The 55,466-nt window shown below is 72.6% G+C and carries 54 protein-coding genes and 2 riboswitches; of the genes, 31 read left to right on the plus strand and 23 right to left on the minus strand.

What is annotated here, in order from left to right; genetic code table 11:
* Nucleotides 1-42: 42 nt before the first annotated feature.
* From ACGFMM_RS29685 to ACGFMM_RS29705, 5 genes are all read left to right on the plus strand, one after another.
* Nucleotides 43-852, plus strand: a complete 810-nt coding sequence (locus ACGFMM_RS29685; protein WP_393649542.1) for a c-type cytochrome — start codon at nucleotides 43-45, stop codon at nucleotides 850-852.
* Nucleotides 849-1,901, plus strand: coding sequence for a Rieske 2Fe-2S domain-containing protein (locus tag ACGFMM_RS29690; RefSeq protein WP_393649543.1), 1,053 nt, complete (start codon nucleotides 849-851; stop codon nucleotides 1,899-1,901). Before ACGFMM_RS29685 ends, ACGFMM_RS29690 begins: the two co-directional genes overlap by 4 nt.
* Nucleotides 1,898-3,523 (plus strand): cytochrome bc complex cytochrome b subunit, encoded by a 1,626-nt coding sequence (locus ACGFMM_RS29695; RefSeq protein WP_393649544.1) that lies wholly within the window; start codon nucleotides 1,898-1,900, stop codon nucleotides 3,521-3,523. The genes ACGFMM_RS29690 and ACGFMM_RS29695 overlap by 4 nt, the downstream gene beginning before the upstream one ends.
* A 140-nt stretch (nucleotides 3,524-3,663) precedes the next feature.
* Nucleotides 3,664-4,728 carry an anthranilate phosphoribosyltransferase gene (trpD, locus tag ACGFMM_RS29700; protein WP_393649545.1) on the plus strand — a complete coding sequence of 355 codons (1,065 nt, stop codon included), beginning with the start codon at nucleotides 3,664-3,666 and terminating at the stop codon, nucleotides 4,726-4,728.
* A 77-nt stretch (nucleotides 4,729-4,805) separates the two neighbouring features.
* Nucleotides 4,806-4,922, plus strand: a riboswitch (SAM riboswitch).
* 187 nt (nucleotides 4,923-5,109) lie between these two features.
* Nucleotides 5,110-6,507, plus strand: a complete 1,398-nt coding sequence (locus ACGFMM_RS29705) for an aminotransferase class V-fold PLP-dependent enzyme (RefSeq protein WP_393649546.1) — start codon at nucleotides 5,110-5,112, stop codon at nucleotides 6,505-6,507.
* Nucleotides 6,508-6,578: 71 nt separating this feature from the next.
* Here the strand turns inward: ACGFMM_RS29705 and ACGFMM_RS29710 are convergent, their stop codons facing one another.
* Nucleotides 6,579-6,860 carry an Lrp/AsnC family transcriptional regulator gene (locus ACGFMM_RS29710; protein ID WP_393649547.1) on the minus strand — a complete coding sequence of 94 codons (282 nt, stop codon included), beginning with the start codon at nucleotides 6,858-6,860 and terminating at the stop codon, nucleotides 6,579-6,581.
* Entirely contained in the window at nucleotides 6,857-7,579 is a 723-nt protein-coding gene (locus ACGFMM_RS29715) for a rhomboid family intramembrane serine protease (RefSeq protein WP_393649548.1), read from the minus strand. The genes ACGFMM_RS29710 and ACGFMM_RS29715 overlap by 4 nt, the downstream gene beginning before the upstream one ends.
* A gap of 177 nt (nucleotides 7,580-7,756) precedes the next feature.
* On the opposite strand from ACGFMM_RS29715, the gene ACGFMM_RS29720 reads away from it, so the two are divergent.
* The 5 genes from ACGFMM_RS29720 (at nucleotide 7,757) to ACGFMM_RS29740 (ending at nucleotide 13,114) form a co-directional block, all read left to right on the plus strand.
* Nucleotides 7,757-7,999: a hypothetical protein gene (locus tag ACGFMM_RS29720; RefSeq protein WP_393649549.1), complete on the plus strand. Its 243-nt coding sequence runs from the start codon at nucleotides 7,757-7,759 to the stop codon at nucleotides 7,997-7,999.
* 33 nt (nucleotides 8,000-8,032) lie between these two features.
* Nucleotides 8,033-9,397 (plus strand): NYN domain-containing protein, encoded by a 1,365-nt coding sequence (locus tag ACGFMM_RS29725; RefSeq protein WP_393649550.1) that lies wholly within the window; start codon nucleotides 8,033-8,035, stop codon nucleotides 9,395-9,397.
* A 259-nt stretch (nucleotides 9,398-9,656) separates the two neighbouring features.
* Nucleotides 9,657-10,685, plus strand: coding sequence for an NlpC/P60 family protein (locus ACGFMM_RS29730; protein ID WP_393649551.1), 1,029 nt, complete (start codon nucleotides 9,657-9,659; stop codon nucleotides 10,683-10,685).
* Between the two features lie 166 nt (nucleotides 10,686-10,851).
* Nucleotides 10,852-11,862: an NlpC/P60 family protein gene (locus ACGFMM_RS29735; protein ID WP_393649552.1), complete on the plus strand. Its 1,011-nt coding sequence runs from the start codon at nucleotides 10,852-10,854 to the stop codon at nucleotides 11,860-11,862.
* Between the two features lie 16 nt (nucleotides 11,863-11,878).
* Nucleotides 11,879-13,114 (plus strand): hypothetical protein, encoded by a 1,236-nt coding sequence (locus ACGFMM_RS29740; protein ID WP_393649553.1) that lies wholly within the window; start codon nucleotides 11,879-11,881, stop codon nucleotides 13,112-13,114.
* A gap of 4 nt (nucleotides 13,115-13,118) precedes the next feature.
* Here the strand turns inward: ACGFMM_RS29740 and ACGFMM_RS29745 are convergent, their stop codons facing one another.
* A complete protein-coding gene (locus ACGFMM_RS29745) occupies nucleotides 13,119-13,643 on the minus strand; it encodes a PadR family transcriptional regulator (protein WP_393649554.1) in 525 nt (174 codons plus the stop codon).
* 97 nt (nucleotides 13,644-13,740) lie between these two features.
* Here ACGFMM_RS29745 and ACGFMM_RS29750 point away from each other — a divergent pair, with 97 nt between their 5' ends.
* Complete coding sequence (locus ACGFMM_RS29750; RefSeq protein ID WP_393649555.1) at nucleotides 13,741-15,081, plus strand: MATE family efflux transporter; 1,341 nt, start codon at nucleotides 13,741-13,743, stop codon at nucleotides 15,079-15,081.
* Here ACGFMM_RS29750 and ACGFMM_RS29755 read toward each other — a convergent pair.
* Nucleotides 15,045-16,322: a glycosyltransferase 87 family protein gene (locus ACGFMM_RS29755; RefSeq protein ID WP_393649556.1), complete on the minus strand. Its 1,278-nt coding sequence runs from the start codon at nucleotides 16,320-16,322 to the stop codon at nucleotides 15,045-15,047. The genes ACGFMM_RS29750 and ACGFMM_RS29755 overlap by 37 nt on opposite strands.
* Nucleotides 16,323-16,427: 105 nt before the next feature.
* On the opposite strand from ACGFMM_RS29755, the gene ACGFMM_RS29760 reads away from it, so the two are divergent.
* Complete coding sequence (locus ACGFMM_RS29760) at nucleotides 16,428-17,570, plus strand: glycosyltransferase family 4 protein (protein WP_393649557.1); 1,143 nt, start codon at nucleotides 16,428-16,430, stop codon at nucleotides 17,568-17,570.
* Between the two features lie 110 nt (nucleotides 17,571-17,680).
* Here ACGFMM_RS29760 and ACGFMM_RS29765 read toward each other — a convergent pair whose 3' ends face one another.
* Nucleotides 17,681-19,477, minus strand: a complete 1,797-nt coding sequence (locus tag ACGFMM_RS29765) for an AMP-dependent synthetase/ligase (RefSeq protein ID WP_393649558.1) — start codon at nucleotides 19,475-19,477, stop codon at nucleotides 17,681-17,683.
* A 258-nt stretch (nucleotides 19,478-19,735) separates the two neighbouring features.
* On the opposite strand from ACGFMM_RS29765, the gene ACGFMM_RS29770 reads away from it, so the two are divergent.
* The 6 genes from ACGFMM_RS29770 (at nucleotide 19,736) to ACGFMM_RS29795 (ending at nucleotide 24,853) form a co-directional block, all read left to right on the plus strand.
* A complete protein-coding gene (locus ACGFMM_RS29770) occupies nucleotides 19,736-20,503 on the plus strand; it encodes a metallophosphoesterase (RefSeq protein ID WP_393649559.1) in 768 nt (255 codons plus the stop codon).
* A gap of 153 nt (nucleotides 20,504-20,656) precedes the next feature.
* Complete coding sequence (locus ACGFMM_RS29775) at nucleotides 20,657-21,112, plus strand: SRPBCC family protein (RefSeq protein ID WP_393649560.1); 456 nt, start codon at nucleotides 20,657-20,659, stop codon at nucleotides 21,110-21,112.
* 188 nt (nucleotides 21,113-21,300) lie between these two features.
* On the plus strand, nucleotides 21,301-22,470 hold the full coding sequence (locus ACGFMM_RS29780) for an ArsA-related P-loop ATPase (protein ID WP_393649561.1): 1,170 nt from the start codon (nucleotides 21,301-21,303) through the stop codon (nucleotides 22,468-22,470).
* 74 nt (nucleotides 22,471-22,544) lie between these two features.
* Nucleotides 22,545-23,006: a DUF5304 domain-containing protein gene (locus tag ACGFMM_RS29785; protein ID WP_393649562.1), complete on the plus strand. Its 462-nt coding sequence runs from the start codon at nucleotides 22,545-22,547 to the stop codon at nucleotides 23,004-23,006.
* 65 nt (nucleotides 23,007-23,071) lie between these two features.
* Nucleotides 23,072-24,013: an ROK family glucokinase gene (locus ACGFMM_RS29790; protein WP_393649563.1), complete on the plus strand. Its 942-nt coding sequence runs from the start codon at nucleotides 23,072-23,074 to the stop codon at nucleotides 24,011-24,013.
* Nucleotides 24,014-24,100: 87 nt separating this feature from the next.
* Nucleotides 24,101-24,853, plus strand: a complete 753-nt coding sequence (locus ACGFMM_RS29795; protein ID WP_393649564.1) for an endonuclease/exonuclease/phosphatase family protein — start codon at nucleotides 24,101-24,103, stop codon at nucleotides 24,851-24,853.
* Between the two features lie 6 nt (nucleotides 24,854-24,859).
* Here the strand turns inward: ACGFMM_RS29795 and ACGFMM_RS29800 are convergent, their stop codons facing one another.
* Entirely contained in the window at nucleotides 24,860-25,633 is a 774-nt protein-coding gene (locus ACGFMM_RS29800) for a hypothetical protein (RefSeq protein ID WP_393649565.1), read from the minus strand.
* Nucleotides 25,626-26,408: an alpha/beta hydrolase gene (locus tag ACGFMM_RS29805; protein ID WP_393649566.1), complete on the minus strand. Its 783-nt coding sequence runs from the start codon at nucleotides 26,406-26,408 to the stop codon at nucleotides 25,626-25,628. The genes ACGFMM_RS29800 and ACGFMM_RS29805 overlap by 8 nt, the downstream gene beginning before the upstream one ends.
* Nucleotides 26,409-26,610: 202 nt before the next feature.
* Between ACGFMM_RS29805 and ACGFMM_RS29810 the strand changes: the two genes are divergently transcribed.
* The 5 genes from ACGFMM_RS29810 to ACGFMM_RS29830 all read left to right on the plus strand — a co-directional run bounded on the left by ACGFMM_RS29810 (nucleotide 26,611) and on the right by ACGFMM_RS29830 (nucleotide 31,588).
* Nucleotides 26,611-27,342 carry a lysophospholipid acyltransferase family protein gene (locus ACGFMM_RS29810; RefSeq protein ID WP_393649606.1) on the plus strand — a complete coding sequence of 244 codons (732 nt, stop codon included), beginning with the start codon at nucleotides 26,611-26,613 and terminating at the stop codon, nucleotides 27,340-27,342.
* 40 nt (nucleotides 27,343-27,382) lie between these two features.
* Nucleotides 27,383-28,615: a MacS family sensor histidine kinase gene (gene macS, locus ACGFMM_RS29815; protein ID WP_393649567.1), complete on the plus strand. Its 1,233-nt coding sequence runs from the start codon at nucleotides 27,383-27,385 to the stop codon at nucleotides 28,613-28,615.
* A complete protein-coding gene (locus ACGFMM_RS29820) occupies nucleotides 28,612-29,301 on the plus strand; it encodes a response regulator (RefSeq protein ID WP_393649568.1) in 690 nt (229 codons plus the stop codon). Before macS ends, ACGFMM_RS29820 begins: the two co-directional genes overlap by 4 nt.
* A gap of 144 nt (nucleotides 29,302-29,445) precedes the next feature.
* The gene (locus ACGFMM_RS29825) at nucleotides 29,446-30,474 is read left to right on the plus strand and encodes a 6-phosphofructokinase (protein WP_393649569.1); all 1,029 of its coding nucleotides are present in this window, start codon (nucleotides 29,446-29,448) and stop codon (nucleotides 30,472-30,474) included.
* Nucleotides 30,475-30,571: 97 nt separating this feature from the next.
* The gene (locus ACGFMM_RS29830; protein ID WP_393649570.1) at nucleotides 30,572-31,588 is read left to right on the plus strand and encodes a 2-hydroxyacid dehydrogenase; all 1,017 of its coding nucleotides are present in this window, start codon (nucleotides 30,572-30,574) and stop codon (nucleotides 31,586-31,588) included.
* Between the two features lie 9 nt (nucleotides 31,589-31,597).
* Here the strand turns inward: ACGFMM_RS29830 and ACGFMM_RS29835 are convergent, their stop codons facing one another.
* Together ACGFMM_RS29835 and ACGFMM_RS29840 are read right to left on the minus strand one after the other, a co-directional pair.
* Nucleotides 31,598-33,469 (minus strand): anthranilate synthase family protein, encoded by a 1,872-nt coding sequence (locus ACGFMM_RS29835; protein WP_393649571.1) that lies wholly within the window; start codon nucleotides 33,467-33,469, stop codon nucleotides 31,598-31,600.
* A gap of 94 nt (nucleotides 33,470-33,563) precedes the next feature.
* Nucleotides 33,564-33,620: a trp operon leader peptide gene (locus ACGFMM_RS29840; protein ID WP_078513512.1), complete on the minus strand. Its 57-nt coding sequence runs from the start codon at nucleotides 33,618-33,620 to the stop codon at nucleotides 33,564-33,566.
* A gap of 92 nt (nucleotides 33,621-33,712) precedes the next feature.
* Here ACGFMM_RS29840 and ACGFMM_RS29845 point away from each other — a divergent pair, with 92 nt between their 5' ends.
* The gene (locus ACGFMM_RS29845; protein WP_393649572.1) at nucleotides 33,713-35,065 is read left to right on the plus strand and encodes a class II 3-deoxy-7-phosphoheptulonate synthase; all 1,353 of its coding nucleotides are present in this window, start codon (nucleotides 33,713-33,715) and stop codon (nucleotides 35,063-35,065) included.
* 120 nt (nucleotides 35,066-35,185) lie between these two features.
* Nucleotides 35,186-35,431 (plus strand): bacterioferritin-associated ferredoxin, encoded by a 246-nt coding sequence (locus ACGFMM_RS29850; RefSeq protein WP_393649573.1) that lies wholly within the window; start codon nucleotides 35,186-35,188, stop codon nucleotides 35,429-35,431.
* 10 nt (nucleotides 35,432-35,441) lie between these two features.
* Here ACGFMM_RS29850 and bfr read toward each other — a convergent pair whose 3' ends face one another.
* Complete coding sequence (bfr, locus tag ACGFMM_RS29855; RefSeq protein ID WP_393649574.1) at nucleotides 35,442-35,918, minus strand: bacterioferritin; 477 nt, start codon at nucleotides 35,916-35,918, stop codon at nucleotides 35,442-35,444.
* Nucleotides 35,919-36,082: 164 nt separating this feature from the next.
* On the opposite strand from bfr, the gene ACGFMM_RS29860 reads away from it, so the two are divergent.
* On the plus strand, nucleotides 36,083-36,715 hold the full coding sequence (locus ACGFMM_RS29860) for a sulfite oxidase-like oxidoreductase (protein WP_393649575.1): 633 nt from the start codon (nucleotides 36,083-36,085) through the stop codon (nucleotides 36,713-36,715).
* A gap of 21 nt (nucleotides 36,716-36,736) precedes the next feature.
* On the opposite strand, the gene ACGFMM_RS29865 is transcribed toward ACGFMM_RS29860, so the two are convergent.
* The 6 genes from ACGFMM_RS29865 to thiO all read right to left on the minus strand — a co-directional run bounded on the left by ACGFMM_RS29865 (nucleotide 36,737) and on the right by thiO (nucleotide 42,435).
* Entirely contained in the window at nucleotides 36,737-37,282 is a 546-nt protein-coding gene (locus tag ACGFMM_RS29865) for a DUF4396 domain-containing protein (RefSeq protein ID WP_393649576.1), read from the minus strand.
* Between the two features lie 96 nt (nucleotides 37,283-37,378).
* A complete protein-coding gene (locus ACGFMM_RS29870; protein WP_393649577.1) occupies nucleotides 37,379-38,230 on the minus strand; it encodes a deoxyribonuclease IV in 852 nt (283 codons plus the stop codon).
* 6 nt (nucleotides 38,231-38,236) lie between these two features.
* Nucleotides 38,237-40,168: a Stk1 family PASTA domain-containing Ser/Thr kinase gene (gene pknB, locus ACGFMM_RS29875; RefSeq protein ID WP_393649578.1), complete on the minus strand. Its 1,932-nt coding sequence runs from the start codon at nucleotides 40,166-40,168 to the stop codon at nucleotides 38,237-38,239.
* 100 nt (nucleotides 40,169-40,268) lie between these two features.
* Nucleotides 40,269-41,063, minus strand: a complete 795-nt coding sequence (locus ACGFMM_RS29880) for a thiazole synthase (RefSeq protein WP_393649579.1) — start codon at nucleotides 41,061-41,063, stop codon at nucleotides 40,269-40,271.
* Between the two features lie 5 nt (nucleotides 41,064-41,068).
* Entirely contained in the window at nucleotides 41,069-41,269 is a 201-nt protein-coding gene (thiS, locus tag ACGFMM_RS29885; RefSeq protein ID WP_393649580.1) for a sulfur carrier protein ThiS, read from the minus strand.
* Nucleotides 41,266-42,435 carry a glycine oxidase ThiO gene (thiO, locus tag ACGFMM_RS29890; RefSeq protein WP_393649581.1) on the minus strand — a complete coding sequence of 390 codons (1,170 nt, stop codon included), beginning with the start codon at nucleotides 42,433-42,435 and terminating at the stop codon, nucleotides 41,266-41,268. Before thiO ends, thiS begins: the two co-directional genes overlap by 4 nt.
* Nucleotides 42,433-42,544, minus strand: a riboswitch (TPP riboswitch). It overlaps the preceding gene by 3 nt.
* 61 nt (nucleotides 42,545-42,605) lie before the next feature.
* Between thiO and ACGFMM_RS29895 the strand changes: the two genes are divergently transcribed.
* The 5 genes from ACGFMM_RS29895 to ACGFMM_RS29915 all read left to right on the plus strand — a co-directional run bounded on the left by ACGFMM_RS29895 (nucleotide 42,606) and on the right by ACGFMM_RS29915 (nucleotide 46,919).
* The gene (locus ACGFMM_RS29895) at nucleotides 42,606-43,844 is read left to right on the plus strand and encodes an NAD(P)/FAD-dependent oxidoreductase (RefSeq protein WP_393649582.1); all 1,239 of its coding nucleotides are present in this window, start codon (nucleotides 42,606-42,608) and stop codon (nucleotides 43,842-43,844) included.
* A gap of 42 nt (nucleotides 43,845-43,886) precedes the next feature.
* Nucleotides 43,887-44,252 carry an Rv2175c family DNA-binding protein gene (locus tag ACGFMM_RS29900; RefSeq protein WP_393649583.1) on the plus strand — a complete coding sequence of 122 codons (366 nt, stop codon included), beginning with the start codon at nucleotides 43,887-43,889 and terminating at the stop codon, nucleotides 44,250-44,252.
* A gap of 83 nt (nucleotides 44,253-44,335) precedes the next feature.
* On the plus strand, nucleotides 44,336-44,998 hold the full coding sequence (gene thiE, locus ACGFMM_RS29905) for a thiamine phosphate synthase (RefSeq protein WP_393649584.1): 663 nt from the start codon (nucleotides 44,336-44,338) through the stop codon (nucleotides 44,996-44,998).
* A gap of 127 nt (nucleotides 44,999-45,125) precedes the next feature.
* Complete coding sequence (gene metF, locus ACGFMM_RS29910) at nucleotides 45,126-46,043, plus strand: methylenetetrahydrofolate reductase [NAD(P)H] (RefSeq protein WP_393649585.1); 918 nt, start codon at nucleotides 45,126-45,128, stop codon at nucleotides 46,041-46,043.
* A gap of 54 nt (nucleotides 46,044-46,097) precedes the next feature.
* Nucleotides 46,098-46,919, plus strand: a complete 822-nt coding sequence (locus tag ACGFMM_RS29915) for a hypothetical protein (protein WP_393649586.1) — start codon at nucleotides 46,098-46,100, stop codon at nucleotides 46,917-46,919.
* Here the strand turns inward: ACGFMM_RS29915 and ACGFMM_RS29920 are convergent.
* The 7 genes from ACGFMM_RS29920 to ACGFMM_RS29950 all read right to left on the minus strand — a co-directional run bounded on the left by ACGFMM_RS29920 (nucleotide 46,913) and on the right by ACGFMM_RS29950 (nucleotide 55,433).
* A complete protein-coding gene (locus ACGFMM_RS29920; RefSeq protein ID WP_393649587.1) occupies nucleotides 46,913-48,331 on the minus strand; it encodes a phytoene desaturase family protein in 1,419 nt (472 codons plus the stop codon). The genes ACGFMM_RS29915 and ACGFMM_RS29920 overlap by 7 nt on opposite strands.
* Before the next feature lie 30 nt (nucleotides 48,332-48,361).
* A complete protein-coding gene (locus ACGFMM_RS29925) occupies nucleotides 48,362-48,976 on the minus strand; it encodes a DUF4126 domain-containing protein (RefSeq protein ID WP_393649588.1) in 615 nt (204 codons plus the stop codon).
* A 326-nt stretch (nucleotides 48,977-49,302) separates the two neighbouring features.
* Nucleotides 49,303-49,935, minus strand: a complete 633-nt coding sequence (locus ACGFMM_RS29930; RefSeq protein ID WP_393649589.1) for a TetR/AcrR family transcriptional regulator — start codon at nucleotides 49,933-49,935, stop codon at nucleotides 49,303-49,305.
* 28 nt (nucleotides 49,936-49,963) lie between these two features.
* Complete coding sequence (locus tag ACGFMM_RS29935) at nucleotides 49,964-52,051, minus strand: YhgE/Pip family protein (protein WP_393649590.1); 2,088 nt, start codon at nucleotides 52,049-52,051, stop codon at nucleotides 49,964-49,966.
* Nucleotides 52,023-52,943: an ATP-binding cassette domain-containing protein gene (locus tag ACGFMM_RS29940; protein ID WP_393649591.1), complete on the minus strand. Its 921-nt coding sequence runs from the start codon at nucleotides 52,941-52,943 to the stop codon at nucleotides 52,023-52,025. The genes ACGFMM_RS29935 and ACGFMM_RS29940 overlap by 29 nt, the downstream gene beginning before the upstream one ends.
* Before the next feature lie 121 nt (nucleotides 52,944-53,064).
* Nucleotides 53,065-54,690 carry an amidohydrolase gene (locus ACGFMM_RS29945; protein WP_393649592.1) on the minus strand — a complete coding sequence of 542 codons (1,626 nt, stop codon included), beginning with the start codon at nucleotides 54,688-54,690 and terminating at the stop codon, nucleotides 53,065-53,067.
* Between the two features lie 86 nt (nucleotides 54,691-54,776).
* Nucleotides 54,777-55,433, minus strand: a complete 657-nt coding sequence (locus tag ACGFMM_RS29950) for a TetR/AcrR family transcriptional regulator (protein WP_393649593.1) — start codon at nucleotides 55,431-55,433, stop codon at nucleotides 54,777-54,779.
* Between the last annotated feature and the right edge of the window lie 33 nt (nucleotides 55,434-55,466).

The following is a 55,466-nucleotide window of genomic DNA, read 5'->3' on the forward strand; positions in this document are numbered from 1 at the left end:
CCAGCAACATCGACGCAGAAGATCCTGACACCGGGGTAATCCGTGAAAAAGCTCTCCGCACGACGACGCCATCCGCTGGCGGCGCTCGTCGTCCTCATCCTCGCGCTGGCGGCCACTGGGGGGCTGTACGCCGCGTTCGCGCCCGCGGACAAGGCACAGGCCGAAGAGACCTCCCAGTCCCTCGCCATCGAGGAGGGCAAGAAGCTCTACGCCGTAGGCTGCGCCAGCTGCCACGGAACCGGCGGTCAGGGCACCTCTGACGGCCCGTCCCTGGTCGGCGTCGGCTCCGCGGCCGTGGACTTCCAGGTCGCAACCGGCCGTATGCCGGCGCAGCAGCCGGGCGCCCAGGTGCCCAAGAAGAAGAACATCTACTCGAACGCCGAGATCGACCTGCTGGCGGCGTACATCGCCTCCTTCGGCGCCGGTCCGATCACGCCGACCGAGAAGCAGTACAGCCCCGAGGGCGCCGACATCGCCAAGGGCGGCGAGCTGTTCCGCTCGAACTGCGCCCAGTGCCACAACTTCACCGGTGAGGGCGGCGCGCTGACGCACGGCAAGTACGCCCCGAACCTTGAGGGCGTGAGCCCGAAGCACCTCTACGAGGCCATGCAGACCGGCCCGCAGAACATGCCCTCCTTCCCCGACACGACCATGCCGGAGAAGGAGAAGAGGGACATCATCGCGTACGTCCAGGCGGTCAACAGCGACCAGACCGACAACCCGGGCGGCCTCAAGCTCGGCGGCCTCGGCCCGGTCTCGGAGGGCCTGTTCGCCTGGGTCTTCGGGCTGGGCGCCCTGATCGCCGTTGCCGTCTGGGTCGCGGCCCACACCGCTAAGGCCAAGAAGTCATGAGTAGCCAAGAGATTCCAGAAGAGAACCTGCCCGTAGCGCAGGACACCGCGCACGGCGCGGTGAAGGTCGCCGACGACCCGTTCGCCGACCCGGGCCTTCCGCCCCACAAGCCGCGCATCCAGGACATCGACGAGCGGGCCGCCCGGCGGTCCGAGCGTGCGGTCGCCTTCATGTTCGTGCTGTCGATGCTGGCCACCGTCGCCTTCATCGCCTCGTACGTGATCTTCCCGGTCGACCAGATCGTCTACATCTGGCCGTTCGGCCGGGTGAGCGCGCTCAACTTCGCGCTCGGCTGGAGCCTCGGCCTCGCCCTGTTCTTCATCGGCGCGGGCGCGGTCCACTGGGCCCGCACCCTGATGTCCGACGTCGAGGTGGCCGACGAGCGCCACCCGATCGAGGCCTCGCCGGAGGACAAGGCGAAGGTCATGGCGGACTTCGCGGCCGGCGCCGACGAGTCCGGCTTCGGCCGTCGCAAGCTGATCCGCAACACCATGTTCGGCGCGCTGACGCTGGTGCCGCTCTCCGGCATCGTGCTGCTGCGCGACATGGGCCCGCTGCCCGAGAAGAAGCTCCGGTCCACCCTGTGGGCCAACGGCAAGCAGCTCATCAACATGAACACGCACGAGCCGCTGCGTCCCGAGGACGTCGCGGTCGGTTCGCTGACCTTCGCGATGCCCGAGGGCCTGAGCGAGCACGACCACGACTTCCAGGTCGAGATCGCCAAGGCCGCCCTGATGATCGTCCGGATCCAGCCGGAGGACATCAAGGACAAGCAAGAGCTCGAGTGGTCGCACGAGGGCATCGTCGCCTTCTCGAAGATCTGCACCCACGTGGGCTGCCCGATCTCGCTGTACGAGCAGCAGACGCACCACGTCCTCTGCCCGTGCCACCAGTCCACCTTCGACCTGTCCGACGGTGCCCGCGTCATCTTCGGTCCGGCCGGACACGCCCTGCCGCAGCTGCGGATCGGCGTGAACGAGAAGGGCAACCTCGAGGCGCTCGGCGACTTCGACGAGCCCGTCGGTCCTTCCTTCTGGGAGCGCGGATGAGCACTGTGACGGATTCGAAGAAGAAGGCCCCCGCCGGTGAGCGGATGGCCGACTGGGCCGACGGACGCCTGGGGATCTACACGCTGGCCAAGGCCAACATGCGGAAGATCTTCCCGGACCACTGGTCCTTCATGCTGGGCGAGATCTGCCTCTACAGCTTCATCATCATCATCCTGACGGGTGTCTATCTGACGCTGTTCTTCCACCCGTCGATGAACGAGGTGGAGTACCACGGCAGCTACATCCCGCTTCAGGGACAGCTGATGTCCGAGGCGTTCAACTCGACCATGCACATCTCCTTCGAGGTGCGCGGTGGTCTGCTGATCCGGCAGATCCACCACTGGGCGGCGCTGATCTTCCTCGCCGGCATGTTCGTGCACATGATGCGCGTGTTCTTCACGGGTGCGTTCCGCAAGCCGCGTGAGATCAACTGGCTGTTCGGCTTCCTGCTGTTCTTCCTGGGCATGTTCACCGGCTTCACCGGTTACTCGCTCCCGGACGACCTGCTCTCCGGCACCGGTGTCCGCTTCATGCAGGGCGCGATCCTGTCGGTGCCGATCGTCGGCACCTACCTGTCGATGTTCCTGTTCGGCGGCGAGTTCCCCGGCGGCGACTTCGTGGCCCGGTTCTACTCGGCCCACGTCCTGCTGCTCCCGGGCATCATGCTCGGCCTCGTGGTCGCGCACCTGATCCTGGTGGTCGTGCACAAGCACACCCACTACGCGGGTCCGGGCCGCACCAACAAGAACGTGGTCGGCATGCCGCTGCTGCCGGTGTACATGGCCAAGGCCGGAGGCTTCTTCTTCCTGGTCTTCGGCGTCATCGCGGTCATCGCGGCGATCGCCACGATCAACCCGATCTGGGCGATCGGCCCCTACCGTCCGGACCAGGTGTCCACCGGCGCCCAGCCCGACTGGTACATGGGCTTCGCCGAGGGTCTGATCCGTGTCATGCCGGGCTGGGAGATCAACTTCTGGGGCCACACGCTGGTCCTGGGCGTGTTCATCCCGCTGGTGATCTTCCCGCTGGTCCTCGCGGCCATCGCGGTGTACCCGTTCATCGAGTCCTGGATCACCGGCGACAAGCGCGAGCACCACATCTCGCAGCGTCCGCGCAACGCGCCGACCCGCACCGGCTTCGGCGTCGCGTGGATCACCGCGTACATGATCATGCTCATCGGTGGCGGCAACGACATCTGGGCCACGCACTTCAACCTGTCGATCAACTCGATCACCTGGTTCGTCCGGATCGCGTTCTTCGTCGGCCCGGTCCTCGCCTTCATCGTGACCAAGCGGATCTGCATGGGTCTCCAGCGCCGCGACCACGACAAGGTGCTGCACGGCCGCGAGTCGGGTGTCATCAAGCGCCTGCCGCACGGTGAGTTCGTCGAGGTCCACACCCCGCTCAGCCAGGGCGAGCTGCACCTGCTCACCGCCCACGAGCAGTACGAGCCGGCCGAGCTGCCGCCCGCCGTCGACGAGAACGGCGTCGCGCGCAAGGTCGGCCGCATGGAGAAGCTCCGGGTCAAGCTGAACAAGGGCTACTACGGCGAGGACAGCCAGATCGCGAAGCCCACCGTCGAGGAGTACAAGGAGATCCAGAGCGGCCACGGCCACCACTGATCACCTGACCTGCTCGACCTGAGGTCGCCACGGCGAGAGCCCCGTCCATTCGCTGGACGGGGCTCTTTGCCGTCCCCGGGGATCGATAGGGTGGGAGACACCTTTCCGGTACACCGGCCGGTACGACACCAGGAGCGACCATGAGCGCTGTGACCCCCGCTGGAGGCATCACCACGGCGGACCGCTCCTGGCCCGTCCTGCTGAACGGTCTGCTCGACGGCCGTGACCTCTCCGCCGACGACACCGCCTGGGCGATGGACCTGATCATGCGCGGCGAGGCGACCGACGCCCAGATCGCCGGCTTCATGGTGGCCCTGCGGGCCAAGGGCGAGACCGTGCAGGAGATCACCGGCCTGGTGCGCACCATGTACGCGCACGCCAATGTGATCGAGGTGCCGGGCCCCGCCGTCGACATCGTCGGCACCGGCGGCGACGGCGCGAAGACGGTCAACATCTCCACCATGGCCGCGATCGTGGTGGCCGGCGCCGGCGCGAAGGTCGTCAAGCACGGCAATCGCGCCGCCTCCTCCGCCTCCGGCTCCTCCGACGTCCTGGAGAAGCTCGGCATCAATCTGAACCTCACCCCCCGGCGGGTCGCCGAGGTCGCCGAAGAGGCCGGCATCACCCTCTGCTTCGCGGTGAAGTTCCACCCCTCGCTGCGGCACGTCGCCGCCGCCCGCGGCCAGCTGGGCATCCGCACGACCTTCAATGTGCTCGGCCCGCTGACCAACCCGGCGCAGGTGAAGGCCCAGGCCGTGGGCGTCGCCGACCCGCGCATGGCGCCGATCGTGGCCGGCGTGCTCGCCGAGCGCGGCAACTCCGCCCTGGTGTTCCGCGGCGACGACGGCCTGGACGAGCTGACCACCACGGCCACCTCCCGGGTGTGGGTGGTCCGCGACGGAGCGGTCCGTGAGGAGCGGTTCGACCCGCGCGACGTGGGCATCGAGCTCGTCCCGGTGGACGCGCTGCGCGGCGGGGACGCCTCGTACAACGCCGACGTGGCCCGCCGGCTGCTCGCCGGGGAGACCGGCCCCGTACGCGACGCCGTCCTGCTCAACGCGGCGGCGGCGCTGACCGCCCTGCACCCGGGCGAGGGCACTCTGGCGGAGCAGCTGCGCGCCGGCGTCGCGAAGGCCGCCGAGTCCGTCGACTCCGGGGCGGCACGGCAGGCCCTGGACCGCTGGATCGCCGCCAGCAACGCCTGAACGCCGGTCCGCGCGGCCCCGTCCGGATGACGGACGGGGTTGCGCGGACAGCGAGCGGTGGCATACGTTCGGCCACAGGTCATGAGTGACAGCCTCGAAGCCCCGGCTGGCTGTCCGGCAACCCTCCGTCCGTGGCGGGGTGCCCCGGGTGAAGACCAGGCCGTGGACAGCAAGGTCCACGGCAAGCGCGGACCCCTGCGCGAACCCTGGGGTCCTGGTCCTCAAGGGAGCAGTCTCGTGAGCAAGCGAATGCGATAGGGCCCTCAGGCCCCTTTCCCGCACCCCTTTTCTGCTTTTCCCTCGCACGCCTCCGCGGTGACGCATTCCTGCGTCCGGCCGCGTCGAGGCGTCGAGTTCGCCTGCCTCGTACGGGAGTTCGCCATGTCTGTTGCCGCCGTCGCCACCGCCACCGCCACCGTCGTCTGCGAGCCGCTGCCCGTCCTCGGCCGGGACGTCACCGTTCCGCTCGTCACCGGCGGGGAGGTCGCGTACGCCGCGCTCGACTACGCCGCCAGCGCCCCGGCCCTGCAGCGGGTGTGGGACGACGTCGCCGCCTACGCCCCGTACTACGGCAGCGTGCACCGCGGCGCCGGGTACCTCTCGCAACTCTCCACCGACCTGTTCGAGAACAGCCGGGCCACGGTCGCCGAGTTCCTCGACTGCCGGGACGGCGACCAGGTCGTCTTCACCCGCTCCACCACCGACTCGCTCAACCTGCTCGCCGCCGTACTGCCCGCAGACTGCCAGGTGTTCGTCTTCGAGACCGAGCACCACGCCTCCCTGCTGCCCTGGCACGACAAGCGCGTCACGTACCTCGACGCCCCGCGCACCCCGCAGCAGGCCGTCGACACCCTGGAGCGCGCCCTCGCCGACCGGGACCCCCACGGTCCGGCCCTGGTGTGCGTGACCGGCGCGTCCAACGTCACCGGCGAGCTGTGGCCGGTGCGCGAACTGGCCGCCGCGGCCCATGCGCACGGCGCCCGGATCGTCCTCGACGCCGCGCAGCTCGCCCCCCACCACAAGGTGTCCGTGCGCGAACTGGACGTGGACTGGGTCGCGTTCTCCGGCCACAAGCTGTACGCGCCCTTCGGCTCCGGCGTCCTCGCCGGCCGTGCCGACTGGCTCCAGGCCGCGGAGCCGTACCTCGCCGGCGGCGGCGCGTCCCGCACGGTCGCCCGGCGCGCCGACGGCGGGGTGCACGTCGAGTGGCACACCACCGCCGCCCGGCACGAGGCGGGCTCGCCCAACGTCATCGGCGTCCACGCCATCGCCGCCGCCTGCAAGGCGCTCACCGAGGCCGGCTTCGACACCCTCGTCGCCCGCGAGCAGCACCTGATCGACACCGTCCGCGCCGGCCTCGCCGAGGTGCCCGAGGTGAAGGTGCTCTCCCTGTTCGGCGACGACGCGCCCCGGGTCGGGGTGATCTCGTTCGTCGTCGAGGGCTGGAACAGCTCGCACTTCGCCGCCGCGCTCTCCGCCGAGTACGGCATCGGCGTCCGCGACGGCCTGTTCTGCGCCCATCCGCTCGTGCGCACCCTGCTGGGCAGCGACCCGCAGGACGTCGGCGAGTGCGGCGCGCCGGAGGCCGAGCCGGGTGTGGGGGTCCCCCCGGCCGAAGGCTGGGGGAGGTCGCTCAACGCGATCCGGGTGAGCTTCGGGGCCGGGACGCCGGACGAGCACGTGGAGCGGTTCGTCGGCGCGGTGAAGGAGCTGGTCCGCGACGGCGCCCGGTGGAAGTACCGCACCGAGGACGGCCGCTGCGTCCCCGACCGCGGCTGATCGCCACTCGTACGGGTGAAGGGGGTCCCTGCGGGGACCCCCTTCGTTCTTTTGTGGCTGTGCGGCCTGTCCTACGACTCCAGGCCGATGGCGAAGGCCGCCTCCAGGTCGTGCTGGGAGTACGTGCGGAACGCGACGTGCGTGTCCGTGGCCTCGACGCCGGGGATCTTGCTGATGCTGCCGGGGATCACGTCCGCCAGATCGTCGTGCCGGGCCACCCTGACCATGGCGATCAGGTCGTATGTGCCGGTGACCGAGAAGACCTCGCTGACGCTGTCCAGCGCGGCGATCGACTCCGCGATCTCGGGGATGCGGTCCACGCTGGTCTTGATGAGCACGATCGCGGTGATCATGGCTGGCGTTCTCCCTCGGTCGCCGCGGCTGGAGGCTTCACCCTATCTCTCCTGGCGAAGCGGCCCCATGCGTAGAGGAAGCCGAGTGCGAAGCCCACCACGTGCGCCAGATACGCCACGCCCGGACCGGGCCCGGCGGCGCGGGCCGCGAGCCACTGCAGCACGAACCAGAAGACCAGCACGATCCAGGCCGGGAAGCGCAGCGGCAGGAACAGCAGGAAGGGGAACAGGCTGGTCACCCGGGCCCGCGGGAAGAGGAACAGGAACGCCCCGAGCACCGCCGAGATCGCCCCGGACGCCCCGACCAGGGTCTGCTCGCTGGTCGCGTGCGCGGCCGCGTAGGCCAGCAGCGCGAGATAGCCGCAGCCGAGATAGAAGAGCAGGAACTCCAGCCGGCCCATCCGCTCCTCCGCCATCGCGCCGAAGACGGACAGGAAGAGCATGTTGCCCAGCAGGTGGAGCCAGCTGCCGTGCACGAACAGCGCGGTCAGCGGGGTGAGCAGGGTGTGCGGCTCGCTGCTCATCAGCTCCGCGGGGACCACGCCCCAGCGGCGGAACCAGTCGCTCTGCGCGGCAAGCAACCGGTCGCCGGTCCCGTACGCCGGGTTGAACCCGGAGACCGGGCCGATCAGGAAGACCAGGCAGCAGGCGGCGATCAGGCCGTACGTCATCGCCGGTCCGTGCACCGCGCCGCGTGCCGTCGTCCGCCAGTCGATCATGCACAGATCATGGCGTAACCGGACCGAGCGGGACAGAGCGCCTCGCCGCGTCGCCCCGGACCCGTGCCGGAGACCCGCTCCGGGGGTGCCGGGGGAGACTAGGGTGACGGGCAGTACTTCCGCAGTTCGACGGCGCACCGCGGGATCCTCGACACGAACAGGAAGAAGGACGGCACGATGACGACGGTTCCCCAGCCGACCGCCGAGACCCGCTGGCGCTGCACCCTCTGCGGCAACCTGACCCGCTTCGACGTGACCCGCTCCTCGAAGGTCGTCGAGTACGTCCATCTAGACCTGGCCGGGGAGCCCACCGTGGAGGAGCGCGAGGTGCTCAGTGAGACCATCGAGTCGGTCCGCTGCCGCTGGTGCAACGCGGTGGACCAGATCGAACTGGTGGACAGGCCGGGTACGGCTTCCTGAGGCACGGCGCGGACGACGATGAGGTGACGGAACGTGGAGCAGCCCGCACGGGACGGTGAGCCGGCCGGTGCGGCGGGCGACGCCGCCGAGGCGCTCGACCGACCGCTGCCGGAGGGCGTGCGGCGGAGGGTCGTCGCGCTGGTCGCCGACGCCTTCGGCGAGCTGACGGTCGCCGAGCTCCCGTCCGCCCTGCGGCAGTACGCGCGTTTCACGCCCAGTCGCCGCGCCAAGTTCGCCGGTACGGCGATGGCCGCCGCCCTGGAGACCGACGCGCTGTTCCGGCAGCGGATCGGCGAGCGGCTCAAGGAGGCCGAGCCGGAGCTGGCCGCGGCCGTCGAGTCCGGCAGCCCTCCGGCCGCCGCCGACCCGGTGGACGTGGCCGCGGCCGCGTACGTACTGCGGCCGGCCGGCTGGGTGAAGCTGGTCGCCGCCGCCGGCGAGGAGGTCCAGCGGGCCGACGCCGAGCGGGCCGACGAGGCCGGCCGGCGCGAACTGGAGCGGCTGCGCGAGGAGGTGGCCGCCGCCAAGGAGCGCGGCCGCACCGAGACCGAGCAGCTGCGCCACGACCTGGAGGCGGCCCGGAAGGAAGCGGAATCGCTTCACCGCAAGCTGCGCAGCGCCCAGAGCGACGTGAAGCGCGGCGAGGCCGCGCTGCGCCGCGTCCACGGCGAGATCGACGGGATCAGGGCGGAGGCCGCCGCCCAGGTGTCGGCCGCCGAGAGCGAGACCCGCCGGCTCAAGTCCCGTCTCGGGGAGGTCGAGGCGGCCCTGGAGGGCAGCCGGCGCGCCGCCCGCGAGGGCCGCTCGGTGGAGGACATGCGGCTGCGGCTGCTGCTCGACACCGTGCTCGACGCCGCGCAGGGGCTGCGCCGCGAACTGGCGCTGCCGCCGGTGTCGGTGCATCCGGCGGACCTGGTGGACGCGGTGGAGCCGGGGCGGATGTCGCCGAAGGACATCGCGGCCCGCGCGCTGTCCGAGACCGATCCCGCGCTGCTCGACCAGCTGCTGGCGCTGCCCCAGGCGCATCTTGTGGTGGACGGCTACAACGTGACCAAGACCGGCTATCCGACGATGCCGCTGGAGAAGCAGCGGCTGCGGCTGCTCGGCGGGCTGTCCGCGCTCGCGGCGCGTTCCGGCGCGGAGATCACCTGTGTCTTCGACGGGGCCGAGCTGGCCGCGCCGGTGCTGCTCGCGCCGCCGCGCGGTGTGCGGGTGCTGTTCTCGAAGCCGGGCGTGACGGCGGACGAGCTGATCCGGCAGCTGGTCCGGGCCGAGCCGCCGGGCCGGCCGGTCGTGGTGGTCTCCACCGACCGCGAGGTCGCGGACGGCGTCGCCAAGTCGGGGGCGCGGCCGGTCGCGTCCGCCTTGTTGCTGAAGCGCCTTTCGCGCCTCTCGTGAAGGTCGGCAACTCCTGGGCGCAATGCCCGAATTCTGATCCGCTCAGGGTCAAGTACTCATCACTGCCCGTGTGCTGTATGTAAATAATGTGCCGCCTGGGCGAGATTTTTCGCATGAGGATTTGAACTGATCACAAGTTGGTCACTAGGGTCGGGCCTCGAACCTTCGCGCGGTTGATCATCCAACCCGGATGGCAGTGAAGGGACCCGCCTGCCTCCCCGTGCGGCCAGGCGGCCTGAGGCAGAAGGAGCTCGCCTTCGTGGCGTCCCACCGTCGTCCCAAGCAGCCGAGCCGCACCCGCGTGACCGTGCTCACCGCGACCGCCGCAGCGGCCGTCGCCCTCTCCGCGAACGCCGGCGCCCAGGCCGCGCCCAAGCCGAAGGTCGACGAGGTCAAGTCCAAGGTCGACAAGCTGCACCACGAGGCCGAAGAGGCCACGGAGCAGTACAACCTCGCCGAGGAGCGCCGCGGCAAGCTGCAGAAGGAGATCAGCGCCCTTCAGGACAAGGTGGCCCGCGGCCAGGGCGAGCTCAACGCCCTGCGCGACAGCATCGGTTCGGTCGCCAGCGCCCAGTACCGCTCGGGCGGCATCGACCCCTCGCTCCAGCTCTTCCTCTCCTCCGACCCGGACACCTACCTCGACAAGGCGTCCGCCATCGACCAGCTGACGGCCAAGCAGGCCGAGGTCCTCCAGTCGATCCAGGAGAAGCAGCGCACCCTCGCCCAGCAGCGCGCCGAGGCCACCACGAAGCTGGCCGACCTGGAGAGCGTCCGCAAGACGCTCGGCGCGAAGAAGAAGACCTTCCAGGGCAAGCTCGCCGACGCCCAGAAGCTGCTCAACACCCTGACCGCCGCCGAGCGCGCCAAGATGCAGGCCGAGGAGCAGCGCGCCAGCCGCGCCGCCGGCGACCGCGTCGACCTCGGCAACGAGGTCCCCGCCTCCCAGCGCGGCGCGGCCGCCCTCAACGCCGCCGCCACCCAGCTCGGCAAGCCGTACGTCTCCGGCGCCGAGGGCCCCAACTCGTACGACTGCTCCGGTCTGACGCAGTGGGCCTACCGGCAGGCCGGCGTCGGCCTCAGCCGCACCACCTACACCCAGCAGAACGACGGCGTGAAGATCGGCCGCAGCCAGCTCAAGCCGGGCGACCTGGTCTTCTTCAACAGCCTGTCCCACGTGGGCCTGTACGCGGGCAACAACACGATCCTGCACGCCCCGAAGCCGGGCGCGGTCGTCCGCTACGAGTCCATGGACTACATGGGCACCTTCCAGTTCGGCGTCCGCATCTGACGTCCGTTCGGGCGAAACGCCCCGACCTCCGCTGACTCCACGCCCCGCCGGTGACCTGTGATCTCCGGCGGGGCGTCACTGTGCGTGCCCGGCGCCTTCGTTGGCGTTGCGTGGTCGACGGGTTACTGTCTGCCGTCGCGACAGCTACCCGGAAGGAGCGCCGTACGTGGCGTCCCATCGCCGGCCCTCCAAGGCCACCGTTCTGTCCGCCGCCGCGGCCACGGCCGCAGCGGCCCTCGGCGGCGCCGCACCCGCCCTCGCCGACCCGCACGGCGGCCCCGAGGCCACCCGGGCCGCCGTCGACCGGCTCTTCGAGGAGGCCGAACGCGCCACCGAGAGCTACAACAAGGCCGACGAACGGACCGACCGGCTGCGCGCCCAGGTCGCCCGCGCCCGCGACAGCGTGGCCCGCGGCCAGGAGCGGATCAACCGGATGCGCGGCGCCCTCGGCGCCCTCGCCGGGGCGCAGTACCGCTCCGGCGGCATCGACCCCGTACTCGACCTGCTGCTTTCCTCCCGGCCCGAGACCTATCTCGACCGGGCCGCCACGCTCGACCGGATGACCGCGCGGCAGAGCGACGGGCTCAGCCGACTCCACCGCGAACTGCGCCACTTGAACCAGGAGCGCGCCGAGACCGGCCGGGCGCTCGCGGAACTCGAGCTCAGCCGCCGGCAGGTCGCCCGGCACAAGCGGACCGTCGAGCGGAAGCTGGCCGCGGCGCGGCGTGCCCTGGAGGCCCTGCCCGCCGGCGAGCGGGCGGAGTTCGACCGCGCCTCCCGGTCCGGCCGGGAGGGCGAACTCCCGCCGCTCGCGGACCTGGGCGGGTCCTCCTCCCGCGCGGCCGCCGCGCTGATGGCGGCGCGCGGCGCGGTGGGCCGGCCGTACGTGTGGGGCGCCACCGGGCCGTCCGGCTTCGACTGCTCGGGCCTGATGGTCTGGTCGTACCGGCAGGCCGGGGTGAGCCTGCCGCGCACCTCGCAGGCGCAGCGGTACGCCGGCCGGCAGGTGCCGCTCGCGCAGGCCCGGCCCGGCGACCTCGTCACGTACCGCGGGGACGCCAGCCATGTGGCCATCTATGCCGGCAACGGGCAGGTGATCCACGCCCCGTACCCGGGCGCGCGGGTCCGCTACGACCCGGTGAACATGATGTCCCACGTCACGGTCACCCGGGTGTGACCGTACGATCGGAAGGGTGGCAGGTCAGGGGAGCGGACGAGCGCGGCGCGCAGCCGTCTGCCTGCTCGCCCTCCTCGGCCTCGCAGGACCGCTCGGCGGCTGCGCGACCGACGCCGCCCCGGCGGACCCCGCGCCGGGCGAGATCCAGCGGCTCCTGGACCGCCGCGCACAGGCGGTCCTCGCCCACGACCCGGCCGCGTACGCCGCCGCCTTCGACCCCTCCGCCACGGCGGCCGCCGCGGCCGCGCGCCGCGAGTACGCGAACCTCGCCGACGTGCCCTTCGCCTCCTGGACCTACCGCGTGACGGACGTCGACCGCACCGGCGCCGGCCGGGCGGTCGCCGAGGCCGAACTCGACTACCGGATACGCGGCCACGACAGCGGCCCGGTGAACACCTCCCTCGTCCTCGAACTGACCGAGCGGGACGGCCGCTGGCGGCTGACCGCCGAGCGGAACGCCGCCGGGGCCGCCCAGCAGCTGTGGCAGCAGGGCGACGTCGAGGTCGTGCACGGCGCGCGGAGCCTGGTGCTCGGCGTCGGCCAGAGCGACGCCCGGCTGCGCGAACTCGCCGCGCAGGCCGACCGCGCCGTGCCCGCCGTCTCCGCGGCCTGGCCCAAGCCCTGGGCGGGCAAGGTGGTGATCCTCGCGCCCGGCTCGCTGGACGCCATGGGCCGGCTGCTCGGCGCGCCCGCCGCCGGGTACCGGGGGATCGCGGCGGTCACCACCGGCGAGAGCGGCGGCGGCCCGGACGCGCCCGCGGACCGGGTGATCGTCAACCCCGAGGCGTACGGAGTGCTCGGCGCGTACGGCCGGCAGATCGTGCTCACCCACGAGACCACGCACGTGGCGACCCGGGCGCACACCTCCGCGTCGACGCCGATGTGGCTCTCGGAGGGCTTCGCCGACTGGGCCGCCTACCGCGGCGGCGGCCGCACCGCCGCCCAGACGGCCCCGGAGCTGGGCCGCGCGGTCCGGGCGGGCCTGGTCCCGCCCGGCCTCCCGGACGACGACGCCTTCGCCTTCTCCGGCGACGGGGAGGCCCTGGCCCGGGCGTACGAGTCGGGCTGGCTGGCCTGCGAGCTGATCGCCGGCGCCTGGGGCGAGGAACGGCTGGCCGACTTCTACGCGGCCGTCGCCGCCCATCCGCGCCGCGAGGGGGCGGTGGAGAAGGCGCTGCACGACGTGCTGTCCACCACGCCGGAGGAGTTCACCGCCCGCTGGCGGGCGTACGTGACCGAGCGCCTGGGCTGAACCCTCACGCTTCGAGGAGCGCCAGGGTCTCCTTCAGCCAGGCCTTCTCCGCCGTGCCGGTGGCCCGGGCGACGCGGAGCATCCCGGCGCGGAAGAGGTCCGGCTCCTGCTCGGCGCGGACCGGGGCGCCGTCCCGGTAGAAGAAGCTGGCCGGGGTCTCGAGGAAGTCCAGCCGGCGGCGCAGCACCGCGGCCTGCGCGGCGGGGGAGTCCAGCAGGCCGAGGAAGGCGAGCACCGTGTTGAAGCGCTGGCCGTCGGTGATGTCGGCCTCCTTCGGCTCGCTCAGCCGGGACCGCAGCTCGGCCCGGCCCGCGTCCGTCAGCGACAGGGTCCGCCGTGCGGCCCCGCCCGCGCCCGGTTCCGTACGGCTCTCGAGCAGGCCGGCCTTCACCAGGCGGGTGAGCGCCGGGTAGAGCGCGCCGTCGCTGACCGGCCGGAGATGGCCGCTCAGCCCGTGGATGCGCTCCTTGAGCTCGTAGCCGTGCAGCGGGCCGTCGTGCAGGAAGCCCAGGATCGACAGCTCCAGCACCCCGTTCTCCTCTCGGCCGGCCTTGTCGTGTTCCCGGCGCTCATGATACCTCTCGTCGAGGTACCTCTATTCAAGGGACTTGAACGGAGGGGGAATCATGGAACACCGTGGGCGGCTCGTCGCGCTGGCGTACCCGGTCTATTTCGAACTGCTGGCCTCGGTCGCCGCCGGGATCATCAACATGGTCTGGGTGGCCCGGCTCGGCCCCGCCGCGGTGGGCGCGGTGGCCGTCGCCACCAACGTCGAGAACCTGCTGCTCGGCGTGGTCCTGATGGCCGGCTCCGGGACCACCGTGCTGGTCGCCCGGGCGCGCGGCGCCGGCGACCCCGCCGCCGTACGGGCCGCCGTCCGGGGCGGGGCCGCGCTGTGCGCGCTGCTCGTCCCGCCGGTCGCCGTCGGCGGCTACCTGCTCCGCGAGCCGCTCGCCGCGCTGCTGCTCGGTGACGCCGGGACGGCGGGGCTCGCCGCCGGGTACTTCGCGGTGTCCCTGCCCGGGATGGCGGTGTTCTTCGCCGGGCACGTCGTCGACGGCGTTCTCAAGGGCGCCGGGGACACCCGGACGCCGATGCGGCTCGCGTTCCTGTCCAACGGACTGATCCTCGTCCTCGACCCGCTGCTCATCGGCGCGCACGGCATCGCCGGGGCCGCCGTCGCCACCGTCGTCGGACGCACCGCCGCGCTCGCGGTCGGGCTGTACGTGCTGCGCCGCAACGCGCTCGTGCGCGCGGCCTTCGCCGTGCCGCCCGCCGAGAGCCTGCGCGCCGCGCTGCGGCGGACCACGGCCACCGGATTCCCGATGTCGGTGGACTTCGCCGTACGGATGGCCGGAACGCTCGCCCTGGTGGTGATCGTCGCGCGGCTCGGGGTCGTCGAGGTCGCCGCGTACGGCATCGCGACGAAGGCGATGTACGTCGCCACCATGGCGTTCTACGCGGTCTGCCAGGCCGCGGCGATCCACACCGCGCACCTGCTCGGCGCCGGCGGGGAAGCGGGCCGGGACCACCGCCGGGCGGTCGGCCGGGAGACGCTGCTGCTCGGTGGGGCGCTCGGCACGGCCGCCGCCGTGCTGCTGCTGCTCGTCGCCGACCCGGTGATGCGGGCCTTCGGCGCGGCCCCCGAGGTGGCCGCCGCCGGGGCGCTGTACCTGCGCTGCCTCGGGCCGTACCTGGTGCTGATGGCCGCGTTCATCGGGCTCGCCGGGGTCTTCGAGGGCAGCGGCGGCACTCCCGTGCTCGCCCGGGTGACCGTGGTCGGCGTCCTGGTGCAGCTGCCGCTCGCGTACGTGCTCTCCGGGCCCGCCGGGCTCGGCCTGCCCGGGATCTGCCTCGGCATGGCCCTGGCCATGGGCGGCCAGTGCGCCGCACTGACCGCCCTGCACCGCCGCGCGGTACGGGCCGCGGATCAGGAGCCGAGCAGCGTCCTGTCGCGGGCGGGCTGACCGGAACGGGACGGCGCCGGCACGGTCGCCGCGGCGGCCGTGGGCGACTCGGTGACCGTCTGCCGCCACAGCACGCGGCAGGCGGCGACCGACGCCCACACCAGCAGGCCGTTGCGGACCACCAGGAGCAGCAGGCCCAGCGGGTCGCTGTCGACGACGTGCGAGAACCACACCGGGAACTCGAACTGCGTCACCGCCGTCGCCGCGAGCACCAGATACGCGGGCCGGCGCATCGCGCTGGACCGGTACACCAGACACACCGCGGCGAGGCCCACCAGCCAGATCATGTACTGCGGGCTGATCACCCGGCTCGTCACGGTGAACAGCAGCACCGCCGTGAACGCCGCGTCCGCGACCGTCGACGAGGAGAACGTGCGGGCCCGGATCCGCCACACCAGCAGCCAGCCGAAGGCCGCGGCGGTCAGCGCCATCGCCGCCGTGCTGACCTGCGGCACCCACGGGCCCAGGAACTCCACCGAGCCGTAGTTCAGCAGCACCTGGCCCTCCCAGCCGAAGTGCCGGGCCACGTGGAACACCAGGGAGCCCAGCGACTCGACCTCCGTGCCCCGGTCCCGCTGGAACGTCAGGAACGCGAACGCGCCCGGCATCCACGCGCTGAACACCAGCAGCAGCGCCACGCCCACGCCCGCCGCCGCCGACCAGGAGCGCAGCGTCGCCCGGCCGCGCGGGGTGCCGGCCAGCACCAGCGCCGGCCAGACCTTCAGCATCGCGCCGAACGCCGCCAGCGCGCCCAGCACGCTCGGCCGGCGCAGCGCCGCCAGCAGCGCGGCCACGGCGACCGCGGTGACCATCAGGTCGTACCGGGCGTACGCGGTGGGGCCGAGCAGCGGCACCGCCGCGATCCACAGCCATGCCCCGCGCAGCGAGCGGCCGCGCCGGCGGCCCGCGTACATCAGCAGCCCGAACACCACGGCGTCGGCGGCCCAGGCGAGCAGGAAGAAGGCGGAGGAGTAGTCCAGGAACGGCAGCAGACCGGGGGAGAGGACCGCGAGGGCGGCGCCCGGCGGGTACTGCCAGGTCACGTCGTCCAGCGGGTACGTGCCCGCCTCCAGGACCTGGCTCCAGCCCTGGTAGATCACCTCGATGTCGGTGGTGACGTCCGGACCCGGGACGATGATCACCCGGAAGACACAGAGCAGGAGCAGCACCCTCGTCAGGGCCCACACCCCGAGGGGAACCCGAAGTGCGGTCAGCGTCGATCGCATGGTCGCGCCCGTCATGCCAGCCTCGTCCTTGTCGTGTATGTCCGCGGTCGCGGGGTTTGTGATGCAGGGCGGGGTTGTGCGTGAGCCATGGCGCGAGGCCGTTCGGTACTGTCGGCGACGATGCACAAGACCTTGATCGTAACCAACGACTTCCCGCCACGACCCGGCGGAATCCAGGCGTTCCTCCACAACATGGCGCTGCGTCTGGACCCCGAACGGATCGTCGTCTACGCCTCCACGTGGAAGCGCAGCCGCGAGGGCGTGGCGGCGACCGCGGCGTTCGACGCGGAACAGCCTTTCATGGTGGTGCGGGACCGCACCACCATGCTGCTGCCCACACCCCGGGTCACCGCGCGGGCGGCCGGGCTGCTGCGGGAGCACGGCTGCGAGTCGGTGTGGTTCGGCGCGGCCGCGCCGCTCGGCCTGATGGCCCCGGCGCTGCGCCGGGCCGGAGCACGGCGGATCGTGGCGACGACGCACGGCCACGAGGCGGGCTGGGCGCAGCTCCCGGCGGCCCGGCAGCTGCTGCGGCGGATCGGCGAGGGCACGGACACGCTCACGTACCTGGGCGAGTACACCCGCTCCCGGATCGCCTCGGCGCTGACCCCGGCCGCGGCGGACCGGATGGTCCAGTTGCCGCCCGGCGTGGACGAGAAGACCTTCCACCCGGACTCGGGCGGGGACGCGGTGCGGCAGCGGCTCGGGCTCACCGACCGGCCGGTCGTCGTGTGCGTCTCGCGCCTTGTGCCGCGCAAGGGCCAGGACACGCTGATCCGGGCGATGCCGGCGATCCTGGCCCAGGTGCCGGAGGCGGTCCTGCTGATCGTCGGCGGCGGCCCGTACGAGGCCGATCTGCACCGGCTCGCCCTCGAGACCGGCGTGGCCGATTCCGTACGTTTCACCGGCGCGGTGCCGTGGGAGGAGCTGCCGGCGCACTACGGGGCCGGCGACGTCTTCGCGATGCCCTGCCGGACGCGCCGCGGCGGCCTGGACGTCGAGGGCCTCGGCATCGTCTACCTGGAGGCCTCCGCGACCGGCCTGCCGGTCGTCGCCGGCGACTCCGGCGGCGCGCCCGACGCGGTCCTGGACGGCGAGACGGGCTGGGTGGTCCGGGGCGGCGTCCCCGAGGACTCCGCCGACCGCATCGTCACCCTCCTCAAGGACCCCGCCCTGCGACGGCGCATGGGCGAACGCGGCCGCGCCTGGGTCGAGGAGAAGTGGCGCTGGGACCTCCTCGCGGAGTCCCTGCGCGACCTTCTGTAGCCCGGGTCGGGGCGCCCGGGCCGGGTGCGCAGATCCCGGGAAACGGCCGATGCCCGTGGCCGCCCCGGAAGGGCCGCCACGGGCATCGTCACGTCGTCGTGCGCTCGCGCCTACGCGCCGTAGATCGCCTCGATCTCGTCCGCGAAGTCCTTCGCGACCACATTGCGCTTCAGCTTCAGGGACGGGGTGATGTGGCCCGCCTCCTCCGTGAACTGGGTCGTCAGGATGCGGAACTTGCGGACCGACTCCGCCTTCGAGACCGCCGCGTTGCCGTCGTCCACCGCGCGCTGGATCTCCGCGAGCAGCTCCGGGTCCTCCCGCAGCGCCGCCGCCGTCGCGCCCGCCGGCTTGCCGTGGTCCGCCGCCCAGCGGCCGAGGAACTCCTCGTCCAGGGTGACCAGCGCGCCCACGAACGGGCGGCCGTCGCCGACCACCATGCACTCCGCGACCAGCGCGTGCGCCCGGATCCGGTCCTCGATGACCGCCGGGGCGACGTTCTTGCCGCCCGCCGTCACCAGGATCTCCTTCTTCCGGCCGGTGATCGCGAGGTAGCCGTCCTCGTCCAGGGTGCCGATGTCACCCGTGTGGAACCAGCCGTCGGCCAGCGCCTCCGCCGTCGCCGCCGGGTTGTTCCAGTACTCCTTGAAGATGTGCTCGCCGTGCAGCAGCACCTCGCCGTCGTCGGCGATCCGCACCACCGAGCCCGGCAGCGGCTGACCGACCGTGCCGATCTTCTGCCGGTCCCACGGGTTGAACGCCGTCGCCGCGCAGGACTCCGTCAGGCCGTAGCCCTCAAGGACCGTGAAGCCGATGCCGCGGAAGAAGTGGCCGAGGCGCTCGCCCAGCGGGGCGCCGCCGGAGATCGCGGCCTCGCCGCGCCCGCCGAGCACCGCCCGCAGCTTGCTGAACACCAGCTTGTCGAAGACCTTGTGCTTCATCCGAAGGCCGAACGACGGGCCCTGCGGAGTGCCCAGCGCCCGGCTGTACGCGATGGCGGTGTGCGCGGCCTTGTCGAAGATCTTGCCCTTGCCGTCGGCCTGGGCCTTCGCCCGCGCCGAGTTGTAGACCTTCTCGAAGACCCGCGGCACGCCGAGGATCAACGTCGGCCGGAACGAGGCCAGTTCGTCGGTGAGGTTCTTGATGTCCGGGACGCAGCCGAGGCGGATCGGCGCCATCACCGCCGCCACCTCCGTCATCCGGCCGAAGACGTGAGCGGCCGGCAGGAACAGCAGCACCGAGCTGTCGCCGGTACGGAACATCGGCTTCAGCCGCTCGACCAGGTTGCCGCACTCCGCGAAGAACGCACGGTGCGTCAGCGCACAGCCCTTCGGCCGGCCCGTGGTGCCCGAGGTGTAGACGATCGTCGCGATGTCGTCGGCGTTCGCCGCCGACATGCGCTCGTCCAGAAGCTCGTCGGAGACCTCCGCGCCGGAGTCCGTCAGCTGCGCGACCGCGTCGCCCTCGATCTGCAGGACACCCTTCAGCGCCGGCAGGCTCCCCTGCACCGACGCCACCGACTCCTGGTGCGCCGCCGACTCCACCAGAGCCAGCGTCGCGCCCGAGTCGCCGAGGATCCACTGGATCTGCTCCGGCGAGCTGGTCTCGTACACCGGCACGGTCACCGCGCCCGCACTCCAGATCGCGAAGTCCAGGAGCACCCACTCGTAGCGGGTGCGGGACAGCAGGGCGACCCGGTCGCCCACGCCCACGCCGGCCGCGATCAGACCCTTGGCCACCCCGCGCACCTCGGCGAGGAACTGCCGTGCGGTGACGTCCGTCCACGCGCCCGCCACCTTGCGCGCCATCACGGCGACGTCTGGGTGCTGTGCGGCGTTACGGCGGATGAGATCGGTCAGATTGCCGTCCGCGGGGACCTCGTAAAGGGCCGGAAGGCTGAACTCGCGCAAGACTGCTGCTCCTCATCGGGCGCCGGCGCCACGGCTCTGTGTGATGCACCGGTGCGGTCCACGACCGGGTTGTGCTCTCGTGGGGGGAAGAGCACGACTGGACTGCCCGGACGTTACCCATCAGTACATGGTTCCCGATAGGGGGTCCCGGCCAGATGTTCCGTGCATCACACACCTGTGGCGGTGCTTCGCGCACAGTAATCCACAGCTCTCGAGACTCCCAAGTAACCGCAGGTCCGACGCCCTAGGGTGGGGGCCATGCGAGTCCATGTGGTCAGTGACGTACACGGCAACACCGGCGGTCTCGCCAAGGCGGGGGACGGCGCCGACGCGCTGGTCTGCCTCGGGGACCTGGTCCTCTTCCTCGACTACGCCGACCATTCACGGGGGATCTTCCCCGATCTCTTCGGCGTGGCGAACGCCGACCTGATCGTGGAGCTGCGCACCGCGCGGCGCTTCGACGAGGCCCGTGACCTGGGCCGACGCCTCTGGGCCGAGCTCGACGTCGACCGCGACACCGCGATCGAGGCCGCTGTGCGCCGCCAGTACGCCGAGCTGTTCGCCGCCTTCCCCACCCCGACGTACGCCACCTACGGCAACGTCGACATCCCGGCCCTCTGGCCCGAGTACGCCGGCCCCGGCACCACCGTGCTCGACGGCCAGCGGGTGGAGATAGGCGGCCGGGTCTTCGGCTTCGTCGGCGGCGGACTGCGCACCCCGATGCGCACCCCGTACGAGATCCCCGACGAGGAGTACGCGGCCAAGGTCGAGGCCCTCGGCGAGGTCGACGTGCTCTGCTCGCACATCCCGCCGGACGTCCCGGACCTCACCTACGACACCGTCGCCCGCCGCTTCGAGCGCGGCAGCCGCGCCCTGCTCGACGCGATCCGGCGCACCCGCCCCAAGTACGCACTCTTCGGCCACGTGCACCAGCCGCTCGCCCGGCGGATGCGGATCGGCGCGACGGAATGCGTGAACGTGGGGCACTTCGCCGCGACCGGGACGCCGTACGCCCTGGAGTGGTGACGGCCCGGGCCCCGGAGCGGTGACGCCGTGGGCGGTGGAGTGGGGACGAACGTGGGCGGTGGAGTAGGGACGAAGAGGCACGCGATAGCCTTCGGTCGGCACCTGCGTGCCTGCCCTTCGTCCTCATCCTTCGATCACTCGAGGAGCCCCGCGATGGCGGAACACACCAGCTCGAGCATCACCATCGAGGCGGCCCCGGCCGACGTCATGCGCGTGATCGCCGACTTCGCCCGCTACCCGGAGTGGACCGGCGAGGTGAAGGAGGCCGAGGTCCTGGAGAAGGACGCCGCGGGCCGCGCCGAGAAGGTCCGGCTGCTGCTCGACGCGGGCGCGATCAAGGACGACCACACCCTGGCGTACACCTGGACCGGCGACGACGAGGTCAGCTGGACGCTGGTCAAGTCCCAGATGCTGCGCGCCCTCGACGGCTCCTACCGGCTGCGCGCCGCGGGCTCCGGCGACCGCACCGAGGTGACGTACCAGCTCACCGTGGACGTCAAGATCCCCATGCTCGGCATGATCAAGCGCAAGGCCGAGAAGGTCATCATCGACCGCGCCCTCGCGGGCCTGAAGAAGCGGGTCGAGTCGGGGGCCCCAGGGCCTGTCTGACGATTCCCGTCGGGGCCGGCCCGCCCGGCACGCACGCTCGCCGCACGGCCGAAACGCCCAAGTAGCTCCGCTACGAGGGCGTCCCGGCACGCACGCTCGCCCGCACCTGACGACCCGGCCTGATCCGACGCGAATCGTCAGACAGGCCCTGGGCCCGCCCTGCGGGCGGCCCCCGGTACCGTCGCCGCATGCGGATCATCCTTGTCACCGGCCCCGGCGGCGCCGGCCGTACCACCGTCGCGGCCGCCACCGCGCTCGCCGCGGCACGCGCCGGACGCCGGGTCCTACTGGTCTCGGCCGAGGCCGACGCCGTCCTCGGCGAGGGGACGGCGGGGCTCGACCTCCTGCGCCCCGACCCCGGCCACGACTTCCGCCGCGAGTTCCTCGCGCTCCAGAAGCGGTCCGCCGCCGCCCTCGACCTCCTCGGCGCCGTCCCCTTCGAGGACGCCGAGCTGACCGAACTCCCCGGCAGCACCGAGTTCGCCCTGCTCCGCGCCCTGCACGACGCCGCCGCCGGCGACCACGAACTCGTCGTCGCCGACCTGCCGCCGCTGCCCGCGGCGATCGCCCTGCTCGCCCTGCCCGAGCAGCTCCGCCGCTACCTGCGCCGCGCCCTGCCGCCCGAGCGGCAGGCCGCCCGCGCCCTGCGCCCCATGCTCGCCCAGCTCGCCGGCGTCCCGATGCCCGCCCAGTGGCTGTACGAGACCGCCGCCCGCTGGGAGGCCGAGCTCGCCGCCGTCCAGGCCGTCGTCGACGCCCCCGACACCGCCGTACGCCTCGTCGCCGAACCCGGCCCGGCCGCCGCCGACGCCCTGCGCACCGCCCGCCTCGGCTTCGCCCTGCACGGACTGCGCGTCGAACGGGTCGTCGCCAACCGCGTCCTGCCCGCCGAGAGCCCCGACCCCTGGCTCGCCGCCTGGGCCGAGCGCCAGCACGGACACCTGGACGAGCTCCGCGCCGCGTACGGCTCCGTGCACGCACTGCCCCACCTCGGGCGCGACCCCCGCGGCCCCGGCGACCTCGCCGCTCTCGGGCTGCACGACGAGCCCGCCGCCCCCGACCCGCGGCTCGTCCCCGCGCCCCGCTCCGCCGTCGACGAGCCCGCCGAACCCGGCGGCGTCCTCACCTGGCGGCTGCCGGTCCCCGGCGCGGCCAAGCCGGACATCGCGCTGGTCCGCCGCGGCGACGAACTGCTCCTCGGCGTCGGCCCGTTCCGCCGCGTCCTGCCGCTCGCCCCGGTCCTGCGCCGCTGCACCGTCTCCGGCGCCGCGCTCGTCGACGGCGAACTGCGCATCCGCTTCACCCCCGACCCCGACCTGTGGCCGAAGGGCTCCGTCCCCTCGGTGCGGACCCCGTGAACACGGTGCGCCCGTTCGGGTAACGTCGAGAGTGGAAAGCCGAACGCCGTCGAGGCCCGTCCGAGGAGTACGTCATGAGCGATGCCGGTGAGCGTCCTTCCGCCGACTCGGACGCCTGGGCCAAGGCCTGCGCCGAGGACCTGGAGGCCGAGAAGGCCCGCCGCCGGGCGTCCTCCGGCGAGCCCGGCTCCGCCGCCGAGGAGTTCCGCAAGCTCTTCGAGGCCGTCGCCGACAAGGTCTCCGGACTGAAGTCGCCCCTCGCGGGCATGGCCGCCCAGGGCGCCGTGCAGCAGTTCGTCAACCAGGCGAAGGCCGCCGTCGAGCCGGTCATCGAGCGCAACCCGCAGGTCTTCGACCACCTCGCCGCCGCCGGCAACGAACTGCTCGCCGCCTACCGCTCCGCCGTCCAGGGCCAGGAACAGCGCTGGACCCGGGAGCAGCCCGGCCGCCCCGAGAAGGGCGACCCCCGCGTCGACCCCCGAGACGATCCCCGTGACGAGGGCCCCGGCCCGGGCGAGAGCATCGACCTGGACTGACCGGTACGGCCGGTCCCCTCGGGTACGGTTGCCTCAGCGGGGCACGACCGAAAACTGAGGGACACATGGGACTCACCATCGGCGTCGACATCGGCGGTACGAAGATCGCGGCCGGTGTGGTCGACGAAGAGGGCACGATTCTCGACACCCACACGGTGCCCACCCCGCCGACCCCCGACGGCATCGTCGACGCGATCTGCGCCGCGGTCTCCGAGGCCGGCAAGGGGCACCAGATCGAGGCCGTCGGCATCGGGGCCGCCGGCTACGTGGACGACAAGCGCGCCACCGTCCTGTTCGCGCCGAACATCGACTGGCGGCACGAGCCGCTCAAGGACAAGGTCGAGCAGCGCATCGGCCTGCCCGTCGTCGTGGAGAACGACGCCAACGCGGCCGCCTGGGGCGAGTACCGCTTCGGTGCAGGCCAGGGCCACGAGGACGTCATCTGCATCACTCTCGGCACCGGCCTCGGCGGCGGCATCATCATCGGCAACAAGCTGCGCCGCGGACGCTTCGGCGTGGCCGCCGAGTTCGGCCACATCCGGGTCGTCCCCGACGGCCTGCTCTGCGGCTGCGGCAGCCAGGGCTGCTGGGAGCAGTACGCCTCCGGCCGCGCCCTGGTCCGGTACGCGAAGCAGCGCGCCGCCGCCACGCCGGAGCAGGCGCGGGTCCTGCTCGGGCTCGGCGACGGCACGCCCGAGGGCATCGAGGGCAAGCACATCAGCGCGGCGGCCCGGCAGGGCGACCCGGTGGCGGTGGACTCCTTCCGCGAGCTGGCCCGCTGGGCCGGCGCCGGACTCGCCGACCTGGCCTCGCTGTTCGACCCCTCCGCGTTCATCGTCGGCGGCGGCGTCTCCGACGAGGGCGAGCTGGTCCTGGACCCGATCCGGAAGTCCTTCCGGCGCTGGCTGATCGGCGCGCAGTGGCGTCCGCACGCCCAGGTCCTCGCTGCGAAGCTCGGCAACAAGGCCGGTCTCGTCGGCGCGGCCGACCTCGCGCGGCAGGGCTGACGCCCGGCCGCCGGAGAGAATGACGCGCCGTCACCCGCCCGTCGTGCCCTCTGGGGCACGGCGGGCGGGTGACGTATGTTGCCGGGCATGGGGAACACCGCGCTGCCCGATTCCCGCACCGAGACGGACGGTTCGGCCGTCGTCCGGGTCCTGAGCTACAACGTCCGCTCGCTGCGCGACGACGAGGACGCGCTCGCCCGGGTCGTCCGCGCCTGCGCGCCGGACCTCGTCTTCGTCCAGGAGGCCCCGCTCTTCTACCGCTGGCGCAAACACGCCGCGCGGCTCGCCGCCAAGAGCGAACTCCTGGTGCTCACCGGCGGCGCCTCCGCCGCCGGGCCGCTGCTGCTCTGCTCGCTGCGGGCCGACGTGGAGCGCACCGAGGAGGTGCTGCTGCCCCGCACCCCCGGCCTGCACCGCAGGGGCCTGGCCACCGCCGTCGTCCGGATCGGCGGCGCCCGGCTCGGCCTGATCAGCTGTCACCTCAGCCTGCAGGCGGACGAGCGGTACGAGCAGACGGGGCTGCTCCTGGACCGGCTCAAGGCCATGGAAGTCCCGCACGGCATCGTCGCCGGCGACATCAACGAACGCCCCGAGGGCCGCTCGTTCCGCCGCCTGGCCACCGAACTCCAGGATTGCCGGGCGGTACGCCCCTGGGGCGGCGAGCACACCTTCACGCCCACCGACCCGCGCCGCCGCATCGACGCCGTCTTCGCCACCCCCGGCATCGAGGTCCTCGGCTGTGGCGTCCCCACGGACCTCCCGGGCGTCACCCAGAAAGACCTCAGGGCGGCCACGGACCATCTTCCGGTCCTGGCCGCCCTGAGGGTTCCCGCTGTCTGAGGCGGGCTACACCACCGCGCCCCGGCCGGGGTCGTCGTGGTCGTCGTCATCGTCGTCGTGCTTCATGCGGGCCACCAGCGTGGCGAAGCCGCCGAGGAAGCCGACCACGCAGACCGTGGTCAGCCACCAGGTCATCTCCCACTGGAAGAGCACCGCGAGCAGCATCAGGACCGGGCCGCCGATCGCGCCCAGCCAGGCGAACTTCGTCGTCGCGTCGGCCTCCGGCAGCGGCGGCGGCTCCGGCGGGACGAAGTGGCCCTCGTCGTCGTCCCCGCCCTTCTTCCGCGTGGCGGGCTCGGGCTCGTCGTCCGGGTCGGCGAGCGCGTAGTCGCGCGGGCCCGCGCCGGGGCTCACCCCGGGGGCGAACACGATCGAGCTGCCCAGCGGGGGCTTCGCCGGGCCGGCTGCCTCGCGGTCCTCGTCCCCGTCGTCGTTCCTGACGTCGCCTCTGTCGTCGTCCTCGTCGTCCGCCTCGTCCCCGGACCCGTCGTCGTCCGCGGACCCGTCCCCGGACGCGGCGCCGTCGCCGTCTCCGTCCCCGGACGCTGCGACGTCCCCGTCCCGGGACGCGGCGCCGTCCGCGGCGGACCCGTCACCGTCCGCGTCCGCCACGGCCGGTTCCTCGTACGCGGGCAGTGCCAGATCCTCCACCGGGCGGAACGGCTTCGCGCCCGGCGGGTCGGCCGGCTCCTCGCCGTAGCCGGCGACGATCGCCGCCCACGCGGCCTCCTCGTCGATCGGCTGCGGCTCCCGCTCGCCGCCGTCCTGCTGCTCAGCCACCGTCCGTGATTCCCTTCGTCGCCTCGACGCCCGGAGCGAGCCGGCCGATGAAGGCCCAGCTCTCCTCGAAGATGCGCTCCGCGTCGTAGTCCAACGTCGCCACGTGGTAGCTCTGTTCCAGCACGATCTCGCGCAGGTCCGTGGAGGAGACCCGGCCGAGGATCCGGGCCGAGTCCACCGGCGGGACCACATGGTCCTGCGGGCTGTGCAGCAGCACCATCGGCTGCGTGACCTGCGGCAGCTCCTTGTCGACCAGCCGGAAGAACTTCCGCACCGAGTGCGCCGCGTGCAGCGGCACCCGGTCGTAGCCGACCTCCTCGACGCCCGGCTTGGCGATGTCGCTGGTCAGCCCCTTCGTCGTACGCACCAGGTGCCGGGCGACCGGCAGCGCGTACGCGGACAGGCCGTGCACCTTGTTCGCCGGGTTCACGACCACGACGCCGGCGATCCGGTCGCCGTGCCTGGCCGCGAGCCGCAGCGTCAGCGCGCCGCCCATGGAGAGACCGAAGACGAAGACCGTCGTACAGCGGGCGAGCAGCTCCTCCAGGGCCCGCTCCACCTCCGCGTACCAGTCCTCCCAGCCGGTGACGGCCATGTCCTCCCAGCGGGTGCCGTGGCCGGGCAGCAGCGGCAGCGACACCGTGAGGCCGCGCTCGGCCAGGTACTCGGCCCAGGGGCGGAGCGACTGCGGGGAACCGGTGAAACCGTGACAGAGGAGGACGCCGACCTCGCCGCCTTCGTGGCGGTACGGCTCGGCTCCAGGAAGGACCGGCACGTCGGTCTCCTGTTCATGAGGTCTGGTGGGCTGGGGGCTGTGCGGGGGAAGTGCGGGAAGTGCGATGCGGTGTCTTCACCGTACGCGACGGGACCGACACCGACCAGGGCCGATGCGGCCCCGTGCGGGGGAGCGCCGCGCCGCGCGGGTTAAGGTCTGATCGACAGATACACAGGAGGCACTCGTCTTGATCTACGGCGCAATGAAGTTCTCCATCGGAGGGTCGCTGAAGCTCGCCTTCAGGCCCTGGGTGGAGGGCCTCGAGAACATCCCCGCCGAGGGCCCGGCGATCCTGGCGAGCAACCACCTGTCGTTCTCCGACTCGTTCTTCCTGCCGGCGGTCCTGGACCGCAAGGTCACCTTCATCGCCAAGGCCGAGTACTTCACCAGCCCGGGCGTGAAGGGCAGGCTCACCGCCGCCTTCTTCAAGGGCGTCGGCCAGCTCCCGGTGGACCGCTCCGGCGGCCGCGGCGCCGGCGAGGCCGCGATCAAGAGCGGTATCGAGGTCATCGAGCGCGGCGAGCTGTTCGGCATCTACCCGGAGGGCACCCGCTCCCCGGACGGCCGGCTCTACCGCGGCAAGCCCGGCGGCCTGGCCCGCGTGGCGCTGGCCACCGGCGCCCCGGTGATCCCGGTCGCGATGATCGACACCGAGAAGATCCAGCCGCCCGGCAAGGTCGTGCCCAAGCTGATGCGCCCGGGCATCCGGATCGGCAAGCCGCTGGACTTCAGCCGCTACCAGGGCATGGAGGGCGACCGCTTCATCCTGCGTTCGGTGACCGACGAGGTCATGTACGAGATCATGAAGCTCTCCGGGCAGGAGTACGTCGACATCTACGCGACCGCCGCCAAGCGGCAGCTCGCGGAGGCGGAGAAGGCGGCCAAGGAGGCCGTGAAGGAAGAGATCGCGGCCCGGCAGGAGTCCGGCGCGTAGTTGCGCACAGCTCCCCTCGGGGGAGTCGGGGGTGGGGGAGATGGCCAAGCGCGAGCGTGTCGTGCGCATGTCGGTCGAGCAGCCGCTGTGGCGTGCGCTCACCGGCTACCGCGTCCTGACGATGATCTACGCGGTCCTGCTGTTCGTGTTCGGCCGGGACCGCATCGAGCACCCCTGGGTGGCGGTCGGCTTCCTCGCGGTGATGTGCGTGTGGACGCTGGCCACCCTGCCCAAGGTGTCCGGCGCGGCCCACTGCACCAAGCGCTTCCTGGCCGTCGACCTCACCATCGCGCTGACCGGCATCCTGCTCACCCCGCTCGCCGACGAGCAGGCGCAGACGATCGACGGCCCCACGCTGCCGTCCATCTGGACCGCCGGCGCGGTCCTCGCGTACGCGATCAAGGGCGGCTGGCGCTGGGCGGCCTTCGCCTCCTCGCTGGTCGCCGCCGCCAACCTCGTCGAGCGCGGCACGCCCAGCCTGGACACCCTGCACAACGTGCTCCTGGTGTGGGTGGCGTCGGTGGCCATCGGGTACGTCGTCGAGGTCGCCCGCGCCTCCGAGCGCACCCTCGCCCGCGCCCTGGAGATCGAGGCCGCCACCCGCGAACGGGAGCGCCTGGCCCGGGACATCCACGACAGCGTGCTCCAGGTCCTCGCCATGGTGCAGCGGCGCGGCACCGCCCTCGGCGGCGAGGCGGCCGAGCTCGGCCGGATGGCCGGCGAGCAGGAGATCGCCCTGCGCACCCTGGTCGCGGGCGGGCTCGACCGGCCCTCGCGGGCTTCCGAGGACGAGTCCGAGGGCGCCGTCGTCCGGGTCGTCGAGGTGCCGGACGAGGAGGGCGACGCCGAGCCGGTCGACCTGCGCGCCCTGCTCGCCCCGCGCGCCGGGGCGAAGGTCAGCCTGGCCGACCCGGGTGCCCCGGTGCTGCTTCCGCCGCCCGCGGCCCGGGAGCTGGCCGCCGCCGTCGGCGCCGCCCTGGACAATGTCGAGCGGCACGCCGGACCGGACGCCCGCGCGTGGATCCTCGTCGAGGACTGGCCGGACGAGGTGATCGTCACCGTCCGGGACGACGGTCCGGGCATCCCCGAGGGGCGGCTCGCCCAGGCCGAGGGCGAGGGCCGGATGGGTGTGGCCCTGTCCATCCGGGGGCGGCTGCGGGACCTCGGCGGCGCCGCCGAGCTGGTCTCGGTCCCGGGCCAGGGCACGGAAGTCGAACTGAAGGTTCCACGGGTTCCCGGGAACGCGCGGGGGAAGGCAGGACGAGGACGATGAGCACGGCGAGCGAGCAGCAACAGCAGATCAGGGTCATGGTGGTCGACGACCACCCGATGTGGCGGGACGCGGTCGCCCGCGACCTCGCGGAGAACGGCTTCGACGTCGTCGCCACCGCCGGCGACGGCGAGCAGGCGGTCCGCCGGGCCCACGCGGCCGCCCCCGACGTCCTCGTCCTCGACCTCAACCTGCCCGCCAAGCCGGGCGTCCAGGTGTGCAAGGAGCTCGTCGGCGCCGACCCGAAGCTGCGGGTCCTGGTGCTCTCCGCGAGCGGCGAGCACGCCGACGTCCTGGAGGCGGTGAAGTCCGGCGCCACCGGGTACCTGCTCAAGTCGGCCTCCACCGAGGAGCTGCTCGACGCGGTGCGCCGCACCGCCGTCGGCGACCCGGTCTTCACCCCGGGCCTGGCCGGCCTGGTCCTCGGCGAGTACCGCCGGCTCGCCTCCGAGCCGGCCCCGGCCGAGGGCGGCCGGGACGAGCCGAAGGCCCCGCAGCTCACCGAGCGGGAGACGGAGGTGCTCCGGCTGGTCGCCAAGGGCCTGAGCTACAAGCAGATCGCCGAGCGTCTGGTGATCTCGCACCGGACCGTGCAGAACCACGTCCAGAACACCCTCGGCAAGCTCCAACTGCACAACCGGGTCGAGCTGGTCCGGTACGCCATCGAGCGCGGCCTGGACGACGCCTGACGGTGTTTCACTCGAAAGAGTGAAGTTGAAGCGGTCAACTCCCGTCCGCTCGCCCGGAATTCACCTTTCGCCCCGTGTCCGGGGTGATGCGGGTCACACTAGCCTGACCCGCACACGTCCCCCACGACGGCGAAGGGAACTTCCATGCGGGTCGGAGTACTGACCGGCGGCGGCGACTGCCCCGGCCTCAACGCGGTCATCCGCGCCATCGTCCGCAAGGGCGTCCAGGAGTACGGCTACGACTTCACCGGCTTCAAGGACGGCTGGCGCGGCCCGCTCGAGGGCCACGTCGTACCGCTCGACATCCCCGCCGTCCGCGGCATCCTGCCCCGCGGCGGCACCATCCTCGGCTCCTCGCGGACCAACCCGCTCCGCGCCGAGCACGGCGTCCGCCGGATCAAGGAGAACCTCGCCAAGGCCGAGGTCGACGCCCTGATCGCGATCGGCGGCGAGGACACCCTCGGCGTCGCGGCCACGCTCTCCGACGAGTACGGGGTGCCCTGCGTCGGCGTGCCGAAGACCATCGACAACGACCTCTCCGCCACCGACTACACCTTCGGCTTCGACACCGCCGTCGGCATCGCCACCGAGGCCATCGACCGGCTGCACACCACCGCCGAGTCCCATATGCGGGTCCTCGTCGTCGAGGTCATGGGCCGGCACGCCGGCTGGATCGCCCTGCACTCCGGCCTGGCCGGCGGGGCCAACGTCATCCTCGTCCCCGAGCAGCGCTTCGACGTCGAGCAGGTCTGCGCCTGGGTGGAGTCCCGGTTCCGGGCCACGTACGCGCCGATCGTCGTGGTCGCGGAGGGCGCCATGCCGAAGGACGGCGACGTGGTCCTCAAGGACGGCTCGCTCGACTCCTTCGGGCACGTCCGGCTCTCCGGGGTCGGCGAGTGGCTGGCCCGGGAGATCGAGCGGCGCACCGGCAAGGAGGCCCGGACGACCGTGCTCGGCCACGTCCAGCGCGGCGGCACGCCCAGCGCCTTCGACCGCTGGCTCGCCACCCGCTTCGGGCTGCACGCCATCGACGCGGTCCGGGACGGCGACTTCGGGAAGATGGTCGCCCTGCGCGGTACCGACATCGTGCGCGTCCCCATCGCCGAGGCCACGGCCAGGCTCAAGACGGTCGACCCGGAGCTCTACGCGGAGGCCGGCGTCTTCTTCGGCTGACGTCCGCCGACGTCCGCTGACGTCCGAGCGCCGCCTGCGCAGGGGCCGTATATTCGCGGGTGACCAGACAAACCCGGCAAAACCCCGGAGGTGCTCCGTGGAGATCCTGGCGTTCGGAGTGCAGGCCGACGAGAAGCCGCTCCTCGAGAAGGCGTTCGCGGGGCACCACGAGGTCCGCTGCCTCGACCTCTTCCTCACCGAGGACACCGCCCCCATCGCCGCCGGCCACGAGGCGATCTCCACCAGCGTCAACGCCGACCTGAACGCCCGCGTCCTGCGCATCCTGGCCGGCGGCGGCACCAAGCTCATCGCCCAGCGCTCCACCGGCTTCAACAACATCGACCTCGGCGTCGCCCAGCGGCTGGGCCTGACCGTCGCCCGGGTCTCGCACTACTCGCCGTACTCCGTCGCCGAGTTCGCCTGGACGCTGGCGATGGCGGTCAACCGCCGGATCGTCCGCGCCGCCGGCCGCACCCGCGACTTCGACTTCCGGCTCGACGGGCTGATGGGCCGCGACCTGCGCGGCCGCACCGTCGGCGTGCTCGGCACCGGCAGGATCGGCGAGGCGTTCACCCGGATCGCCCACGGCTTCGGCATGAACCTGCTCGGCTGGGACCTCCACGAGAACCCCGTCTGCGTCGGGCTCGGCATGAAGTACGTGGACAAGGACCGGCTGCTGGCCGAGTCCGACGTGGTCAGCCTGCACGTACCGCTGACGCCGGCCACCCGGCACCTGCTCGACGCCGCCGCGCTGAGGAGCATGAAGGACGACGCGATCCTGGTGAACTCCAGCCGCGGCGGCCTCGTCGACACCGAGGCCCTCGTCGGCGAACTGCGCGCGGGCCGCTTCACCGGCGTGGGCCTCGACGTGTACGAGGCGGAGGCCGGGCTGTTCTTCCTCGACAAGTCCCTGGAAGTCGTCGAGGACGACACCCTGGCCCGGCTCGTCACCTTCCCGAACGTGCTGGTCACCTCGCACCAGGCGTACTACACCCTGGAAGCGGTCGGCCAGATCGTCGACACCACCCTCCAGAACGTCCTCGACTACGCCGCGGGCCGCCGCAGCGAGAACGTCCTGGTCCCGACCGCCGTCGTCCAGGAGGGCGACGACTAGACGAGCGCGCTAGACGAGCACGCCGGCCAGCAGCGAGGCGGTCAGCGCCGCCCCGTCCATCGTCAGCACCGACTCCGGGTGGAACTGCACGCCCGCGAACCCCGGGCCGCGCAGCGCGTGGACCTCGTCCGTCGCCCCGTCGCGGCTCACCTCGATGCGGTGCATCGCCAGCTCGGCGGCCGTGCGGTCGTCGCAGCGGGCGGTGAAGCTGTTGTAGAAGCCGACCGTCTGCTCCTGGCCGAACAGGTCGATCCGCACCTGCGCCCCCTGGAACGGCGTCCGCTTGCGGACCAGCTCCAGGCCCAGCTCCGCCGCGATCAGCTCATGGCCCAGGCAGACGCCGAGAAGGCCGTGCCGGTGGCTCCGTACCAGCTCCGCGGTCAGCCGGCGCAGGAACCGCATCTTCGGGTCCGCCGCGTCGCCCGGATCCCCCGGTCCCGGGCCGAGTACCACCGGGCCCTCGTGCGCCAGGGCCAGTTCCCGCAGGCCCGGCTCGTCGTACCGCAGCACCGAGACCTCCAGACCGGAGGAGCGCAGCAGGTGCGCCAGCATCGCGGTGAACGTGTCCTCCGCGTCGACCACCAGCGCATGGCCGTCCAGCGCCGCGGACCTGACCTGCATCTTCAGCCAGAACGGCGCCAGGTCCGCCCGCCGGGCGTCCAGCGCGGCCCGCACCCGCGGATCGTCGGCAAGCCGCGGCGGTACGGCCCCGGACCCGCCGGCCGGCCGACCCGGCCGCACCCCCAGCGCGGCCAGCACACCCGCCGCCTTGGCGTGGGTCTCGGCGACCTCGGACGCCGGGTCGGAGTGCCGGACGAGCGTCGCCCCGACGGGCACCCGCAGCGTCCCGTCCGGCGCGATGTCCGCCGTGCGGATCAGGATGGGGGAGTCCAGGGTCTGCGCCCCGCTCGCGTCCGTCCCGAGCAGCGCCAGCGCCCCCGCGTAGTACCCGCGCCCGCCGACTTCGTGCCGCTCGATCACCCGGCAGGCGTTCTGCACCGGCGATCCCGTGACCGTCGCCGCGAACATGGTCTCCCTCAGCACCTCCCGCACGTCGAGCGACGAACGCCCGCGCAGCTCGTACTCCGTGTGGGCGAGGTGCGCCATCTCCTTGAGCCGGGGCCCGATCACCACCCCGCCCATGTCCCCGACCGTGCACATCATCTTCAGCTCCTCGTCGACCACCATGGAGAGCTCGTCGCGCTCCTTGCGGTCGGCGAGGAAGTCCAGCAGGTCCTCCGGCGTCGGCGCGGCCCCGGCCGGGTAGCGGTACGTCCCGCTGATCGGGTTCATGACGACCGTCCCGCCGGACATCCGGACGTGGACCTCCGGGCTCGCCCCGACCAGCGTCCGCTCCCCGGTGTGCACGACGAACGTCCAGTACGCGCCCCGCTCGCCCGCGAGCAGCCGCCGGAACAGGGCGAGCGCGTCGGCCCGCCCGAAGCCCGGGATCTCCCCGGTGTACGTCCGGCGGATCACGAAGTTCGCGCCCTCGCCCGCGCCGATCTCGTCGTCGATCACCCGGCGCACGATCCGGCCGTACTCGTCGTCGGAGACGTCGAACCCGCCGCCCTCGACCCGCACGTCGTGCGCGGGCAGCTGCGCCAGCGCCTCGGCGAGAGGCAGCTCGTACGCCTCCTCGGCGACCAGCACCGACAGCGGCGTGCCGTCGTCGCGCACGTCGAAGCCGCGCTCGCGGATCTGCCGGAACGGCACGAGCGCCAGCGTCGGCAGCTCCCGTACCGGCAGCTCGGCGAGCCGCTCGGCCTCGTGCACGGCGCCGATCAGCACCTCGACGGTGTCGTGGTCACGACCCGGGGTGCGCCGGCGCAGCAGCGCGAACGGGGGGCAGGAGTCGTCCAGCAGACGGGACAGGTCCATGCGATGCGTTCCTTCCGTGGGAGGGGAGGAACGGCCGGAAAACGAAGAAGGCCGCCCCTCGGGCGGCCTTCGCGTGTGTCTCGGGTACGCGCAGTCAGTGGGCCGCCGGATGAGCGGTCCACCACCAGTTCTGGGTCGTCTGCGCGAACATGGGGGCGATCGTAACGCATGATTCGAGTCACGTCCGTCTCATCCATCGGTCACTGGCGTGGACGGAGCAATTCGACACGTACTGTGGGATGCGTGACCGTGAACGCTGATTCCCACGCCGTCGCCAAGGCGACCTGGCGAGACCTGCCCGCGGCGCAGCAGCCCGAGTACCCCGATGCCGAGGCTCTGCGCGATGTGATCGCGGACCTCGAGTCGTATCCTCCGCTCGTCTTCGCGGGCGAGTGCGACCAGCTGCGCGCCCGGATGGGAGCCGTCGCCCGTGGCGAGGCGTTCCTGCTCCAGGGCGGCGACTGCGCCGAGGCCTTCGACGCCGTGTCGGCCGACCACATCCGGGCCAAGCTCAAGACGCTGCTCCAGATGTCCGCCGTCCTCACCTACGCGGCCTCCGTGCCCGTCGTGAAGGTCGGCCGGATCGCGGGCCAGTACTCCAAGCCGCGCTCCAAGGGGACCGAGACCCGTGACGGCGTGACGCTGCCGACCTACCGGGGCGACTCCGTCAACGGCTTCGACTTCAACGAGAAGGCCCGCGTCCCGGACCCCGAGCGCCTGAAGCGGATGTACAACGCGTCCGCCTCGACGCTCAACCTGGTGCGCGCCTTCACCACCGGCGGCTACGCCGACCTGCGCCAGGTGCACGCCTGGAACCAGGACTTCGTGAAGTCGTCCCCGTCGGGCCAGCGCTACGAGCAGCTGGCGCGCGAGATCGACAACGCGCTGAACTTCATGAAGGCCTGCGGCACCGACCCGGCCGAGTTCCGTGCGGTCGAGTTCTACGCCTCCCACGAGGCGCTGCTGCTCGACTACGAGGGCGCCCTGACGCGTACCGACTCGCGTACCGGCAAGCTGTACGACACCTCCGGCCACATGGTCTGGATCGGTGAGCGCACCCGCCAGCTGGACCACGCCCACATCGAGTTCGCCTCGCAGATCGCGAACCCGATCGGTATCAAGCTGGGCCCGACGACCTCGGTCGACGACGCGCTCACGTACATCGACCGGCTCGACCCGGACCGCGAGCCGGGCCGGCTGACCTTCATCGTCCGCATGGGCGCCGACAAGGTCCGGGACAAGCTCCCGGAGCTGGTCGAGAAGGTCACCGCCTCCGGCGCGGTCGTCGCCTGGGTGACCGACCCGATGCACGGCAACACCTTCGAGGCGGCCTCCGGCCACAAGACCCGCCGCTTCGACGACGTGCTCGACGAGGTCAAGGGCTTCTTCGAGGTCCACAAGGAGCTGGGCACCCACCCGGGCGGCATCCACGTGGAGCTGACCGGCGACGACGTCACGGAGTGCGTGGGCGGCGGCGACGAGATCTTCGTCGACGATCTGCACCAGCGCTACGAGACGGCCTGCGACCCGCGGCTCAACCGCAGCCAGTCGCTGGACCTGGCGTTCCTGGTCGCGGAGATGTACCGCGATCAGTAGGTAGCTTCCTATGACGATGGGGCGCGGATCCATGTGATCCGCGCCCCACAGTCATTTCCGGTCTTTACACCTGCGGGTCGCCGGGTAAGGTTAGGTTAGCCTTATCGATCCCGGCAGGAGGTGAACCGCGTGTACGTCTGCTCGTGCTTCGGCGTGACGGAGAAGCAGGTCAAGGAGCACGCGGACGCGGGCGCCTGCACCCCTCGCCAGATCGCCTCCGCCTGCAAGGCCGGAACCGACTGCGGCTCGTGTGTACGACGCATCCAGGCCATCCTCGGGCGCGGCGCCTGCCCGCGACGGGACCTGGTGGAGCAGGGGCTGCCGGCCCTGGCGTCGGCCCCTGAGGACCTCTCCGAAGCCGCCTGATCCCGAACGGCTAGCTCGGCTGCTCGATCAGCGTCGAGAGGTACAGCGCCTCGCCGAGGCTCTCGATCAGCTCCAGCTGGGTGTCGAGATAGTCGATGTGGTGCTCCTCGTCGGCCAGGATCTCCTCGAAGAGGTTGGCGGACGTGATGTCGTTCTTGGCGCGCATCACCTCGATGCCGCGCTTGAGCCGGTCGATCGCCTCGACCTCGACCTGCCGGTCCGCCTCGAACATCTCCTTGACGGTCTGGCCGACGCGTACGTGGAAGAGCCGCTGGTAGTTGGGCAGGCCGTCGAGCATCAGGATGCGCTCGGTCAGCTTGTCCGCGTGCTTCATCTCGTCGATGGACTCTTCGCGGGTGTACTTCGCGAGCTTCGTCCAGCCCTTGTTGTCCTGGATGCGGTAGTGCAGCCAGTACTGGTTGATGGCTGTCAGCTCACCGGTCAGCTGCTCGTTGAGGAACTCGAGGACCTCGGCGTCGCCCTGCATCGCAGCGGCTCCTTCCACGCATGTCTCTGTCGTGACTGGGCAGGATGGCCGCATCCTTGCACCACGACCGGGGGTCGTCCAGTAAGTGCAGGCTTAGTGGGAGTTGTCCCATTCAAGGGTGCCCTGGTCATGACCACCCCTCCCGGTCTGTCACCATGGTGGACATGGGTCAGCCGGAGAGCGGAGAACACCGGGAAGCGGGGCAGGTGGATCTTCCGCCGGGGCAGCGACTGCAGCGCGGCTGGCCGGTCACCCACTACGGTCCGGTGCCGCGTTTCAAGCCGGACCGCTGGGAGTTCCGGGTCTTCGGCGCGACGGCCGACGGTGAGAAGCGGTGCTGGAACCACGAGGAGTTCTCGGCCCTGCCGTTCTCCACGGTGGTGGGCGATCTGCACTGCGTCACGAAGTTCAGCATGGTGGGGGCCGAATGGGGCGGGGTGCCCGCCCGGACGATCCTCGAACTCGCTCCGCCGGCGCCGAACGTCTCCCATGTGATGGTCTGGGCCGAGTACGGCTTCAGCGCCAATCTGCGGCTGTCGGACTTCGACTCCGACCGCACGATTTTCGCCACGCACAAGGACGGTGAACTGCTCACCGCCGAGCACGGCTTCCCGCTGCGGCTGATCGTGCCGCACCTGTACGCCTGGAAGGGGCCCAAGTGGGTCCGCGGCGTGGAGTACATGACCGCGGACCGGCGGGGTTTCTGGGAGGAGCGGGGTTACCACAACCTCGGCGACCCGTGGACCGAGCAGCGCTACTCCTACCAGGAGGAGCCGGGCGACGGCCCGGAGCTCTGACCCGGCCCACGGGGCGGGCGGTCAGTGGTGGTACTGGTGCACCACCGCGTGGCCCTTGCCGCGGCCGATCAGCCACTTGTTGACCGGGGTGGTGATCAGGAACGCGATCAGGAACGCGAAGGCGAGGGCGCCCCAGAAGAGGGCGTCGTCCAGGTGTGCGTCCATCGCGCCGGGGATCATCAGCAGGATGCCGTTGTCGACGATCTCCATCACGGTGATGGAGAGGGTGTCGGCGGCGAGCGCGACGCCGATCGCTGCCTTCAGGCTCAGTCCGGCCCGCTTGACCGCCCAGAGGGTGAGCGAGTAGCCGAAGACGAACGCCAAGGCGATCGCCAGGATCATGGTGGGCGCGTTTCCCCAGCCCAGGGCGGTACCGATGATCATGCCGAGGACCTCGCCGATGGCGCAGCCGGTGAGGCAGTGCAGCGTCGCCTTCGCCGCCATCGCCCAGGAGGCGCCGCCGGCCGCGTGCGCGGTGTGGGCGTCGTGCCCTGCGTGATGCCCCTCGTGGTGCCCCGCGTCGTGCCCCTCGTGGTGCTGGTGGTGTGCGTGCGCGTCGTGCTGCATGAGTGGCCCCCAACGTCCGGTAACGGTTCCTGCCTCAGCAAGAACCGTATACCCCCCAGGGGTATTCCCTCAAGGCGGATCGAGGGCGTGGCGGGATCAGTCGCGCAGCTCCTTCAGCCGCGCGATGTCGGCCGCATGGCCTTCCTTCCCGCCCGGCGTCTCGATGATCAGCGGCACGTTCTCGGTGGCCGGGTGCTTCATGAGCTCGCGGAACGGCTCGGCGCCGATGTTGCCCGCGCCGATGTTGGCGTGCCGGTCCTTGTGCGCCCCGACGACGTCCTGGGAGTCGTTGGCGTGGATCAGTTTCAGCCGTCCCTCGCCGACGGTCTCCACCAGCAGGTCCAGGGTCTGCGTCATGCCGTGCGGGCCGGCCAGGTCGTGCCCGGCGGCGAATATGTGGCAGGTGTCGAGGCAGACGCCCAGCTTGGGGTGGTGGTCGAGCGCGTCGAAGTACGGGCCGAAGTCCCAGGTGCGCGAGCAGAGCGAGAAGCCCTGGCCGGCCGTGGACTCAAGGAGCAGGAACGGGTCGTCGTCGTGCGTCAGCTCGTCGAGCAGCGGCAGCATCCGCTCCCGTACCTGCGCCAGCGCCTCGGCGCGCGGGCGGCCGCCGGTGGCCGAGCCGGTGTGCACGACGACGCCGAGCGCGCCGATCGCGCGGCCGCGGCGCAGCGAGTGCCGCAGGGACTCGACGGAGCGGTCGACGGTGGCCTCGGTGTGCGAGCCGAAGTTGATCAGGTACGGGGCGTGCACGTACGCGGGTATGTCCTCGGCCTCGCACTGGGCGCGGAACAGCTCGTCCTGCGCCGGGTCGCCGGTCGGGGTGGCCCAGCCGCGCGGGTTGGCGACGAAGACCTGGACGGTCTCGGCGCGCAGCTCGCGGGCATATCCCAGACCGACCTTGGCGAGGCCGCCGGCCACGGGGACATGGCCGCCGACGGGGTTGCGCATGGGTCTCTAGATTCCCTTGATCTTGAGGGTGATCGTGCTGCCCTCGGCGGCGGTCCCGGTGGCCGACTGGCTCTTTACGGTCTTGCCGAGGAACGGGAACTCCCGCTCGATCTTGACCTGGAAGCCCGCACCCTCCAGGGCCGTGCGGGCCGCGTCCACGTCCTTGCCGGTGACGTCGGGGACGGCGACCATGCGCGGGCCCTTGGAGACGGTCAGGACGATGGTGTCGCCCTTCGCGGCCCGGCTGCCCTCGGCGAGGGACTGGGCGGCGACCGTGCCGGCGGCGAGCGGGGAGTGCACCCGCTCGGGGGCGACCTGGACCTTCAGACCGGCGTCCTTGAGCGTGGTGGTGGCGTCGGCGGAGGCGTCGCCGGTGACGTCCGGGACGTCGATCGGGACGCCCCGGCTGACGACCAGGGCGACGGCGGAGTCGGGGCGGCGCTCGGTGCCGGGCTCGGGGTCGGTGCGGATCACCGCGCCCTGCGGGATGTCGTCGCTGAACGCGCGGCTGACCACGCCGGGGACCAGACCGTCGCGGACCAGCAGCTTCTTCGCCTCGGCGAGCGGCTCGCCCTTGAGGTTGGGCACCTTCACGATCTCGGGGCCGCGGGAAAGGGTGAGCCGGACGGAGCCGTTGCCGCGGATGCGGTCGCCGGGGGCCGGGTCGGTGGCCATGACGGTGCCGCGGGCGTACGTGTCGCTGAAGGCGCGCTCGGTGGCGGAGACGTCCAGGCCGGCGTCGGTCAGCCGCTTCGTCGCCTGGGCCTCGGTGCGGCCGAGGACGCTGGGGACGCGGGTGAACTGGCCGGAGTTGATGTACCAGACGCCGGAGCCGGCGCCGAGGAGCAGCAGTACGGCGAGGACCGCGACGAGCGGGCCCCGGCGGCGCAGGGCGCCGGCGGGCGCGGGACGCTGCGCGGGGGTGGGCTCCGGGGCCGGGTCCTCCGCCGCGGGGACGGCGAGGCGGGAGGTGGCGGAGGGCCGCGGGATGACGGTGGTGCGCGAGTCGGTGGCCACGTCCTCCGGGGCGTCCGTGGCGTCCCCCGGCTCCTGCTTCGCGCGGGCCCGCGGCGGGACGAGGTCCAGCTGTTCGTCGCTGAGGGCCACGCGAGCCCAGCGGGCCTGCGCGAGCAGGGCGACGGCGTCGTACGGGCGGACGTCGGGGTTGCGGGCGGTGGCGCTCGCGACCAGCTCGTCCAGGTCCAGGGCGAGCCCGGGGACGGCGGCGGACGGCGCGGGGACGTCGGTGTTCAGGTGCTGGTAGAGGACCTGGGCGGGGGTGTCGCCGGTGTGCGGCTTGCCGCCGGTCAGCATCTCGTACAGGACGACGCCGCAGGCGTAGACGTCGGCGCGGGTGTCGGCGGTGCCGTGCTCGATCTGCTCGGGCGCCAGGTAGGAGACGGTGCCGAGGACGGTGCCGGTGGTGTTGGTGGTGGAGCCGATGGCGCGGACGAGACCGAAGTCGGCGACCTTGACCCGGCCGTCGTCCCCTATGAGGACGTTCTCCGGCTTCATGTCGCGGTGCACGAAGCCGGCGCGGTGCGCGGCGCCGAGCGCGGCGAGCACGGGCTCCAGGACGTCGAGCGCGGCGCGCGGCTGGAGGGCGCCGCGCTCGCGGAGCACGTCGCGCAGGGTGCAGCCGGCGACGTACTCCATGGCGAGGTACACGTACGCGCCGTCCGCGCCCTGGTCGAAGACGCCGACCACGTTCGGGTGGTCGAGGCGGGCGGCGGACTTGGCCTCCCGGATGAACCGCTCGACGAAGCTGGCGTCCGCGGCGAGCTCCGGGTGCATGACCTTGAGGGCGAGCACGCGGTCCAGACGGGTGTCGAGGGCGCGGTACACGGTGGCCATGCCGCCGACGGCGATACGCGCGTCGATGCGGTACCGGCCGTCGAGCAGCTGCCCGACGAGCGGGTCCCTGAGCGTCGTATCCACGCGCCCGAGTCTACGAGGCCCGGGACCCTGCCCGGCCCGTACGCCGTGCACTGCAGCGCACCTGTGACGCAGGAGCCCCGCCGTCGCCGCGGGGCCCCGGTCAGAACGCGGGGCGTTCGGGGTCCAGGCGGGCGCGGCCGTCGACGGGGGAGGACGCCTCGGCGAAGTGGCGCCGGGGGATCCGGCCCGCGCCGTGGGCCAGTCGGCCGGACTCCACGGCCAGGCGCATCGCCCTGGCCATCCGCACCGGGTCCTGGGCCCTGGTCACCGCCGACGCCAGCATCACCGCCGCGCAGCCCAGCTCCATCGCCAGCGCCGCGTCGGACGCCGTGCCCGCGCCGGCGTCGAGGATCACCGGGACGCCCGCGCGCTCCACGATCAGTTCGAAGTTGTGCGGGTTGCGGATGCCCAGGCCGGAGCCGATGGGCGAGCCGAGCGGCATGATCGCCGCGCAGCCCGCGTCCTCCAGCTTGCGCGCGAGGACCGGGTCGTCGTTGGTGTACGGGAGGACGGTGAAACCGTCGTCGACCAGCGTCTCCGCCGCGGCCAACAGTTCCTCGCCGTCCGGCAGCAGCGTCCGCTCGTCCGCCACGACCTCCAGCTTGATCCAGTCCGTGCCCAGCGCCTCCCGTGCCAGCCGCGCCGTCAGGACCGCCTCGCCGGCCGTGTAGCAGCCCGCCGTGTTCGGCAGCACCTTGATGCCCAGGCGGGTCAGCACGGACAGCACCGAGCCCTGCACCGTGGGGTCCAGGCGACGCATCGCCACCGTGGTCAGCTCCGTGCCGCTCGCCACCAGCGCGCGCTCCAGCACGTCCAGGCTGGGGGCCCCGCCCGTGCCCATGATCAGACGGGAGGTGAACTCGGCGCCGCCGAGTACCAGCGTGTCGTCCGCCATCGTCCTCAGCCTCCCTGGACCGCGGTGAGGATCTCCACGCGGTCGCCCTCCGCGAGGACCGTCGCCGGCCACTCGCTCCTCGGCACCACCGTCTCGTTCACCGCCGCCGCGACCCCCGACGCCGCCGCCGTCAGCGTCGCGACCAGCGCGTCGAGGGAGAGGGGGGCGGGGAGCGCGCGGGGCTCGCCGTTCACGGACACGTTCATACGGGCTGCTCCTGACGCACGGTCGAAGGGGAGAAACGGCGGGGACTGAACGGGCGCGCCTCCTCCGGCGCCGTCCCGGTGGCCAGGATCTCGGCCATCACGTCGCCCGTGACGGGGGTCAGCAGCACCCCGTTGCGGTAGTGCCCGGTGGCGAGCAGCAGCCCCGGCAGGGCGGTCGCGCCCAGCAGCGGCGCGTTGTCGGGGGAGCCGGGGCGCAGTCCCGCCCGGGTCTCGGTCAGCGGCAGCTCGGTCAGCCCCGGCACCAGCTCGTGCGCGTCGCGCAGCAGCTCGTACACGCCGCCCGCGGTCACCGTGGTGTCCCAGCCCAGCTCCTCGCTGGTCGCGCCGATCACCAGCTCGCCGTTCTCCCGCGGCACCAGATACACCTGGCTGCCCCGCACCACCGCCCGCACCGTCCGGGACAGGAACGGCGCGTACGCCGGCGGCACCGTCAGCCGCAGCACCTGCCCCTTCACCGGCCGCACCGGCGGGAGCACGTCCTCGGGCACCCCCGCGAGCCGCCCGCTCAGGCTGCCGCCGGCCAGCACCACCTGGTCCGCGGCGAGCGGGGTGCCGTCGTCCAGGACGACCCCCGCCGCCCGGTCGCGTACGACGGTCAGCCGCTCCGCCCAGGCCCGGTGGAACACCACCCCGGCCCGCTCGCAGGCGACGAGCAGCGCGTCGGCGAGCCGTCGCGGGTCCACCTGGTGGTCCCCGTCGACCCGCAGCCCGCCCCGCACCCCGGGCGCGAGCATCGGCTCCAGGCGGCGGCACTCCCGTCCGCTGAGCCACACCGACTCCAGGCCGCAGCGCGTCTGCAGCGCGTGCAGTTCGCGCAGGTGCGCACGGTCGTCGGCGTCGAGGGCCACCGCGAGGGTGCCGCAGGCGCGGTGGCCGACGTCCAGGCCGGTGGCGTCGGCGAGTTCGGCGACGAACCGCGGATAGCGGCGTGCGGAGGCGAGGTTGAGGCCGAGCAGCGTCTCCTCGCCGTAGTGGAGTTCGGTGACCGCGGCCAGCATCCCGGCCGCGACCCGCGCGGCCCCGCCTCCGGGTTCCGGATCGGCGACCGCGGTGCGCAGTCCGCGCTGCGCCGCGCGCCAGGCCGTGACCAGCCCGACGATCCCGCCCCCGACGACGAGGACGTCCGCATTCGTACGTGCGTGCATGGGCGTCCAGCCCCTCCCTTCGCCGGCATGACCCGGATCAGGTTCGTACGGTCGGAGGCCGCCAGCCTCCCTCTCAGCCCGGTGCGTCCGGGCTCCCGCGTGTGCTCTACGTTGACGGCCAGACTAGCCCACGGGTTCCTGACGGATCGTCAGGTGCGTAAGGTGGACGGGTGAGCGAGCAGCGGGAGCAGACACAGCAGCAGGCGCCGCAGCGGCGCGTGGTCGTCGTCGGCGCCGGGATGGCCGGAGTCCAGACCGCCGTGGCCCTGCGCGAACAGGGATTCACCGGACCGGTCGTCCTCATCGGCGCCGAGCCCCACCAGCCGTACGACCGGCCGCCGCTGTCCAAGGCCGTGCTCCTCGGCAAGGCCGAGGACTCCGCCTTCGACGTCGACTTCGAGTCCCTCGGCGTCGAACTCCGCCTCGGCGTCGAGGCCACCGGGCTGCGCGCCGGGGACCGCGAGGTCGACACCGAGGCCGGCCCCGTCCCGTACGACGTGCTCGTCCTCGCCACCGGCGCGTACCCGGTCACCCTGCCCGGCTCCGAGGGCGTCCCCGGCGTCCACCTGCTGCGCACCCTCGACGACGCCGCCCGCCTCAAGCCCGTCCTGGAGCGCCGGCACGACATCGTCGTGGTCGGCGCCGGCTGGATCGGCGCCGAGTTCGCCACCGCCGCCCGCGAGGCCGGCTGCGCCGTCACCGTCGTCGAGGCCGCCGGCCGGCCGCTCGCCGGGGCCCTGCCCGCCGAGGTCGCGGAGCCGATGGCCGCCTGGTACGCCGAGAGCGGCGCCGCACTCGTCACCGGCGCCCGCGTCGAGCGGCTCGCCCCCGGCGAGGTCCGGCTCGCCGACGGCCGCAGGCTGCCCGCCGACGCCGTCGTCGTCGGCATCGGCGCCCGCCCCGCCACCGAGTGGCTCGCCGGCTCCGGCATCGCGCTGGGCCCGGACGGCTCCGTCACCGCCGACGACCGGCTGCGCACCTCCCTGCCCGACGTGTACGCGGTCGGCGACTGCGCCTCGTTCCCCTCCGCCCGCTACGGCGAGCGGCTGCTCGTCCACCACTGGGACAACGCCCTGCAGGGCCCGCGCACGGTCGCCGCCGCGATCACCGGCGGGCCCGCGGCCGCGCCCGCGTACGACCCGGTGCCGTACTTCTGGTCCGAGCAGTTCGGCCGCTTCGTCCAGTACGCGGGACACCACGCCCACGCCGACGCCCTGCTGTGGCGCGGCGCGCCCGGCGACGCCGCCTGGTCGGTGCTGTGGCTGCGCGACGACGTGCCGGTGGCCCTGCTCGCCGTCGGCCGCCCCCGGGACCTCGCCCAGGGGCGCAGGCTGATCGAGGCGGGCAGTCCGGTCGACCGGGAGCGCGCCGCGGACCCGGCTGTCCCTCTGAAGGCCGCACTCCGGTAGGCCCGACTACCGGCTGTCGGTCCTGGATGGCAGGCTTGTCCCGTGACCGAGATTGACGCAAAGATCGATGCTCTCGTCCCTGCCTGGCTCTACCTCCCCGACATCGCGGAAATGCTCGACGTCGAGGTGACGCGCGTGCGCCAGCTGGTCAAGGAGGGCCAGCTCATCGCCGTGCGCCGTGGAGAGAACAAGGCGCTTCAGGTGCCGGCCGCCTTCATCGACGGCGACCGGGTCGTCAAGGGCCTCAGCGGCACCCTGACGCTCCTGAAGGACGACGGCTTCACCGACGAAGAGATGCTGGAGTGGCTCTTCACTCCGGACCCGACCCTGCCGGGCACGCCCGCGCAGGCGCTGAGCGAGAATCGCGGCACCGAGGTGAAGCGCCGCGCCCAGGCGCTCGCCGTCTGACGCAACCGCAGGATCCGACAGGCGGTGCACGGGACGGGTCCGCCCGCCCCGCGCACCGCCGCACCACCCGGGGGGAACGCCTCATGTCCACGCCTCATGCCCAGCTGTCGGACACCCTGCTGTCCGACGCCCGGCTCTACCTGTGCACGGACGCCCGCAAGCGCCAGGGAGACCTGCCCGCGTTCCTCGACGCCGTGCTCTCCTCCGGCGTGGACATCGTCCAGCTCCGCGACAAGGGCATGGAGGCCGGCGAGGAGCTGGAGCACCTCGCCGTGTTCGCCGACGCCTGCCGCCGGCACGGCAAGCTGCTCGCGGTGAACGACCGGGCCGACGTCGCCCACGCCATCGGCTCCGACGTGCTCCACCTCGGCCAGGGCGACCTGCCGGTGCCCGCCGCCCGCGCGATCCTCGGCGAGGGAGTGCTGATCGGCCGCTCCTGCCACGCCGAGTCCGAGGCCGCCGCCGCGGCCGTCGAGCCCGGCGTCGACTACTTCTGCACCGGCCCCTGCTGGCCCACCCCGACCAAGCCGGGCCGGTACGCCCCGGGCCTCGACCTGGTGCGGTACACGGCGGGGCTCGCCCAGGACCGGCCGTGGTTCGCCATCGGCGGCATCGACGCCGGGAACCTGGACGAGGTGCTGGACGCCGGTGCCCGCCGGATCGTGGTCGTCCGGGCGGTCACCGAGGCCGACGATCCGGGTGCGGCCGCCGCCGACCTGGCCAAGCGGGTCCGCGAGCGCGTCTAGCCGCGTACGGGCCGCGAGCGTGTCCAGACCCGTACGGAGGAACCCGGGGAGAACACGGGTGTCCAAAAAGGTGTCCAGTTCGTGGACGTCGCTTCGCCCGCGCATAGACCTTGTCTAACCTGCCCCTATGGCACTGGGAACCGCTTCGACCCGCTCCGACCGCGCCCGCACGGTCCGCGAGATCCTCGCGTCCGGCAAGACGTCGTACTCCTTCGAGTTCTACGCGCCCCGGACCGAGAAGGGCGAGCGGAGCCTGTGGAACGCGCTGCGGCGCGTCGAGGCGGTCGGCCCGAGCTTCGTCTCGGTGACCTACGGCGCCGGCGGCACCACCCGCGTCGGCACCGTCAAGACCACCCACGAGATCGCCGCCGACACCATCCTCACCCCCGTCGCCCACCTCACCGCCGTCGACCATTCGGTGGCCGAACTGCGGAACGTGCTGGGTCAGTATGCGGACGCCGGCATCCGGAACATGCTCGCGCTGCGCGGCGACCCGGCCGGCGATCCGCTGGGCGAGTGGGTCGAGCACCCCGAGGGCGTCCGGTACGCGGCCGACCTGGTGCGGCTGATCAAGGAGTCCGGGGACTTCTGCGTCGGCGTCGCGGCCTTCCCCGAGATGCACCCCCGCTCCACCGACTGGGACACGGACATCCGGCACTTCGTGGACAAGTGCCGCGCCGGCGCGGACTACGCGATCACCCAGATGTTTTTCGATCCGGAGAAATATCTGCGGCTGCGTGACAGCGCCGAGCGGGCGGGCTGCGAGACCCCGATCATCCCCGAGGTCATGCCCGTTGTGACCGCGAAGACCCTCGACCGGCTGCCCCAGCTGAGCAACGCGGTCTTCCCCGCGGACGTGAAAGAGCGGATGCTCGCCGTCAGGGACGATCCCGCCGCTGTACGCTCCATCGGTATCGAGTTCGCGACCGAGTTCTGCGCGCGGCTGCTGTCCGAGGGTGTCCCGGGGCTGCACTTCATCACGCTGAACAACTCGACCGCGACGCTCGAGATCTACGAGAATCTCGGACTGCACGAGCAGTCGTGACCGGCGTACCCGCCCCGACCCGCGGCGTACTCCGTAGGAGAGGGGCGGGCGGGCATGGGGTGGACGGTCCTCTACATCGCGTTCGGAGTCGTCGCGCTGTGGCTGCTCGGTGAGGTCCTGCTCCAGTACAAGGCACGGCTGCGCTGGCGGCTGCTGGCCTTCGGCGGCTTCCTGCTGGTCGTACTGGGCGTACTGCTGCCGTCGGTGGCGGTGATCGTCTTCGGCGCGCTGGCGTTCGCCGTCGGCCAGATCTACGTGACGCTGTCGTACCGCCGCGGCTTCTCCACCGGCTGGGCGCTCGGCGGCAGCCCGGGCGCGAGCCGCCGCCGCAAGTCCGGCCCGCCCGCCGACCGCGGCCCCCAGCTGGAGGTCACCGAGCTCGCCTACGAGCCCGCCGAGCCCGAGCCGGGCGAGGGCGCGGCCGTGTACGAGCCGGAGCCGATGCCCGACGACACCGGCCAGTACGGCATCTACGACACCTCGTACGACCAGGGCCAGGGTCATGGCCAGGGGCAGCCGCAGTACGGCGGCTACGACGCCTACCAGCAGCCCGGCTACGACCAGCCCGGCTACGGCCAGGCCGCCGGGTACGACTACGGCGCCGGCGCTCAGCAGCAGTACGCCGCCTACTCCGACCCGTACATCGGCCCCGGCACCGACCAGCAGTACGCCGCCTACGACTACGGCCAGCAGGGCGGGCAGGGCCAGCCCGACCCGTACGCCGCCCCGTACAGCTACGACACCCCGCCCGGCGGCGTGTGGGTGCCGCAGCAGCGCGACGGCGAGCAGCCGCCGTACCCCCAGCAGCCCCCGCAGCCGCAGCAGCCCCCGCAGTACGGCTACTACGACCAGGACCAGCAGCAGTACCGCTACTGAGAGCCGCGGAAGCCCGCGCCCTCCACGATCAGGCCCGCCACCAGCGCGCCCGACATGCCCGCATGGGCGAGCCCGCCGCCCGGGTGCGCCCAGCCGCCCGCGAAGTACAGGCCGGGCAGCGGCGAGAGGTTGGCGGCGGGCAGCAGCCTGCCCCCGCCGCCCGCCAGCGCCGGGCCCGGCACCTCGGCCGCCCCGGTCTGACGCAGGGTGTCCCGCGGGGTCCTGACCTCCTGCCGGAGCAGCCGCTCGCGCAGCCCCGGCACCGCCCGCTCCGCCGCCTCAAGCAACGGCCCCGCGTACGCCGCCCCCTCGTGCTCCGGGGCCGTCGGCACGGTCGCCGTGACCGTCACCGACTCGTGCTCCCCGTCCGGGACCAGCGCCGGGTCCCCGGGCCGCAGCACCGTCACCGTGGGCCGCCCGCCCGCCGCGTGCACCACCGTGCGGTGCGCCGCGCCCGGCTCCCGGCCGCCGCGCAGCGCGAGGCAGAGGACGACCCGGCCGGTGCCGGGGGACTGGTGGCGCGGCCCCCGCGCCACGACCCCGTCCCGGACGAGCGCCGGCACGGGCGCGCCCGCGACGACATGGTCCGCGTCGACGACGGTTCCGTCGGCCAGGCCGACGCCGGCCGCCCGGCCGTCCTTCACCGGCACGTCGGTGACCTCGGCCCCGAACACGAACTCCACCCGCCGCTGCAGGCACCGCTCATACACCGCGGTCGCCAGCGCACGCAGGCCCCCGGCCACGTACCAGCTGCCGAAGGTCTGCTCCATGTACGGCAGCACCGCGGCCGAGGCCGGGGCGGTCGCCGGATCGAAGCCGTAGGCCGCGGCGTACGAGTCGAGGAGCGCCACCAGGCGCGGGTCGCGCAGCTCCCGCGCGCCGATCTGGGCGAGTGTGGTCGTCGGCCGGCGCAGCAGGCCCGGCTTCGGGGCCGGGTACGGCTCGCGGGCGTACACCGAGACGTCCTCGGGCTGCGGCTCCTCCAGGAGCGGCCGGCGGGTGCGGTCCCAGGCCTCCCGGGCGCGCACCAGGAAGTCGCCCCAGCGCATCCCCGCGCCCGCGCCGAGCGCCGCGTCCAGGGCGGTGACGGTGCCGGCGCGGGAGGCGTTCGGCAGGTCCACGGACGTGCCGTCGGCGAAGAGGTGACGGCTCGCCGGGTCGACCTCGGTGAGCCCGACGCAGCGCTCCAGGGGCTCCTTGCCGGTCTTCACGAACAGGTCGCGGTAGACCGCGGGAAGATGCAGCAGCCCGGGGCCGGTGTCGAAGGCGAAGCCGTCCCGCTCGAAGCGGCCCACGGCCCCGCCGTACGTGTCCGTCCGCTCGTACACCGTCACCCGGTGGCCGGCGACGGCCAGCCGCGCCGCGGCGGCCATCGCGCCCAGTCCCGCCCCGATCACTGCGATTCGTGCCATGCGGGCGACTTTATCCGCTGCCGCGGACGGTCAGCCGGGCGGTGCCATGCCCGCTCTGGCCAGCCTTTTCTCCTCGCGGAGCGCGGCTCGCCGGCGCCGGAAGCGGCGGATCCGGGAGATCAGGAACAGCACGGTCGCCAGGCCGGCGATCAGCAGGGTCGCGGCGATGGACGCCGCCGCCACCGGGTGGAATATGGCGAAGGTGACGAGCCCGGCGACGCCGAGGTCCTCCGCGATGCTGATCACGATGTTGCTGACCGGCTCCGGCGAGGTGTTCACCGCCATCCGGGTGCCCGCCTTGACCAGGTGGCTCATCAGCGCCGTCGAGCCTCCGACGGCCGCGGCCGCCACCTCGGGCAGCGAGCCGCTCTCGCCGGCGAGCAGGGCGCCCACGACCGCTCCGGCGATCGGCCGGACGACCGTGTGCACGGAGTCCCAGACGGAGTCGACGTACGGGACCTTGTCCGCCACCGCCTCGATCAGGAAGAGGACGCCGGCCGCCACGAGGACGTCGGTGCGCTGCAGGGCGGCGGGCACCTCGTCGGAGACGCCGGTCACGCCGAAGAGGCCGAGGAGGAGGACCACCGCGTACGCGTTGATCCCCGTCGCCCAGCCGCTGGTGAAGACCAGAGGAAGTACGGACACGCGCATGATCGTATCCAGCCGGGACGGCGGCGCGGGCGAGTATCCGTACAGACGTCTGAGTACGGCTACTCAGGCGCCCGGTTGAGTAGCCGTGCGGATGGGCCCCGGCCTGCCCGGACGGAAGAGTGGAGCCCACGGAAGGGGCGCGGGCCCGGACCGCCGGCACGGGGCGGCGGAACGGTCCCGCGCACCGGCCGGAACGGGGGTGCACGAGGGCACGGGGGTGCCACGGGGGAACGGGAAAGCCGGTCCGGCGAGGCTCGGGGGGATCGAGCCTCGCCGGACCGGCTTCTCGTCTGTCGCGGCCACTCCGCCGTCCGTCGCGGCTACTCAGCGGTGAGCGGACGGGCCTTGGGGCCGTGGACGCGGCCGTGCAGCAGCAGCGACAGCGCGCCGTGCACGTCGTCCAGGGAGCGCTCGCTCTGGAACGCCTGCCAGTCGAGCGCGGCCACCAGCACCATCCCGACCAGCGCCGCCGCGGTGAGCTGCACGTCGATCTCGTCGCTCAGCTCGCCCGCCTCGACGCCTTCGCGCAGCACGCCCTCCACCACGGCCACCGCCTGCTGACGGACGACCAGGAGGGTGGAGTTCCAGGTCCGGTTGGTCCGCCAGAGCTCGGCCACGTACAGCTGCGTGAACGACGGGTAGCGCTCGATGAAGACCAGGCCGGCCCGGATCATCGCGTCCAGCGCGTCGATCCGGGAGCCGCCGCGGGCGGTGGTCTCGTCGGCCGCCGACCGCAGCGAGGCCGTCAGCAGGCCGACGCCGTGCCGCAGCAGCTCCTCGAACAGTTCGTTCTTGCTCTTGAAGTTGTAATAGACGGTGCCCTTGGCGACGCCCGCCCGCTCGGCGATCTCGTCCACGGTCGTGGCCGAGAAGCCCTGCTCCGCTATGAGCGTCACCGCCGCCTCGTACAGCTTGGCCCGGGTGGCCTGCCGTCTGGTGCTGCTGCTGTCCATGAGCCCGATTGTCACAGGTCCCTCCGGCTCACAGGCTCAGTTCGGGGTGCAGCCGGTCCAGCGTCCACACCTGCTTGCGGCGGGCGGAGACCGCGGTGAGCGCCAGCGCGCCCAGCGTGAAGGCGGCGAGCACCGCCACGCCCTGCCAGACCGGTCCGACCGGACCGCCGGAGATGAGCCGGCGCAGCGCCTCGACCACGTAGGTCATCGGCAGGTACGGGTGGATGGCGTTGAAGAAGCCCGGGCTGGTCTGCACGGGGTAGGTGCCGCCCGCCGAGGTCAGCTGGAGCATCAGCACCGCGAGGACCAGGATCCGGCCGGCCGCGCCGAAGCGGGCGTTGAGCCACTGGATGATCGCGGCGAAGCAGCAGGTGACCAGGGCGAGGAAGCCGATCGTCCCGGCGGCCCGGGCCATCTGCAGCCCCAGTCCCCAGTGGAGTACGGACATCAGCGCGCCGACCTGGAGCAGTCCGATCGCGGCGACCGGGAACCAGCCGGCCAGCGCGATCCGCCAGGCGGACGCCCCGGCGGCCAGGGCACGCCGGTTCATCGGCTGGATGATCATGTACGCCACCATCGCGCCGACCCAGAGGGAGAGCGGGATGAAGTAGGGCGCGAAGCCGGTGCCGTAGTTCGGGGCCTTGTGCAGGGACTCGGCGGCGAGCTTGACCGGGTCGGCCATGACCTCGGTGCGCCGGTCGCGCTGCTCCTTGTCGTAGTCGGGGATCTTCTCGACGCCGTTCTTGAGGCCGGTGGCGAGTTCGCCCGAGCCGTCGACCAGCTTGAACAGGCCGCCGTCGAGGTCGCCAGCGCCCTTCTTCAGCTTGCCGACGCCGGTGTCCAGACTGGCGGAGCCGGTCTTGGCGCTGGTCAGGCCCGTGTGCAGCTTGTCGGCGCCGGAGGCGACCTTGTGGGCGCCGGTGTTGAGCGCGTTGATCTTCTTGACGGCGTCCTCGAGGTTCTTGTGCAGGCTCGGGGCCTGCTTGATCAGGCCGTCGGCCTGCTTCTCAAGGGTCTTGAGCTGCCCGTCCAGCTTCTTCAGATCGCCCGTGCTGTCCTTGGTCAGCGTGTGCAGGTCGTCGGCGATCGTCGCGACGTCGTCCGCGGCGACCTTGGCCTCCTTGAGCGTCTTGCACGCCCGCGCGTCGGGCGCCGGCTTGAGCACGCACTCCTCGCGGTGCAGCTTCTCCAGCTTGTCGTCGGCGATGTGCGCGGCGGAGCGCGCGTAGGGGGCGTACTTGACCATGTCGGACAGGTCGTGGCGGACGGCCCGGGCGGAGTCGCGGACCAGACGGGCGGTGTCGGCGACCGTCTTGCCGTCGTTCTTCAGGAACGGACGGACCTTCTCCGCCGCCCCGTTGACCTTGTTCGCCAGCTGCTGGGTGCCGCCGGCGACCTGGCGGGAGCCGGTCTCCAGATCGGCGGCGCCCTTGTCCAGCTTCTTCAGGCCGGAACTCAGGTCGCCGCTGCCCTTCTTCGCCGACTTCAGGCCGTCGGCCAGGCTCTTGGAGCCCGCCTTGGCCTTGACCGTGCCGTTCTTGAGCTGGTTCGCGCCCTTGGCGGCCTCTGCGGTCGCGTCGTGGATGTCGGAGAAGGAGATGAAGATCTTGTCGAGGAAGGTGCGCGAGGACTTGGTCGAGGCGGCCGTGCGGACCTCGGAGAACACCGTGCGGGAGATCTGCCCGACGATGTAGTTGTTCGAGTCGTTGGTGCGCACCCGGAGCGCGCCGGTCTCCGGGGCAGCCCCGGAGCTGGAGGCGATGCGCTCGCTGAAGTTGGCGGGCATGGTCAGGGACAGGTAGTACGTGCCCTCCTCGACGCCCCGGCGGGCCTCGGCGTCGGACACCTCGCGCCAGTCGAAGACGTCGCTGTCATGCAGGCCCTTGACGATGTCGTCGCCGGCCCGGATCTTCTTGCCGCCGGCGGTGGCGCCCTTGTCCTCGTTGACGAGTGCGACGGGTATGCGGTCGAGCCTGCTGTACGGGTCCCAGAAGGACCACAGGTACAGGGCGCCGTACAGCAGCGGCAGCAGCAGGACGGCGACGAGCGCGGCGCGCGGCAGCTTCCCCCTGCCGAACCGCTTCAGCTCAAGCGCGGCCAGTCTCGGCGAGCGCATCGGCTGCCCCCTCCTCGGTGTTGTCGACGGTGTCGTCTTCGGTGTCGGCCGGAGCGTCTTCGGTCTCGGTCGGAGAGCCTTCGGTGTCGGCCGGAGCGTCTTCGGTCTCGCTCCCGGTCTCGGCCTCGGGCTCGGCCTCGGTCTCCGCGCCGGTGTCCGTGGCTTTCGCGGCCGTGGTGGTGCTCGTCGTGATGCGCAGGGCGTCGGCCGGGGCCTCGCTGCACACCGCGAGCACGGTCGTGCCGGCGTCCGCGACGCTCCTCAGCAGCGCCCAGGCCTCTTCCCGCTCGGTGTCCGACAGCTTCAGGTCCGTGTCGTCGACGGCCAGCAGCCGGGGTTCGCCGATCAGGGCCAGGGCGACCGACAGCCGCAGCGCCTCGAGCCGTTCCAGGTCCCGTACGGAGGTCCGCTCGGCCTTCGGCAGGGCGTCCAGGTCCAGGCCCGAGGCGGTCAGCGCGGCCTCGATCCGGTCCCGCGCGGCGGCGGTGCGCTGCGCGGGGGAGCGGAGCAGGGCGCGGACGGAGCCGTCGTACCGGCGCTGCAGCAGGGCGCGTTCGCGCAGGTGCTCCAGGACGGTGAAGGCGGGGTCAAGCTCGCTGACGCCGGGTACGTGGCCCAGCGCGCTGATCCGGCGTACGGCGGCCATCTTGCGTGGCAGCCGCAGCCCGCCCACCTCGGCGTGGCCCGCCGTCGGCTTCATCCGGCCGGTGAGCGCGAGCAGCAGGCAGGTGCGGCCGGAGCCGGAGGGCCCTTCGAGCGCCACCAGCGAGCCGGGCTCGGCCCGGAAGCCCACGTCGCGGAAGGCCCACCCGCGCGGCCCCTTCACCCCGAACCCCTCGGCCTCGACCGCGGCTCCGTGCGGGCTCGCCGGGACGGCGTCCTGGCTGTCCACGGTTCCTCCCCCTCATTTGAACTGACCAGTCAGTTCAAAAACTTACCGCCGATCCACCGCCGCACGCAAAGCGGGGCCGTCGTCCGTGGACGACGGCCCCGCTTCGGGGTGTTGCTGCGGCCTAGAGAGCCGGGTCGCGGTGGGTCGGGCGGCCGTCGAGAACCGTCAGCAGGACCGGGACGTCCGGGAGTTCGGTCGCCGAGGCGGTGAGCGGGTCGGCGCCGAGGACGGTGAGGTCGGCGCGGTACCCGGTCGCGATCAGGCCCGCCTCGTGCTCCTCGCCGGCCGCGTACGCGGCGTCGACGGTCATGCCCTGCAGCGCCTCCAGCGCGGTGAGCGCCTGCTCCGGGCCGTGCGGGGCCCGGCCGAGGTCGCGGGTCGGGCGGCGGTGGCGGGCGCCCGCCATGACGCCCAGCGGCGGGTACGGGGCGATCGGCCAGTCCGAGCCGAGCACCACCCGCGCGCCGGAGTCCCGCAGGTCGCGGCAGCGCCAGGCGCGGCCCGCCCGCTCCTCGCCGAGCCGGCGGGACCAGTTGTCGGTGTGGTCGGCGCGGGTGAAGTCGCAGCAGTGGGTGGGCTGCATGGACGCGACGACGCCCAGCCCGGCGAACCGGCGCAGGGTGTCGTCCGGCACCGTCTCGATGTGCTCGACCCGGTGGCGCACCGCGGGCCCCCCGTCGGCCTGCGCCTTCTCGACCGCGTCCAGGACGTGCCGTACGGCGGCGTCGCCGATCGCATGGGTGGCGACGGGCACCCCGGCGCGGTGCAGCTCGCCGACGATCCGGGTGTAGACCTCCGGGTCCGGCCAGAAGGCGTGGGTGGACTCGCCGTGGCCGTCCGGCTGCTCCAGCCAGGCCGTGCCGTTGTCGATGGTGCCGTCCATGAAGATCTTCACGCCGTCGACCCGCCACAGCCGGCCGCCCCGGCCCTGCTGCTCGATCAGCGCCCGGACCCCGTCGGCGTCCGTGCCCGGCTGGCACCACGGCGCGACCCGCAGCCGCAGCGGCAGCTCGCCCGCCTCGTCCAGCTCGCGGTAGAAGGCCAGGCTGTCCCCGTTGGCGTCCATCGCGTGACCGCCCGTCAGGCCCGCGGCGGCCATGGCGCGCAGCGCGGCGGCGAGCCGGTCCCGGCGCTCGGCGCGGGTGGGCTGCGGGGCCACCAGCTCGACGAGCTCGCAGGCCGCGTCCTCCAGGAGCAGTCCGGTGGGCCGGCCGTCCACGTCGCAGACCACCTCGGCCGAGGCCTGGTCGAACTCCCGCGGGCCGTCCACGCCGGCCAGGTCCAGGGCGCGCCGGCTGGCCAGCATCGAGTGGGCGTCGAAGAGCAGCAGCAGCGCCGGGATCCCGTCGAGGACCTCGTCGAACGGGGCGGTCTCCACCGGCCGGTCGCCGAACACGTTCGGGTCCAGGCCCCAGCCGTGCAGCCAGGCCCCGGGCGCGAGGGCGCGCACCCCGCGGGCCAGCGCCTCGCGGACCTGCGCCACGTCGGTGCAGCCCGACAGGTCCAGGCCGTGGGTGAGCTCGGCGCCGGAGACGGGGTGCAGATGGCCGTCGACCAGGCCCGGCGTCACGACCGCGCCCTTGAGGTCGATCACCGTCGTCGAGGAGTCCGCGAGGGCGCGGATCTCCCGGTCGTCGCCCAGCGCCGCGATCCGCCCGCCGGACGCGGCGAGCGCGGTCTGGGGCAGGAACAGGCCGGTGACCGGGTCGAGCAGACGGGCGGAGAGCAGGACGAGGCGGTCGTTCACGAAGGGCTCCTGGGGTGCGGGAGTCGAGGGTCGGGGGCCGGGAGTCGGGGTCGGATCGGTGGGTCGGAGGGGTACGGATCGGTGGGTCAGAGGGGTACGGCGGCGGAGTCCGGGGCCGGGCCGTCGAGCGCGCCGCCGGGCAGGCCGAGTTCGCGCTCCGCCGTGGCGACCGCCATCCGGGTCACCGCCGCCGGCCGGTCGTGGGTCTCGGTGTTGGCGTGCGCGCCGAGGCCGTCGAGCACCACCAGGATCTGGATGGTGGTCACGTACGGGTCGGCGGTGCGGAACTCCTCCCGCTCCACGCCCCGCCGGATCACCCGCTCCAGCCGGCCGCGCCAGGCGCCCTCCTGCTCGGCGACCCGGTCGCGCAGCACCTCCCGGTAGCGGCTGAGGTGCCGGGCGTTGATCCAGAGCCGGCTGATGGCGTCGTACGCGGGGCCCGAGGTGTGCCCGAAGAACGCGGCCAGCTGCCGGGTGGGCGTCGCTCCGGCCGGGTCCTCGGGCAGCAGCCGGTCCAGTTCGGCGGTGGCGGCGCTGCCGAACGCCTCGGCCACCAGGTCCTCCACCGAGGGGAAGTAGTGGCTGATCAGGCCGGGGCGCACGTCGAGCTCCTCGGCGATCCGCCGGAGCGTGACGCACTCCAGGCCCTCGGCCAGGGCGACCGCCGTGGCCGCCTCGACGATCTCCGCCCGGCGTTCGTCCGGAGATTTGCGAACTCGTTTGCGCTGGACGCTTGACGACATACCGAGGATGCTATTGAGTGTGCGACCAATAAG

The organism is Streptomyces sp. NPDC048604 (assembly GCF_043199435.1).
GTDB lineage: Bacteria > Actinomycetota > Actinomycetes > Streptomycetales > Streptomycetaceae > Streptomyces.

Coding starts and splice junctions, on each gene's coding strand:
- ACGFMM_RS29690 (WP_393649543.1), top strand. CDS start 849: ATGAGTAGCCAAGAGATTCCAGAAGAGAACCTGCCCGTAGCGCAGGAC.
- ACGFMM_RS29695 (WP_393649544.1), top strand. CDS start 1,898: ATGAGCACTGTGACGGATTCGAAGAAGAAGGCCCCCGCCGGTGAGCGG.
- trpD (WP_393649545.1), top strand. CDS start 3,664: ATGAGCGCTGTGACCCCCGCTGGAGGCATCACCACGGCGGACCGCTCC.
- ACGFMM_RS29705 (WP_393649546.1), top strand. CDS start 5,110: ATGTCTGTTGCCGCCGTCGCCACCGCCACCGCCACCGTCGTCTGCGAG.
- ACGFMM_RS29710 (WP_393649547.1), bottom strand. CDS start 6,860: ATGATCACCGCGATCGTGCTCATCAAGACCAGCGTGGACCGCATCCCC.
- ACGFMM_RS29715 (WP_393649548.1), bottom strand. CDS start 7,579: ATGATCGACTGGCGGACGACGGCACGCGGCGCGGTGCACGGACCGGCG.
- ACGFMM_RS29720 (WP_393649549.1), top strand. CDS start 7,757: ATGACGACGGTTCCCCAGCCGACCGCCGAGACCCGCTGGCGCTGCACC.
- ACGFMM_RS29750 (WP_393649555.1), top strand. CDS start 13,741: ATGGAACACCGTGGGCGGCTCGTCGCGCTGGCGTACCCGGTCTATTTC.
- ACGFMM_RS29755 (WP_393649556.1), bottom strand. CDS start 16,322: ATGACGGGCGCGACCATGCGATCGACGCTGACCGCACTTCGGGTTCCC.
- ACGFMM_RS29760 (WP_393649557.1), top strand. CDS start 16,428: ATGCACAAGACCTTGATCGTAACCAACGACTTCCCGCCACGACCCGGC.
- ACGFMM_RS29770 (WP_393649559.1), top strand. CDS start 19,736: ATGCGAGTCCATGTGGTCAGTGACGTACACGGCAACACCGGCGGTCTC.
- ACGFMM_RS29775 (WP_393649560.1), top strand. CDS start 20,657: ATGGCGGAACACACCAGCTCGAGCATCACCATCGAGGCGGCCCCGGCC.
- ACGFMM_RS29780 (WP_393649561.1), top strand. CDS start 21,301: ATGCGGATCATCCTTGTCACCGGCCCCGGCGGCGCCGGCCGTACCACC.
- ACGFMM_RS29785 (WP_393649562.1), top strand. CDS start 22,545: ATGAGCGATGCCGGTGAGCGTCCTTCCGCCGACTCGGACGCCTGGGCC.
- ACGFMM_RS29790 (WP_393649563.1), top strand. CDS start 23,072: ATGGGACTCACCATCGGCGTCGACATCGGCGGTACGAAGATCGCGGCC.
- ACGFMM_RS29795 (WP_393649564.1), top strand. CDS start 24,101: ATGGGGAACACCGCGCTGCCCGATTCCCGCACCGAGACGGACGGTTCG.
- ACGFMM_RS29810 (WP_393649606.1), top strand. CDS start 26,611: ATGAAGTTCTCCATCGGAGGGTCGCTGAAGCTCGCCTTCAGGCCCTGG.
- macS (WP_393649567.1), top strand. CDS start 27,383: ATGGCCAAGCGCGAGCGTGTCGTGCGCATGTCGGTCGAGCAGCCGCTG.
- ACGFMM_RS29820 (WP_393649568.1), top strand. CDS start 28,612: ATGAGCACGGCGAGCGAGCAGCAACAGCAGATCAGGGTCATGGTGGTC.
- ACGFMM_RS29825 (WP_393649569.1), top strand. CDS start 29,446: ATGCGGGTCGGAGTACTGACCGGCGGCGGCGACTGCCCCGGCCTCAAC.
- ACGFMM_RS29835 (WP_393649571.1), bottom strand. CDS start 33,469: ATGGACCTGTCCCGTCTGCTGGACGACTCCTGCCCCCCGTTCGCGCTG.
- bfr (WP_393649574.1), bottom strand. CDS start 35,918: ATGCAGGGCGACGCCGAGGTCCTCGAGTTCCTCAACGAGCAGCTGACC.
- ACGFMM_RS29860 (WP_393649575.1), top strand. CDS start 36,083: ATGGGTCAGCCGGAGAGCGGAGAACACCGGGAAGCGGGGCAGGTGGAT.
- ACGFMM_RS29865 (WP_393649576.1), bottom strand. CDS start 37,282: ATGCAGCACGACGCGCACGCACACCACCAGCACCACGAGGGGCACGAC.
- ACGFMM_RS29870 (WP_393649577.1), bottom strand. CDS start 38,230: ATGCGCAACCCCGTCGGCGGCCATGTCCCCGTGGCCGGCGGCCTCGCC.
- ACGFMM_RS29880 (WP_393649579.1), bottom strand. CDS start 41,063: ATGGCGGACGACACGCTGGTACTCGGCGGCGCCGAGTTCACCTCCCGT.
- thiS (WP_393649580.1), bottom strand. CDS start 41,269: ATGAACGTGTCCGTGAACGGCGAGCCCCGCGCGCTCCCCGCCCCCCTC.
- thiO (WP_393649581.1), bottom strand. CDS start 42,435: ATGCACGCACGTACGAATGCGGACGTCCTCGTCGTCGGGGGCGGGATC.
- thiE (WP_393649584.1), top strand. CDS start 44,336: ATGTCCACGCCTCATGCCCAGCTGTCGGACACCCTGCTGTCCGACGCC.
- metF (WP_393649585.1), top strand. CDS start 45,126: ATGGCACTGGGAACCGCTTCGACCCGCTCCGACCGCGCCCGCACGGTC.
- ACGFMM_RS29915 (WP_393649586.1), top strand. CDS start 46,098: ATGGGGTGGACGGTCCTCTACATCGCGTTCGGAGTCGTCGCGCTGTGG.
- ACGFMM_RS29920 (WP_393649587.1), bottom strand. CDS start 48,331: ATGGCACGAATCGCAGTGATCGGGGCGGGACTGGGCGCGATGGCCGCC.
- ACGFMM_RS29930 (WP_393649589.1), bottom strand. CDS start 49,935: ATGGACAGCAGCAGCACCAGACGGCAGGCCACCCGGGCCAAGCTGTAC.
- ACGFMM_RS29935 (WP_393649590.1), bottom strand. CDS start 52,051: ATGCGCTCGCCGAGACTGGCCGCGCTTGAGCTGAAGCGGTTCGGCAGG.
- ACGFMM_RS29950 (WP_393649593.1), bottom strand. CDS start 55,433: ATGTCGTCAAGCGTCCAGCGCAAACGAGTTCGCAAATCTCCGGACGAA.